The following is a 57,671-nucleotide window of genomic DNA, read 5'->3' as shown; positions in this document are numbered from 1 at the left end:
ATACGCCCTTCTGCTTCACTGATGCGCACCAGATCGACGTTACCGCGAATGTACGCCTGGTTGGCATCCTGAGGATTCATCTTCACCGCAGGGAAGCTCTCTTTGCGGAACATCGCCTTCTGCAGATCTTTGACCTTAAAGCTGACGTACAGATCGTGCATCTCCTGGCATAACTGACGCAGGGTGTAATCGCGATAACGTACCGGGTATTTGTTAAAGACGGTCGGCAGCACGTCGGCAAGCGGTGTGTCATCTTCAATGTGCTGCTCAAACTGTCCCAGCATTGCCACCAGCTGCGCCATTTTTTCAGCGCTTTCCGCCGGCGTCAGCAGGAAGAGTATCGAGTTAAGATCGCACTTCTCCGGCACGATGCCGTTTTCACGCAGATAATGGGCCAGAATGGTTGCTGGTACCCCAAACGCCGTGTATTCACCCGTTTGTGCATCAATGCCCGGCGTGGTTAACAGCAGCTTGCAGGGATCGACAAAATACTGCTCGCTGGCGTAGCCCTCAAAACCGTGCCATTTCGCGCCAGGCTCAAAGCTGAAGAACCGGCGTTCACTGGCGATAACCTGCGTGGGGTGATCCTGCCACGGACGCCCGGCGACCACCGGCGGGATAAAGGGTTTGATCATCTTGCAGTTGGCCACGATCGCTTTACGCGCTTCAATCCCCAGCGCCACGCACTCTGCCCATAACCTGCGCCCGCTTTCGCCTTCATGGATCTTGGCATTCACATCCAGCGCAGCAAACAGCGGGTAAAACGGACTGGTTGACGCGTGCAGCATAAAAGCATTATTCAGGCGTTTGTGCGGACAGAACCGTGCCTGACCGCGAATATGGTTATCTTTCTTGTGGATCTGGGAGGTTTGCGAGAACCCGGCCTGCTGCTTATGAACCGACTGGGTGACAAAAATACCCGGATCGTTGGCGGTCAGTTCCAGTAAAAGCGGCGAGCTGTCGGCCATCATCGGGATAAACTGCTCATACCCGACCCATGCAGAGTCGAAGAGAATGTAATCACACAGATGGCCGATTTTGTCGATGACCTGACGGGCGTTGTAGATGGTTCCGTCGTAGGTGCCAAGCTGGATCACCGCCAGACGAAATGGCCTGGCCTCCTGCGCTTTATCCGGCGCCACCTCGCGAATAAGACCACGCAGCCAGGCATCGTCGAAGCAGTGTTCATCAATGCCGCCGATAAAGCCAAACGGATTGCGCGACGCCTCAAGATATACCGGTGTAGCCCCCGCCTGGATCAGCGCGCCATGATGGTTAGATTTGTGATTATTGCGATCAAAAAGCACCAGATCGCCACGGGTTAACAGCGCATTGGTGACAACCTTATTTGCCGCCGACGTGCCGTTGAGGACAAAGTAGGTTTTATCCGCATTAAAGACTTTCGCCGCGAACTTTTGCGCCTCTTTTGCCGAGCCTTCATGGATAAGCAAATCGCCGAGCTTCACATCGGCATTGCACATATCGGCACGAAACACGTTCTCGCCAAAGAAATCATAGAACTGGCGACCCGCCGGATGCTTTTTGAAGAAGGCGCCATGCTGATGGCCCGGGCAGGCAAAGGTACTGTTTCCCATCGCCACATACTGCGTCAGCGTGTCAAAAAAAGGAGGCAGAAGGTTTTCTTCATAACGACAGGCGGCAGCTTCCAGCTCCAGCCACTCCTGCGCTTTGCCATCGATAACGGCGCTAACGCCTTCCGGCACATCGACTGGTTCGGCAGAAAAGAGAAATACCGGCAGCTGGAACCCGGTGCGCTTCAACAAAGCCAGAATGCCGCTGCGGCTGTCGGCAGGGGTCATAACGACCGCCGCCACATCGGTAAAATCGGTGTTATCTAACGCAACCACTTCCCGGTGCGTGGAGAGGACCGACATGAGCGCGTGGCTGACGGCAATTTTCAGTGATTTCATATGCACAAATACCCGTTTCAGGGGAATAAAAAGCCCCGGGCAGCATGGCGGCCTGCCCAACGAACGCGTCTGACTGGAGTACAGCTCCGATCGCCAGACATCAGTAAAATCAGAACACGTCTGGTTTTACTGTTGTCCTGCAGTGAGCCTGCGTGAACCTCACCGCATGATGAGAGTAGAAGAGGAACAGCTGAGACGGACAGGTTTTCGCGCAGTGGTAAATATCATCATCATGGGCGGCCCGTTATCCGGCAGGAGAAATTTCGCGCAATGATGTCACCTTTTATTTTGGGGTGCAAGAGAGAATCCTTATGCAATTTTCAGGCAAAATTGCCCCCACAATGTCCTTGTTGATGTAATAATAATGCACAATCAATGATTATATAGCTGGAGTACATTTTGGTTATTGGACCGTTTATCAACGCCGGGGCGGTACTTTTAGGCGGGGTGTTGGGCGCCGTATTAAGCCAGAGATTGCCGGAGCGGATTCGCTCATCAATGCCCTCTATTTTTGGTCTGGCTTCGCTGGGGATCGGTATTTTACTGGTCGTCAAATGCGCCAATCTACCTGTTATGGTACTGGCGACATTGCTGGGCGCATTGATTGGGGAGTTTTGTTATCTGGAAAAAGGCATTAACAGCGCGGTGGGTAAAGCAAAGCAGCTGATTTCACGTCCGGGTAAAGCAAAGAGTGGTTCACACGAAACCTTTATACAAAATTATGTCGCCATCATTATTCTCTTTTGCGCCAGCGGAACGGGCATTTTCGGCGCCATGCAGGAAGGCATGACCGGCGATCCCAGCATATTGATTGCCAAGGCGTTTCTCGATTTCTTCACCGCGACAATCTTTGCCACGACGCTTGGCATCGCCGTAGCCGCCATCAGCGTGCCGATGCTGCTGATCCAGCTTGCGCTTGCCACCTGTGCCGCCTTGATCTTACCACTGACGACGCCGGCGATGATGGCTGATTTCACCGCCGTGGGCGGCCTGCTTTTGCTGGCGACCGGTCTGCGGATTTGCGGTATCAAAATGTTCGCCGTGGTGAATATGCTTCCGGCTCTGGTGCTTGCTATGCCCCTTTCCGCGCTATGGACACATTTTGCCGCATAAGGATTCATCAACCTGGTGAGAGAATGTGCAGTCTGTAACGAAAACAACAAATTTCGTTGACGACAAAGGCCCAATCGGGTTTAATGCGGCCCGTTGCCCGGATAGCTCAGTCGGTAGAGCAGGGGATTGAAAATCCCCGTGTCCTTGGTTCGATTCCGAGTCCGGGCACCACTCTTTAAAGAACCCAGCCTATGGCTGGGTTTTTGCTTTCTGGGCCTGTTGCATTATGACGGCAGTCAACTCGAACAAGATTACTCACGCTGTGGCATTTTTGACGCAATACCAGAATGAGAACTACTGGCCTGCAGTCAGCATTGAGTAGTTTGTGATAAGCTGCTTCAGATGCTGCTCTGTCTGCATTTTTTGCGCGGACGTTATCATCTCTGGATTTTCCTCTATACTCATCCGCCGCAACTGTTCCTCAATTGGCACTGTTTTACTGAATGCCTGGGTAGCAGCAAATACCTGTGATTTTAGCTCGCTAACGGTAATATACTTTCCTTTCTGCCCATCCAGGGCATTGAGCTGTGTCGTCATCTCCTGAAGTTTGAGCATCCCCTCATGCCAGCCGTTCATCGCATCATCAGATAGCGTTGAAGCACTTAACTGTTGCTGCCATTGCTGTGCCAAAAGCTTAGCCTGTTCCGGCCACAATCCCTGAACCTGTTCTGTAAGTTTTCGGCTGTAAGCAAGATTCCAGTCCGGGGATAACTGACCCAGCCGGGCAAGCTGCTGCTGTGTTTGGGCAATAAGATCCTTCGACAAGGGAGACTGCTGACGCAACATGGCTAGCGTTTCAGGGGTGAGTGGGACAGGTAACGGAGCCAGTGAAGCAGCAAACAGGGTCTGAAGCGGGTCTGGTCGGTGAAGAAACTGCCAGCTCCATACCGCGACGGTGCTTATAACCAGCATGGTACACATACCTGCAGCGAAGGATTTCCATTTTTTTACCGGAGTGGGCATTGCGGACAACACCTCCACGTTCGGCGGCTGTTCTGAGCGAACAATGTACACCCACTTCACTGCACTTTCAGTAGGGCTATCAGCAGGGCCCATTGTGGACGTGCCCGCATCATTCATCACGGCGGCGGACAACGCGTTACCCGTCTGAATGGCTGAGTCTGAGCCAGAAGTGCCGTCACTGTTTTCCAGCCTGACTACATTGTTGTGTATCAGGACACGTAATGTTTCAAGCTGGCTGTGATGTTTAAGCTCCAGGCGCTGAAGCACCTCCCCCAGCCTGGTAAGCAGCTGCTCCGAACGATACAACGGGCTAAGATCGCTGTAATTTAGTGAAAGTGTACGCATCCGTTGCTGCAGGCGCTGACTCAGACTACTGAGAATTTCCATGCGTGCATGGACCGGCTGAGGCCACAACGCCCCCCACTGATGGCTTATCAGTGCCTCGAGTATCGTCAGCCCTTCATTGAGCCCGGATAAGCCGGCCAGTTGCGTACGCGTAAGCGTATACCAGGCCGCCGTCTGCAATTCCACACCGTTCTGTTCAAACAGTGAGAGACAAAGTTTTTCGGCATAATGCCAGTTCACATCCGGACGCGCCGGATGGTTCAGCTTGCTCAGCTCATCACGCAGGGCGGCATAATCCGGTAGTGTGCGCGGGTCGCCGCCGGTTTTGATTTTACGCGGGGTGATGTCATTCATGACCAGTTGTCCATTTGACGTATTAGGAGCTATTGGAAGTCATTGCTTATGCAGCTTCGCTTTCTGCATATTCGAGACTCTGCAGGTAATGCAACGCCACCGGGTCAGCAATATATTCAACCTGCCCGTGGTGACGCTCAACCTCATCGATTATCCGGCTGAGCTCGACCCGGAAAAACTCCTTACGCAGGTTAACCCGGTTAATCCGGTAGCTTTCCAGATGGTCGTGAAGTGTCTTTTCAAGTGCGGGGGCATCATCGCAGGAAATCATGGCGTGGACGTCAAAATCAAACGGCACGGCTGCCCCGCTCAGTTCTTTCACACGCTCCATAGGCTCCAGCCGTCGGGTCATACCGATTTTGAAGACGTTTTCACCGAAGGAACCGATATTCGAAATCACATACACGTGCCCCTGCTTCGTGAGCTGGGCCATAGATTTGGCGCGTTCATACTGCTGATGCACGTCCTGGATTTTCTGCTCCAGCTCCAGACGCTGTCTTTGCAACTCTTCCCTGTAAGCCCCCTCAGCGGCGAGCAGAGCTTTATCCAGTAAACACTGCTGCTCCGCAAGACGTTGTTCCTCCTCTTCCGCTTCGCGCTGCTGCTGCTCCAGCTCATCCTGACGCTGTTTTTCTTCCCGCATCTGACGCTTGAGCTCAGCCTGATATTCTTTTTCTTCCTGCGCTTTTTCCAACAGGGCGACCTTATCCAGAAACTGCTGTTTTACACCTTCCCAGTCGGCGTTATCTTCAAGTTCCAGGAAGGTGATTTTTTCGCTGATGGCCGCGTAAGCGTCCCTCTCCTTTCTGAGCTGGTCATACTTGCTTTGCCAGTTATTTACCGTGGTGCCGGAAAGAAGGGTTTTGACTTTGAATTTATACGCGGAGTCCACAATACGCTGCAGTGCCCGGGAAGCTTTATTTCTGGCATGATGAAAGTCATCCCACTGACCGGAAAGCTGTTTCTTTTCCTGATACAGTCCGCGAGCCACTTCAGTACTGACGGTTTCTTCAAAAGCTTTCTCTTTCTGCGTCAGGTCCAACACGGCCTGTTCAAGCTCCGCTGTTTTCTTCCGGAATCCCCGGTAAATGAATACCCGCATTATGAATGCAACGGCTATCAGTAAGCCAAAGAACAGACCAATAACTCCGGCCGGATTGGACACTGACTCAATAAATTGCTCGTTAAGGTTAATTAATGCTCTTACCGCAACATAAATACCCCAGGCAATCACGCCAATAATGACCAGAACAATACCCGCAGACTTGTCTTCTTTTTTTCTTCGTGCCATGTTTTATTTCTTTCCTTTCTTCTTTTAATCCTGACTATTTAAACTGAAAAATGGGCAAGGGGATTAATACTGGTTCCCTGAGCAAATCGGTAAATGGGTGTATCCGGGCTTACTGGCCATATAGAGGGGAGCACATGTGGGCTGTCGGGGTTGGGTACTGACCGGTTCGTCGTTTTCTGCAACACGTTGCGGCTCCTGCTTTTTCGCCGTTGTCACCTTTTTCGTTTGCGTTTTTCGGGTGGAAGTGGACGGTCTTACCGGATTGCTGGTTTCTGAGGAACCATACCCGGAACAAAATCGTTTCGACTGACTCAGACTCCCGTCATTACAGACAAAGCGTCCATCCGATGTGCAGTGCGCTATACCGCCTTTTGAACCCGAGCAGGGCTGCCTTCCACGCGCAGCATCAGCCTGCGCCATAAAAAGAACTCCTGAGACCAGAAGGAAGATTAATTTTCTCATTTCCATATCCGTGATTTATTTCGTTACTTTGGCGCTAAGTAATCCGAAAGCTATTAACCGTTTCGTAAGGAAAACTTGCAATGACTCAAAGCAAAAATAATGATTCATTTTCAGCCCCCGCTATGGCAGAAGCGCTAAAATTTGGCCAAAAAATGTGTTCTCATCAAAACCCTGCCCGGATGGGGATAATGCACCAGGCGGATTAAAGGTCCACTTGTTCACGGTACCTGACCGCATGAACAAACGCCCCAGCGAAGTCACATGTCCTCCATCATGAAAAGTCACCTCCACGCATCCGGTCACGCCCTGACCATACAAAAATACCGGCACAAACTTTACAGCCCGGTCGTCGACACGCAGGACGATACCGGGAATATCAAAAACCCCACCCTCCACCAGCAGGTCAGTGACGGTTGCCGTGAACGTACCCACACTCAATCCGGTATCCACCAGCCACGCGTCCATCTGCTCCTGAAGCTGTGTTATTCGCAGGCGAAATTCTGCGATATCGGCCAGAGTCTTGCTGTTAGACGAGACCGGGACAGACTGTCTGGCCTGCAGTTTTTTGAGGAACTGTGATTTTACTGACATGGTGCTCTCTGCCCTTACAGGCGGGTAGTCGTGTCGAGATACTGCCGTTGCTTAAGATGTCGCAGGAGTACCCGCCCTTCCGGCATAAACTCGGTTCCGTAACGCACCAGCCCGATACCCTTGAGTTCAGCATCGATGGCGTAACGCAGCTCGCCCGGAATGTCCTGCTCAAGCAGAACGACCGCTATTTTTTTCAGACGGGGCTCATATTTCAGCAGCACCTCAGACAGGGTTCCCATCAGCTCATGGGCGGTACCTGGCATCCCCTGCAGGATTTTGGTCATGTCCGGCAAGCCATAGTCCGGCAGATGCGCCAGCGTCCCGGCGCGGCAATTGAGTATCCGCTGCATGTTGTCGAGCACGGAGAGGATGACCTGGTTCTGCTCACTGACCTGCGACAGCGGAAGACCGCCGGTAAAATGACCGGTAAGCATTTCATACAGCGAGGGTGAGTTGTGTCCCTGGGGCATCAGTCATCCTTAAGGGGTTGCAGCGTCAGGTGGTTATTACCCGCTTCCAGAATACGCGGTTTATCCGGATCAAGGTCGTCACGATGGATAACCTGCTTCCAGGTGTTGTTGACCATATCCGGATGGCGGAACAACCCCACCACAGCAACAAACTGCGCGTCTTCTTCCATAGGCATGTTCAGGTTTGCATCACCGCCGGGCTTCACCACCACGTCACGACTGGCCAGCAGGTCGGCTTTCAGCTGGGTGTCACCCTCCTTCAACAACTGCTGGTAGACCGTTTTGTCAAAGGTCTTGCGGTCTTTAAGCTGGTAGACCCTGACCAAAACGGATTCGGATAACGGGTTGCTTTCACGCGCATCCGTGTTCAGCGCTTCACGGGCCGTAAAGTCCAGATGCAGCACCTTAATCTTCTTGTGAAAAATGGCTGTGTAAGCTGATTTTGTGCCATCGGAGATGCCCTGCGTGACGCCACAACCGGTCAGGCTTAATGCCAGAAAACAGCATGCAGATTTAATCAAACTTGTACGTAACACGTCGGTTTCCTTGTTGTGGTGTGGCGGGCTCCAGCCCCGTGTAATAACCCAGCTCTGTAGTAAAGGTCTGCGGAATATCTTCCGCCAGCTCACCTTCTTCCGCACCCAGCACGCCATTCATGCCAAGCCAGAACGGCCCCTCACCCAGCGGCGGAACGGCCAGCAGGCGGGTACTGGTGGTCAGCGTGATTTTTGCCTTAAAGCGCCAGCCCAGATAAACCCGTAGCATCACGAGAAAATCGTGGTGCAGCAGGCCGTCCGGCTTCCAGCCTTGCGATTCCTTCTCATCATCAGTTGAGAGTGCAATCAGCAACTGGCTGTTAGCGTCCATCGCCTCATCGCCAAGCGGTGTGTTGCTATCCAGCAGAAAATCTTCATCGCCGTAAAAACCCAGCGGCTGGCTGATTTCCACCGGTCGCAGGCAGTACGGACTGATCTGTACCCGGGTATGCGGTGCCAGCAGGCTGACCAGTGCCTGCATGCCGTGCTGAGTTTTTCCGGGTTGCTGCAGCACACCGAGCAGTGCCAGAAATCGCGAGACGGGTGTGGCGATATTCTTGGCCGTTCCGGGAATGCCAAGCCCCACCAGGCCCAGCAACGACTGAGATATGCTATCCGAGCCGCCGGGCTCGAAGCTTGCCGGGTAAGAGTATTTACGCCAGATGCGGTAAAACTGCGTCAGAATGCGGTGGCTGAAGATATCGAGAAAACTCTGCAGCGCTTCATGTCCGTCAGCTCGCAGTGTGATGTCATCGAGATACGCTGTCGGTAATGGCGAATCAATACCGTACATGCCCAGAAATGTGGTACGGATGATGGGCGGTTTATGGTCGTCATCCTCGTCGTATTCGACGGCCTTCAGCTCACTGGCCGGAAACCCCATTCCCGGATGCGGAGCAAAGCGCACCAGATCATCAGCCGGATGGCTGGTTGAACCCATCAACGGTTTATCAGGGTTCTGTTTCTCCAGCAACTGGCATAACCGGTAAAAGTTAATGCGGTGCAGGTCGGCTTCCAGCCGCGGGGTCAGCCGGGAATGCGGCGATTGTGCTTCTCTTCCCATCCCAGGCGCTCTCCGGTTGGTTGCAGTATGATAATAAGGCGATTAAACAAATAGATATCGGTGTAGAGCGCAAAGAAGCGGCTCAGCATCTCGCCGAACAGACAGATATCTCCCCGCCCGGCAAAGCCGTGACTGTCCAGCGTCACTTCAATCTGCACGCCGCGCACCAGGTAGCCCTGTTCAAAGCGTTCCGTTTCGCTGTGTTTCACGTCAATAATCGCTTCAAGGCGACGGCGGTTCATCTCGCTGCCGGTCCACTCATACAGCGCCAGGGTGCCGCGCAGCACATCGGCGTTATCCATCATCGAAAGAAAACCGCTACCGAGGTGGCTCAGCACGCGCCAGTGGAAGCGGTCCTGCGCCGGTGGATAACAGGGCAGCGTTGGCGCGCACAGGTTAGTCACGGCGATACTGGCCGAGGTGGTTTTCATCACCGTATCAAGCACCGTTCTCTGCAGTGCACGTCGTGGCAACTGGCCGTTGGTACCGGTCAGCGTCAGCGACAGACTTTCATCCTCCGGCACCGTGTGGTTATCAAACGCTTCGCCACCGAGGATAAGCCAGGTGTTATGCAGTCCTGACGGGCCACGGCGCATGCGGGTGTGGTAGTAATATTCCGGCGCTTCGTGACGCATCATCCCGCCCTTGTGGCGGAAGCTAGAGAATGGCACATAGGTATGCTGACTTGATGACATCACTGAATCCACCGCATAAATTTCCGTATGGCCATCCTGCACGCGCATCGGGCGCAGCATGTATTCCGTCTGCAGGGAATTCAGCGTCAGCGGGTCAGATTCCAGCGGGAACAGATTAATCACCGGCACGCAGTTCAGACGCAAATGTTTTTCGGTAAAGCTGAAATCGTGCTCCCACCGTTCCGCCAGCACTACGTCGATTTCGAACCATGGGAGCTCAGCCGGAAAGGTCACGGTCTCCAGCCCACGCAGCCCCGTGAACATGAATTTCTCACGGAAGGTGAAGTACTCCAGCAGCAACTGATAACCACTAAAGCTGCTGCTCCCCTTCGGCCACAGGTCATCGTCATCGCCAAATCCCAGCGCGGCGAAATATCCGTCGAGCGGTCTTCTGTCCACGTCGCCCGGCATCCGCAGCCAGAGACGCGCAGTGTTTATGATAAAAGCTTCATGCATGGCGCAGGCCAGCGGTGCGTCTGCGTTGAAGTAGAACGGAATTTGATTGAGATCGACACGACTCCAGTCGGCAAGATGGCTGCAGTTAAACCGCAGGCTGATGACCGAACGTCCATCCGGATCGGTCGACAGGCGGGCGTGCTCCAGCGACAACGGCTGAAGGGTGATTACTTTGGTGGTGGTGTACCGGCAGCGCGTACCCTTCTCCCCGATCGGCCGCGAATTCACCTCGAAACCTTTGACAATGCGCATTTGCTCTTTCATTTCACGCCAGTCAGGGGTGAACTCCACCACCGACATTGACGGAATGGTGCGCAGGTAATGCGGCCACAGCAGGCTGACCAGCCCTTCAGTCAGTTCCGGCAGGTCATCGTCAAGCTTTTCACGCAGCCGGCCCATCAGGAAGGCAAAGCCCTCGAACAGACGCTCCACGTACGGGTCGCGCGCACCCGCTTTATCGAGATTGAGCATTGCCGCCTGCTCGGGGTGAGCGCGGGCAAATTCTTCACCAGCTTCCAGCAGATAGCGCATTTCAGCGTCGTAATAACGCAGGGTTAAGTCGTCCATATCACTTTATTCTGAATGTTCAGGGAGGGCTCAGGTGAAATAAAACCTGATAAGATGGAAAAACACCGGGGCGGCAAAACAGAGCGAGTCGATGCGATCCATCATTCCGCCGTGCCCCTCGATCATCGCGCCAAAATCTTTAACTCCGCGATCTCGTTTAATAGCGGACATACATAGCCCACCCGCAAAGCCCAACAGCGTGATCAACAGAGAGATCAGCGCAGCCTGCCAGGGCGCAAAAGGCGTTACCCACCACAGCAGCGTACCCACCAGGGTGGCGGAGGCAATGCCGCCAACAAATCCTTCGACGGTTTTATTCGGACTCAGTCGCGGTGCAATGGACCTTTTCCCGAACAGTTTGCCGAATACATACTGCAGAACATCGGAAATCTGCACCACGATCATCAGGAATAACAGCAGCTTAATATTCTGATTTTCAAAACCGGGGATCGATAACATCAACAATGCCGGGGCATGGCTGATGCAGTACACCGCCACCATCATGCTCCACTGAATTTTGGCGCTGCGTTCCAGAAAATGCAGTGAGTCGCCAGCCAGCGCCATGCGGGTCGGGATAAACAGGAAGGTATAGACGGGAATGAAAATTGCGAACGTGCCGTACCACTGCATCCCCACTAATACGTACTGCAGAGGCAGTAAGATAAAGAAGCACCAGAATAGTGCTTCGTGATCGCCACGGCGGGTTGGCGTTAACGTGACGCACTCCCTGAGCGCCAGAAACGATATCATCGCAAACAGCAGCGTTGAGCCCAGCGGGCCAAACCACATCGCCATCACTGACAAAAGACACATTCCCCACCAGGCGCGGATCCTGGCATTGAGATTATCGATAACCGGGGTGTTGCCTTTTGCTTTGGCCAAAATCGCGCCGATGATGCTGGCAACGACCAGCAGGCTAAACAATCCGCATAGTAAAAAAACCAGTGACTTATCCTGAAGATTCATGTTCTGAGCGCCTCCAGCGCCGCTTTTGCCCGCAGCAGAAAGTCCTGCTTAGTTTCCGTTTCTTCCGGCGAAGCGATGGGCTCGCCGAAGGTCGCCGAACACAAAACCGGCACCACCAACAAAGAGCCCTTTGGCAGCACACGATTCAGGTTTTCCAGATACACAGGCACCAGTTCAACACCCGGATTCATTTTCGCCAGGTGCCAGATTCCGCTTTTGAAAGTGCTGATGGATTCGCCGTCGCCACGGGTACCTTCCGGGAAAATAATCAGCGAGTCTTTGCTCTTCAGCGATTCCGTCATCAGCTCCAGAGCGTTGTTGGGCTGTTTGTCATCGGGTTCCGTCGGGCGTCGTTTAATGAGCACCGTATTAAAGACCCTGCGGGCGATATAGCGCCGGGCTTTGCTTGCCAGCCAGTATTCGGCAGCTGCCACCGGCCTGACGCGCTGGCGCAGTAAAGGCGGCATGCTGGCCCAAATCACGATGCCATCCAGATGGCTGGAGTGGTTAGCGTAGTAAATTCGGACCTGTTCCTGCGGAAGAGGCGAAAGCCAGCGCGCTCTGACGCCGGTCAGAAGGCGGCAGAGACGCACCAAAAAGGATGCCGCTACCCGGCTGTCCAGTGACTGTTTTACGGTGTCACTCATCGGCCTGCTCCTTATTTAATCCCAGTTGATTTAATTCTCTGAGGATCGCTTTCCCGCGTCGCCAGCAGGTCACCAGCGTGCCAAGATTCACGATTAGCAGCGCGAGGGCAATCACGCCCTGCCCCCACAGTGGTGGGAGAAACAGGGCCACCAGCGCGACGACAAAAAGTGTCGCCATGCGATGTTGTTTGGCCATCGGTCCCAGGAACTGTTGCTTCAGGCCACAAGTGCCGCCCAGCAGCCGCAGATATGCCGTCATTAGCGCCAGCAGCGCGGCGCTCCAGCCCAGAGTGGCGGCCCACGGGTATTGGATCAGTCCGTATCCAACGCCAATTAAAATCAGTGAATCCGAAATCCGGTCGGGCAATTCGTTGTACACCGGTCCGGCGAGGCTGGCTTTTCCGCCCTCCACGGCCACCATTCCATCCAGAAGATTGCAGATCAGCCGCCCCTGAATCATCGCGGCGGCGAGAAGCAGGCAAAGTACTCGTCTCCATAAGGTCGGGCACGTAAATGCTAAGCTAAAAGCGGCTCCCGCCACCAGCGCACAGACAATACTGGCGAGCGAAATTTGATTCGGTGTGACATTATGTTTCCCTAACCAGCGGGCACTGGCTTGCGCCCAGTGCTTGTCACGCATGGCTATCGGGCGGCGTTCCTTAGTATTTATTTCCATTAGATAAGCTCATCAAAAGAGTCAAAGAGTCAGTCAACAAATTCACCCGCACAGCACTGCACTGCCGGCCGGATCGAGCGCAATCAGACCCGCCAGAAGCTGGTCCATCTCTGGCTGTAACCGTGATTTATCGGTTTCACTGCGTGTGGCTTTCATGCGCAGCAGTCTAAGGCGGCGCGATTTCACTTCAAACAACAGTGCTGGTGTCCACTGCATAAGAGTGATTGACTGTGCGGCACTGTCGAGCTCCCCCAGCAGATGCAGCGCAAGTTCATTCTTGCCCTTCTGCTCGGCCACGCGTGCCATCAGCAGGCGCAACAGCCATTTGTCTTTTGCAGAGTCGGCACCAGGGCGGGTCTGCAGCCAGTGGAGGGTAACATCCAGACCTTCGCTGTCTGCTTTCTCCAGCGCTTCAGGTTCAAGCGCCAGAATATCGTTGTCACCCGTTCTGATAGCGCTGACGGGCTCATCCCGCCAGCCGGACATATCGTCCAGCACGCTCTGGTTTATCCAGTTCAGTGTCACTTCATCCGCAAACGGCGTGCCGTCATTAAAGGCCAGGGTTTCAAGCCCGGTAAGGCGACGCAGCAACCCTTTCAGGTCGGCGGCGATGATATCAGCCAGCACATCCTGCCCCGACCTCACCAGGGCCTGATGGATATACCACTGCAAATCCAGCCAGAGGTGATTGGCGCCACGCGAGAAAGTGCTGTCCGCCTGCTCCAGTATCTCCAGCCAGCTCTGCTGCAGGTACAGGCGTTTCAGTATGGCCCGCTGGTCAGTGCGCGGCGGTTCGATGCGCGTTTTCCCTTCAGCGTCCGGCGCCGGAATAGCACTCAAGGTGTCATGACGCAGGCTTTTCATAAGCCGATGTGCAGCGAGCCAGCCATCAGGTTGCTCACGCAGATATCCCGTAAGGGTGCGGGCCTGAGCCAGCAAGTCCTGACCGGAGCTAATGCGGTTCAGAACCGGCGCGCCTGACTCGGCCGTGTGCGTGGAGGGCTGTGACTGGGCCTTATTACCGGCGTTCTGCGGTACCACCGCATCCACGCCCCCGCCTTTAATCAGACGGGACTCCAGAGTACTGTATAACGCATTGAGTTCCGGCCGTGACGCCTCCGGCTCTGTCTCCAGACTGTCACTGATGAGCAGCAGCACTCCGGCGGTACGCTGTGCGTCATCACGTACAACTTCCGGGTAAAGCGACAGACTGTCGAGTACTCGGGCTCCGGCGAGCCATTCCAGCGCCGGTTTACGGCTCCGCTCGCGCTGCGGGTGAAGCTGTGCTCCATAGTGCTGAAGCAATCCCACCAGCAGTTCAAGTCCTTCGGCAAAGCCAGCTTCGCCATCCTGGTGCAGACGCGCCCAACAGTAATAGGTGGCAATCCGGATATCTTTGGCCGTGGTGGTCAGCAGTTTTTCAGCAAGCGTGCAAATCAGACCGGTATCAATGCCAGAGAGCTTGTTGACTTCCTCACGAATACGCTGAAAATCATCGTCATATCCCGGGTCTTCCCCGGTCGGACTGGCAATGCTTACCGGGGCAAGCCAGGGCTGCCAATTTTCTGTGCGTGCCTGCGCCTGTTGTCGCAGCTGAATTTCGTCAGCCTGACAGGCGGCAACCAGATTCTGCAGTGTGCTCATTATTCGACACCATCCATGTCACTGTTTCCTGTGTTAGCCATCAGCGCCTGAGCGGTGGCCGCGCTGTCGACACTGAATATCTGATCCGGCAGCGTGAAACCGCGCAGATCCAGCAGCGCCAGCGGACCTTTTCCGAGTTGTGAGCGCAGCACCCACTGCAGGGTGCGACCATCCGGGGCGGTAAAGCTCATCATCCACTGGCTGCGGTCAAGCTGCTGGCGCTTGCTCTGGTCCAGCCAGCGAATAAAGCCCCAGGTCCCGCTGTAATCCCCGAACAGGCGCGCACCGGCGTTGACCGTGGACCAGGTCAGCATTGCCCCCGGCTTGTAAGTGTCTCCCGGCCAGCGAAAGCTCTGCCAGTCCGCCATCTGGTTGAAGTAGTGCAGCATTTGCCCATCAATGGTCAGTTGGGTTTCCACCACCTGCGGTACTGGGCGCGCCTGTAGCTCAAAGCTGATGCCCTGACTTCCATCGGTGAACAAAATGTCTGACAACTGGCTTAGCTGATTTATCGCCCGCAGAAAGGCCGGATTAAAGCTCAGCCCCTGGCTGTTGACCTTATCCGCCACCCACTGGCTGCCCTCTTTGTGCAGCACACCGTTGAGTTCTGTCGTCAGGAAGCGCTCTATACGTCCGCTGTCCTTACGCACAAATTCAGCCAGCATCGGTAAAGAGGCATCACTTTTGCTGGCGGCAAACGGGAAACGTCCGTCAAAGGCAGTTTGCCAGTTCGCAACAACCGAGCGGCTCCATTTATCATTCAGACTGGCTGCTGACGGCTGAAGAACGGTCTCCCAGGCCTGGGTCAGCGGCTGCACAAACATTGTGCTGCCAAATCCGCTCCACTCCTCGCCAAGACTTGCCGAAATCAGACTGCCGTACTGCTGAGTGTCAGTCAGATCCACGCTTTTACCCTGGAATACGGTCTGCGCCAGAGTCTGCATCATCTCCTGCGGATCAGAGGCACTGGCCACCTGTTGCAGTCGGAGACGCACGCGGGTGATTCGGGTCAGATACGTTTGCAGGCTCAGTGATGTGTCAGCCGACATGACGTTACTGCCTGTGTTTTTACCCAGAAGCTGAAGCAGCGGGCCAAAGGTTTCATCGAGCGGCCCCTGCGGCCCTGACGCAGACTGGTCAATCGCAGGTTTGTCTTTTCCGCCTACGAGATCTTTAGCCGATTTGATGATGGAGTCCGAAAGGCCTTCGCTTTGCTGGCCGGTCTGCCCCTGCCACGCGATGGTGTTCATCAGGGCAATTAGCGGCGACTGGCGGACATCGCTCATCAGCGTCAACTGGTCGGTAACGTCAGCAATGTTGTTCGCAGGATTAAGTCGCAGGCTGTTGAGGAAGCTCAGCCAGCTGCCGGCAAAGTCGGTGAAGTAACGTTGCGTAAGACGTGCTTTCAGAGCTTCCGGTGACAGGTCTGAGGACACCGCTTTCCGGCTGTCACTCAGCACCCAGTCAATTTCATCCCGGCGGGAATTTGCGGCTTTTTCAATAGCCTGCTGAATGCCCCCTTCCCACGCCTGGCGGGTAAGCATGCCCGGCACCACTTCCTCGGTCGTGAACAGTCGCCTCGCATCGGTACCGCTGGTCATATCCTCCAGGGACACATCGGCGAAGTTACGACGTACGGATTTGAGCATGTTCTCATACAGCGTGCTTTCAGCGTTACGCCGTCCAATTTGCTGCAACAGGACCTGGCGGCTCTGACTCACCAGCTGCGCATCCGGCGTGATTTTCCACAGCGGCTGCTTTGGCAGTTCGGTGATGTAGAAGGCCCACAAATCCGGCGACAGGCTTTGCCACAGACCGGTGGAAATACCCATCCGCGTCGGCTCCACGGCTTTCATGATCTGAGCGTAATACGCGCCATCGGCTTTATCAGGTCGGGCCATCATCAGCCAGGCCTTCAGCTGGTCATAGCCCGGCTTCGCCAACTGTGCACGCTGGTCGCTGTTGGGGGCAGAATTCGCCAGCAAACTGAGCTTCTGTGCCAGGGCGGCATTGGCCGGGTCGCGTATCAGACGGTTGTTCGCTACGCCGTACCAGGGCAGCATCGCTTCAAGCAGCTGCTGATTATGGTCCAGACCGAAGCGTTGATACCAGGGCGCGCCGTTCTGAATACGGTGCTGCAGGCGGCCAGCGTCATTACGCAAGGTATGCAGGGCCGTCAACTGGTAATCCGATACCGAAGGATGCTCCACCAGGGCATGAGCCTGCTCAGATACGGAGACGATCTGCGACCGGTTAAGCGCAAACGACAGCAGCGTCCCTGCCCCCCAGACACAGATAATGGTCATCAGCGTCCAGGCGAGGGTTTGTTCCCAGGACATGCCCACGCGACGACCACGCACGCGAGTGCAATCGTCGATAACGCCCTGCCAGCTGGCCGGGAACGTCAGCGCATGTGTATGCGAAGGAAGCGATGCTACTTTAAGGACTTCGGCGGAAGGATCCTCTTTCCCGTCCAGGCTGAATACCAGCCCACGCAGCGGCACCCGCTGCTGTGAACTGAACAGCCACGGCGTCAGCCGGGCGGCCCAGCCTGTGCTGGACCCTTGCTCAAACTGCTGCGCCAGACGCAGTAAAAAATCGTAGCGGTTGTTATCCGCAATTTGTGACAGCCCCTGCTCGCGCAGCTGCGGCAGCAGGCTGTTGAGCTGAGCCGTCACCTCGTCCGGTATCGCCCGCAGCGGCAGCGTCACGCCGACAGCCTGAGGCTGACGCGCCGCCTGCGACCATGCGCTGTCGCACAGCTGCCAGAGATAAACCGGGGCGGAATAGCGCAGCGCCTCGCTGATTTTCTCCAGACCGCGAAGATCGTTGTCGCTCATTTGCGGGGTAAGGTTCTGGCCTTCGCCTATTACCCGGACGATACCGTCCAGAGGACGACCACGACGCAATTTGCGAAGTGAGGCATATTTTTCCGCGTCGATATCTGCCGCAAGGCTGCCGCCGTAAATCAGGACCGTACGGTTACCTTCCAGCCACTGGCTGGCCTGCAGGTTGGGTACTAACTGATTGATGGCAGTTTCGTCGCCGGTAACGAGCAGGAGACGGACTTTGTTGCGCCAGAAAAATCTGTAACGAATTCGAAGATGATTTTTAAGACTTGAGAATAATTGACCACTATTACCGCCCACAACTGAGGAAGGAGCGAGCTTTTCCAATGACATCTGCGGCTTATAGACAGCCTGATTTCTTCTCTGCTTCCATCGCCACCAAACAGGTGAACCAATCAGGCCAAAGAGTAAAACGGCAAACGCAGCTCCCCAAATCGTCCAGATTTTTTGAGCTGAAATCCCAAGTTTGTTCAAACTCTCCTGATTGATAAAAATTAAAAATGCGATTATCCCCGCCAGACCGACAATCAGAAGGAAGTACCCCCATGAGCCATAGCGTGCATTTGGCATTATTTTTTGTTCGGTCATGCGTAAAGCTCCCTGGCAATCAAGCAAAGTGTCCCTGTTTTCTGCGGCGTCTGATTTACCAGCAGTTGATCCTTACCCGTTTTATTGGCGGCCTCGGCCAGCATCGCGAGGGAAAGTGGCAAGGCCATCTCTCCGGGAGGTCCAAAGGAGAGATCGATAGAATGCAGAGGTCTTTTCTCCGGCAGCGGCCAGTGATGAAGAGTTGCATATTGCATTATTTCTGTAGCAGCTTTTTCAGCCGCTCCCAACAGCCAAACGTATTCCAGACTCTGCTTATCGGGCTGAACATATTCGAATAACATATCTAACTCATTGTTAAACTTACCCTCTTCCAATGGCATCGTACGAGTTATGCCAGCGATAACAGGCAATGAATGCTGATGAGCATAAGCAGATGACGTAAGGAGCTGAGCAGAAATAAACTCACTTGACTGCCCGCTGCGCCGATGAGGCCAGTCCTGAAGACAAAGCATTAATACCAGCCCATCAAAATTCTTTTCATCATAGAAAGAATTTAGAGTCTTCATGGAATAGATTAAATTGGGAATGAGATCCCATTGCTGAGAAATTAACTCAATGCGTTTTTCGTCAATCCGATCTGGCGACTGGTAAACATAAACAGAGTGCAGGGAATAACGATATCCGGGATGTTGCAACTCCAGCTTTCTGTCTGTTTCCTTCATAAAATCTTGAAAGCTATGCTGGGAGTTGAATAATGGACGAGCTTTTTTAGGAAATGCAGGAACCTTTTCCAACTCGTCCAATAGTGCCTCCATTCCTTTCTCTTCCGGAGAAAACAAAACATTACCAACCACGGCAAGCTGCTGTCGACTCCAGTTGCGCCATTCAGCTTTGGTTTGTTCTCTTTCGAAATCCCAGGTCCGACTAGCTGCGACAGACTGCTCGTAGCGATTAAAAAGCACCCCGAATAAGCATAACCAAATCAACAATGCGGGGAGGGCACCGTAGAAGAAAACTTCAGCATAAGTTGCCTTATTCCAGATCCATAAGCTGGAAATAGCCCCCACTATCAACATCAGTACCAATACTATTATCCAGAACCAGAACTTTGGTGGTGGAAGAGATTTTTTATCAGGAATATCAGGTATAGGCCACGCCATAGTAAAACTCGATATTTGTATGTTTTATTAAAGACAAAAAATAAATTAAAAGTACCATGCACAACAATCCAGATTAACTGAATGTTATGCTGTCCATTAAAAGATCAAATAAAAGAATAACCATGCGTTGTTTAAGAGTTAACGCTGTAGTATTTCATTTTTCAGAGCCAGCCATTCTTTCCTGTAAGTTTTTTTAAGAATAGACACGAGCAACTTATGCTTACACTTTTCGGCAAAGCCCTTTTTATTTCTACAGTCGCAAATATCAATCCATAACGCTTTTTTATCAAACCCACTCCATACCGAAGGTGCTGGAGTCATGAGATCCGTGTAACAAAAAGGGGCAACCCATTCAAATAAAAGCTCTTCAACTATAGTAACAGGGGAATTTTTCGCTATTGAGGAAATGCATATAAAACCGACTTCGTTATCTACATATATTTCTGATAGTGCGCCATATAAATTGTAGTAAGCTAGTTTATATTTCACGTTGTAAACTCCTCAATTTCCTTCCACGGACTGCCTGCCGCTCAGAATGGAGCTCTGCCCTGCTCAATACTTGACCACAACTGAATATTAGATTCCTTTTTCTTTGCAATCGCTATCGTTTAATAATCTCAGGCTAATTTTGATATCCTTATTTTCAATTTCAGGAATTTGTAATGGATGACCATCTTTATCCAGACGACCATAATAATCTTTATTTTCAGCAGTTATTTTGTAACATTGCCCATCAGGGCTTGAACCCGAGAATGGATTAACTATCTGAATGTTTTCATTACGTTCAACGGTGACAGCTTTCGTTTGACAAGCAGTGATGAAAATCAGAGACATCAGGCCGGCAAGCAATAAGCTACATTGAGATTCATCCTTCATTAGTCATTCCTTTTTGTCTTCTACCTCTGAGGGATGCAGTGTTTAAATTTTTTCAGTGCTGATGTTTTTTTCTAATATCCCCACACCTTTCTTAGGCCTTAGAATAGCTATCCGGAATACCAGGGATAAATTTCGCGTGACATGGGCAGGAACTAAAGCTATCAAGTGACCCCGCCAGAAGCTGGCCTCCATCGAATGTATCTGCAGCTCCGCATAAGATTTTGTAAGTTCCCGGGTACTTACCGCAGTTAACCATATCTCCTTCTCTGGCAGCAGAAACGCCATACCATTGAAATGTAGGATCGCCGGTAAGGATCTTCCCACCACAGGTGGTGCTATCACCGACTCTTAAAAAATAACCGACACTCATTGCGCATCCTCTATTTTCAAATATTGTGGATGTATACAGAAAGCATGACTAATTTTACCAGCGCTACTTATAACGAAGGGAATTTACCAGCCGGTCCCAGATTTCAATCATCTGCGCTTCGCTGTAACGCGTTTTTTTATACTCACTGCCAAATCCAATATTAAGATTCGGTTTATCCGGTGTGGCATCACGTTCGTTCGCATAAAGCATAAAATCATAGAATGTGTTCTTTTCATCTTTTCCCGTCGTACCATTTCTAATCGTTTGGATACCGCCAAATAACCATGATTCTGCAGGAATACCATTCGGTGAGAGTGCTACCTTTTTTATGCTGTACTGATTTGACGTTTTAAGTGCTTTGTTAATTAGTGCACTACGGTTAAATAGAGTATCATCCGAGCCCTTAATTGTGTTATCCATATTGACACCAAAAACAAAATCATCACTCTCATACCTGAAAGTAAGAGTTTCTTTGTGCTTTCCGCCATCATCCCGGATAAACCCATTCGGTATACACACGCCTTTAGCAGATGGAATATCCTCATCTTTTCTGCCGCTAAGCCGTGATATCAGAGACTGCAGGGCCGCCAGCCTGGCTGGCTTCTCATTCATTTGAGCTTCGGTAAAACCAGCTTTAATGTATGTTTTTTTTCTTTCCCTATATTTAGGACTGGATAAATCAAGTATTTCCGTCGTAATAATAAAAGCCGTCGCATTTACAAATACATGCGCCTCTAAAACTCTCCCGAGGTCATCTTCTCCTGAAATATTCCTGTCAAAAACAACCCCCTTACCATCAGGCAACTCAATTTTTTCTTTTATAAACGGTGCATTTACAGACTCATTTTCAGGCTTATTTATAGCATCACGCAGTTCCTGCTCTCTTCGCTGTATCCGCTGTTTAAATGCAGGCGGATAGAGAGGTTTACTTTCAATTTTAAAATCATCGATAAAAACCATATCGTGAAGCTGATTGTTAAACGAACCGGGAACGTCAATCACATAGCGCCCGATGCACTGTGGTTTGGTTTGCGCAAACAAAGTATTTATCACTGGACTGCCCTTCTGCACTGGCGTGGATGCCGTAGCCTGGGCAATAAAAAGCATACTGCCCGCCATAATCGATAACGCTGTAAGCTGCCAGATTGTCTTCATGGGATTGGGATCTCCTGGACCATTTTTACAATAGCCCTGAGGGTAAACTGCAGGGCTGGCCTGTCTTTTATATCCTTCAGGCTGCTGACGTCGTAGGCCCCCTGATGGTCAACGCCGGTTGCCAGAACACTTTTGATTTCGCTGTTGCGGCATATGGCGCTCAGTGACTCCACTGGCACCGTGCCATCACCCGGCGTTTTTGAAGAGGTGACAACGTACATCTGGGAACGATTAAATGGCAGGGGGATCTCCCGATAGTTGTTGGGTAGCCTCCTGTCATTTTCATGTGTATTTTTCGGATAGGTGATGGAGGTTTTCCGCCACGCTAAAGTACCGTCGGAGTCGATTTTATGGCCGTAAAAAGCGTAAGTATTAGGGTGATAGCCTCTACTATCCATGAGAGAAATAAACTTGCGGACAGGCTTATCAACTAAACGTACATAGTTAGTCCAGTTACTCTGATTAATTGCCTCATCCTTATCGATAATGTCGGATTCATACAGGCGGTACCAGAGAGTTTTATTCAGATATATTTCACCGAAAGGATCGCGGGTCTGCGGCAGTTTTACATCACTACCGTCTTCGCCAGCCCCTTCCACGGTCAGCCAGGGAGTCCCGGCAAGGTATTTCGCCGAGGGCAAGAGCTGAAGCGGCGCGGGAGCCCTGGCCAGGACCGGCATCAGCTCTTCTGCCGTATTGCCCAGCACGGCCCCGGCCATGCCTTCCTGTTTAGCGCCAACCTTCATGCGGCGGTACGCCGCCGGTGAGCCAAGGTCGGGGATCACCCCATGCACTATCCCCAGAATTTTATCTTTTGCTCCGCTGACCTGGGACGCGTAGCGCGCCACCAGCCCGCCCATGGAATGGGTGATGATAATGACTTTTTCCTGTCCGGGAGGAAAAGGCATGCCGTGGCCACAGTGATTTTTATAGAGCCTTATCGTCCTGTCGATAAAGGCGACCAGCCCTTCCGCCGAGGTTTTATTATCCTGCAGCCAGTTATAGCCATAAACGTGTACCGGGAATAAAAAGTTCTGAAAATGGTTCAGTTCTTCCTGGGTCAGGACAGATTCACCGGTAATTTCGGCATCTTTTCCCCCAGACAGAGATTTGCCGACCAGCTGGCTTAGTACCCCATTTTTCTCTGGCGCTGATTTGCCGTAGTTAACAAGATCCTGCTGCCAGTCATCCAACAGCGCACCTTGTAAAACACTTAAAAATTTACCGTAGCTGAAGGATAAAACCTCCCCCCAGCCCCGTTCCCGCCGGGTTGTAAATAATTTCCCATCATCGGAAATCGGAGAATAGAGGGTCTGGTTGATATCCCCACGATTATCCACCTTCGTGGTGTCAGGATTAAGTAATTTTCTTCTGCGCTCACCGTCCATTCCAGCCCATTTAAAAAATACGCCCGCTGAACTATCGCCACGCCAAATAACTTCGGTTTTTGAGGCTATGTTTGCCATCAAATTAGACCCCATCACCCCAGGCAGGAAGATAACGGGGATCGCTTTGACAGGCGGCTGAAGCAAAACGGCTTTAGCATTCTCTGATTTTTTTTGATTCTGTATGCCGGGCCAGTAGATCTTTCCACTGTCATCCCATTCTGGTTTTATACAGGTCATAGAGGGGCTGCTCTTATTACCTGTAGTATTTTCTTCCGCCATGATTTCCGTCCTTTTTCCTTTCAGGAAAATACTTTTCAGAAAGACATTCGGGGCAATCAACCTTGTGTTTTCCCGAAGATATGTTCCTAAATAACAGAGCGCCTTATGTTTTATCCAGCAAAGAGGCGTTGAGAGAATCGACATTTACATTATTCTGCACCGCAGTGGTCCCTGAAGCGGAGGTCGCTAAACTTTGCTGCGTGCCATCCCCGCCTGTTAAACCCAGCTTCAGACCGGCCACCGGCGAGTCATCCGATAACCTTCTGACTTCAGGCGTTATGGCAAAATCAGTGTTTTCCCAGCTCTGCGCCGCCACGCTCAGGCTCTGACCGCCAAACTTCTGCCACACCGCTGCCCGCTGGATAATTTTGTCCGGCGCCGCACACTCCACGACACCATCAGCAATACGGATATAGCCGCCTCCGCTGGTGAGGATGATTTCCTGTTTCGCGCTGATGACCAGCCTGCCTTCGCTGCTGCTGATGCGGATATCTTTCAGCGCATCCAGCGTCATCTCATCCCCCTGCGCCTGTATCTCCACTTTCCCCTGGCTGGCAAACATTTTGATACCCAATTTTTGGGCAAACAAACTCACCCTCTCCCCGGCCGCCACGGTGAATCTTTTCAGTGCACTGAAATCAGTATGTTTGCCGCTGGTGCTGATAACATTCTCACCCGCTGACAGCTGCACACTTTTTGGCGTGCTCTGGGCAATGCCCTCCGGGGCGGAGAGTAACAGCGCGGACTGTTTTAAATCGGTAAGCGTCTGCTGCAGCAGCATCTTCTGAGCCTGGATATCAGCCAGTTCGGCTTTGGCTGTTTCAACTGCCCCGCTCAGGGCCTCGGCCTGGTTCAGGGCCAGTTGCAGCTGGCTCATCGCCGCCTGCATCTCCAGCACCTGGCCCTGCGCCTTCGCCTGCCCGTCCGCACTGATAAACAGCCCATTCTGCGCCCGTATCGCGCCCCAGCTGTCGGTTCTGAGTTCAAAACCTTCACCGCGCTTTTGCTTCTCAGCATCCACTAAATGTCCGAGGTTCAGCTGACTCTTGCCGCCGTACTCCGTCGAGACTTTGATATGCTCTTTTCCGCGCTCGTCATCCAGACGGATTTTGTTGTTCGCCGGGGTGCGCAGGACGTTGCGTTTGTAGTTACGGATGGTGACGTGGTCGCCGTGGGCCGAGTCGTGCAGCACGCCGGAGATGTACGGTCTGTCCGGGTTACCATCTTCAAAGCCGATGGCCACTTCGGTGCCCGCCAGCAGTGGCAGGTGCAGACCGTAAGTATCGCCAGCATAGGGGCGAGACTGACGGACCCACAGGCTCTCGAAGCCGGTCTCCCAGTTATCACGGTCAAACAGCATGTTGACCCGATAGCGGCCATCTTTATCGATGTGGCCGTAAGTGTCGTTCTCGGTGGTGCTCGTGACGCGTGCCGGCAATGTGCCAGCCATCACCGGACGTGAGCCAGGCTCAGGACGGAAACTAAAATCCCTGCTGTCCGGGATGCCGTCGAACGTGACGCCAAAATCTTCATCACGGCGCGCATGGCTGTGCATCGCCGTGATGACCACACCCTTGCTGAATACCTCAGCCACTTCGTATCCGCCGTTGACTTTCAGCACCTGCCCCGGAGAGAGCGTCGGACAGCTGGTGATGGCATGGGTCTGCGTCTGGCCATTCAGATAACGCTCGTGACGAATGCGGGCATAAAATGCCCCGGACTCCGGGGCCGGATTGCGGTCATACGCACTTCCCGGTGTCAGATAATTATCGCCGTAGTGGTAGGCCTCACCACAGGTGGTGGCATCCCCGAGGGTCGCGTCCACCCGGGTGTTCATGTCTTCCGTCGCCTGACGGTAGTTGTAGTCGCGGGTGCTGACCAGTTTCTGCACCACGTTGTGATGACATTCCATGCCCCAGACCGAATCCACGCCTTCCGAATGTTGCCCTGATGGGGGTACTGACGGCAGCGTCAGGTCTTTCTCGTAACGCTGCTGGCTGTCGTAAAACTCCACGACGTCGATGTTCAGGCGCGTGTCGGTGGTGAAGCGGAACCAGATACCGACTTCGCCCAGCAGGCGGGTGATAAAATGCAGGTCGTCCTCACCGTACTGCATCACCTGCTCACGGCGCGGGTACTCTTTTGCAAGCGAGAACAGAAAATCCTGTCCTTTAAAGCTGTGCCGCTCGCGCAGGATTTTTTCCACGATTTGCGGGACCGACATGTCCTGATAAATGGCGTTCTGGTGCGAACGGTCAAGCAGCGCCAGGCGTGGCTGGAGCGTCAGGGCATAGTGGGTTTCATCTTTTGAGGTGTTGAGACGTTCAAAGCCGCTCACCACCCCCTGAAGGGTTCGCACGACCTGCTGCATTTTGATGCCGTAACCCTGATCAACCGGGGCCTGCAGCGTCAGGGAGGCGGCTTTCATCAGCATCATCTCTTTGCTGAAGGCATGGTCAGGGCTCGTGAATTCAATACGGTAACTGAACGGCGTACTCAGGGCTTCATCGCCTTCGAACGCCAGTACATCCAGCTCTGCTACACATCCCTTCACCGACAACTGATGATGGCTGTGGCTGAACCTTATCGGGAGATGACTACTCATGCGTGCACTCCTTGTTTACGGTCAAACTCCAGCCCGATACCCTCTTCCTCACTCCAGCTAAGGCATAGCGACTGTGGTTTCTGTTTCGCGGACATGTGGGTCAGTAACTGCTGGCTCAGCACCGGCAGGATTTGTTGATTGAGCAGACTGTCGACGTTGCGTGCGCCAGTGTCCGGCAGCAGGCAGGCGGCAGTGAGTGCGTCATACAGGCTCTCATCAATCTGCGTGGTCAGGCCGTAGTGACGATGTAAGCGCTTGCTGACCTGTGAAAGCTTCATTTCCACGATGGTACGCATGGCCGCTTCCGCCAGAGGGCGGTAAATTACGGTCTGGAAACGGGCCAGCAGTGCTGGCTGGAAGTGGTCGCGTAAAATCGGACGCAGCAGTTCGTGCAGATCCGCTTCGGTCGCTTCCGGCTGTTCGTCCAGCAGCTGCATCAGGTGGTCGCTACCAAGATTCGAGGTCATCAGAATAACGGTATTACGGAAGTCGATTTCTCGGCCTTCACCGTCGCGCATAAAGCCGCGATCGAACACCTGGTAGAACAGGTTCATGACGTCGCGGTGCGCCTTTTCCACTTCATCGAGCAGTACCACGCTGTACGGGCGCTTGCGCACGGCTTCGGTGAGGATGCCGCCCTGACCGTAGCCCACGTAGCCCGGTGGGGAGCCTTTCAGCTGGGAAACAGTGTGCGGCTCCTGGTACTCGGACAGGTTGATGGTAATCAGCGATTTTTCACCGCCATACAGCACATCCGCGAGCGCCAGTGCGGTTTCGGTCTTGCCGACGCCGCTCGGGCCAACCAGCAGGAATACGCCCTGCGGACCATTCTCGGACGTCAGGCCCGTTTTGGCGGCACGCAGACGCTGTGCAATAGCATTAAGAGAAACATCCTGGCCGACCACGCGTTTACCCATTTCGTTTTCCAGGGTCAGCAGCTCGGTCTGCTCGTCCTTCATCAGGGAAGACAGCGGTACACCGGTCCAGTCGGCGATAACATTCGCGACCGTACGGGGGTCCACATCCACCTGAACCAGCACGTCGCCCTGTTGCGCCTGTTCAAGCTGCTGCTGCAGATCGGAAATTTCAGCCTGCTGGCTGATATCCTGTCGGCTGGCCATCAACTGCTGTGCAAGCGACTTTTCATGGCTGAAGCGCGCCTCTTGCTCCTCGATACGCGCTTCCAGTTCAGTCCGCTGCTGCTCAATGGCCCCCAGGCGGTCGCCATGACGGTTGCTGCCTGCGGCGATATCTTCCAGCAGTGCCTGCTCTTCCAGTGCCAGTGCGGTCAGCTGTGCTTTCAGGCGCACAATTTGTTCTGGCACCGTATCGAAGCTCATACGCACGCGGGCGGCGGCCGTATCCAGCAGGTCAACCGCCTTGTCCGGCAACTGGCGACCAGTCAGGTAACGGCGCGACAGCGTGACCGCGGCGCGGACTGCGTCATCGGTGATATGTACGTTGTGGTGTTCGGCATAGCAGGATTTGAGGCCACGCAGCATCAGACACGCGGTGTCATCATCCGGCTCGTCCACTTTCACCATCTGGAAGCGGCGCTCCAGGGCGGCATCGCGCTCGAAGTATTGTTTATATTCAGACCAGGTGGTGGCGGCAATGGTGCGCAGTTCGCCACGGGCCAGCGCCGGTTTCAGCAGGTTGGCCGCATCCGCGCCGCCCGCCTGATTGCCGGCTCCGATAATGGTATGGGCTTCGTCGATAAAAAGCAGAATCGGCACCGGTGACTGCTGCACCGCATCGATAACGTTCTTCAGCCGCTGTTCGAATTCGCCCTTCACACCCGCACCGGCCTGCAGCAAGCCCAGGTCGAGGGTGCGAAGGATGACCGGTTTGAGAGATTCCGGGACGTTGCCTTCGGCAATACGCAGCGCCAGACCTTCGACCAGTGCCGTTTTTCCCACGCCCGGATCACCGACCAGAATAGGATTGTTCTTGCGACGACGGGAGAGAATATCCACCATCTGGCGAATTTCAGTGTCGCGACCAAAGACCGGATCAATCTTACCCTCTTTCGCTTTGGCGGTGACATCAAGGGTGAATTTATCCAGTGCGTTATGTAGCGCCGGGCTCAGCTCTCCCTCTTTTAACTCCGCGCCGACAGGGCGCCCGATGAACTCCACGCCTCCACCATGCCTCTGCGCCAGTTCGGCTTCATGCTGTACTTCCGGGCGTTCATCTGATTGGGCATCCAGTAACGGACGCAGGCGTTCCAGCTGGCTCAGCCCCAGTGTCAGCAGCGGCCACAGACCATCACAGCGAACCAGATTTTGTTTCCCGACGAGGGCCATCAGCAGATGATGACTTCGGATCTGTTCTTCTCCCGCAAGCGAGGCAATCAGCCAGGCTTCCTGCATCAGCATCTGGATATTTCCCGATAGCTGTGGACGCTGGCGTACTGAACGCGGTTGTTTATCGAGCCAGCCGAGCAAATCCTGCCAGATGCTGTCCATATCCCACTCATAGCGGCGCGCCAGCACTGTCAGGTCTCCCTCTCCCTGCTCCAGCAGCTTCAGCAGCACGTGCTCTGGCAGGATTTCGGTGTGTGCGCGGGTCTGACACAGGGAGGCTGCCCCTTCCATTGCGCGGGCGCAGTAGGGATTCAGACGACGTAACAGGATGGCTGGATTTTCCATTTATCTCTCTCTTGATAGCTTCCGGGCACGCTACCGCCCCTCGCTGTTTCCCTTTCAGGGGACCAAAGCGCATGTGGTCAGGCAGGCAGTTTGTGAGGTTCTTTGCTCAACGTCCGTGACAACAGACGCTCAGCAAAAAAGCGGACAGAGAAACTCTGTCCGCTGTGACTTACGCGGTGGCGCGTTCGTTCCAGGAATCGGAATGAATGATGTTGCCGTCTTTGTAGGTCCAGGTGATTTTTTCGTAACGCAGCTCAATGCGCTCAAGGTGGTTGTGCTTCTCTTTAGAAGGATCCTTGATGTCATACATTTCAGGATTCACTTTCACCACTTTCACGTTTTCCAGTTTGGTGTTGAAGTACTCCACTTCCTGGCCCGCGTCGTTGATTTTGTACCACTTGAATTCCGCTGATTTGAGGGTCTGACCGGTGGTCACGGCCTTGTACAGATACGGGCTGGACGAGTCGATTTCCTTGGTGAACAGGAACGGGGTGTGGATACGGGTACCGGTCAGCTTGCCGGTGTTGTTGTCAGTCGGGATGTACAGGTTATGCTCCTGAGCGACAACTTCGATGCTGCCTTCACGATCCTGAACGTCAACAGACCCTTTAATGTCCGCGCCGCCGTCGTCTTTCAGCCAAAGATAAACAGGAATTGCCATGGAATTACTCTCCATTGTGTTGTGATGCGCCATCATCCTGCGATGACGCCTGGGTGTGGCCCGGTATCTGACAGGCGTTCGCCTGCGGTACCAGACTGATTTCGACACGGCGGTTGAGCGCACGGCCCTCCGGGGTGTCATTGGTTGCGATCGGACGGCTTGCACCATAGCCCTGCACCGCAAAACAGCTTTCCGGCACGTCACCGGTGTCACGCATCCAGTCGCGCACTGCTTCGGCACGTTTCTGAGAGAGTGTCTGGTTCAGTTGCGGATTGCCGGTGTTATCGGTGTGCCCGGACACGACAATCAGCCAGCCCGGCTTCGCTTTGATACCGACCAGTGAGTTGACCAGCATTTTGGTGGAGCCAGCCTTCAGCACGGATTGGCCAGAATCAAACAGCGACATACTGTCGAGGCGGACAATTTTCGGTACCGGTTTCGGCTGCGGTTCAGGCGGCGGGGGTGGGGGTACATAAGAGCGGATAGCATCCAGCACAGGCATTCGTAGCCGTTCCCCCTGATACAGGCCCAGGCTTATACGCGCCGGTACACCATTACGCGCCCAGCCATCCAGCTCTGCCGCATCGTCACGCAGGACGGCAACCGCGTCGGCTTTTGGCCCGAAATCTTGCATCGGGATACGGTCATAGCGAGCAATATCGAAACTCACACGCTGCAGCAACTGGTGGTTGTTCCAACCACTACTGAGTAGTGCTGCAATCGCTGCCAGCGTGAAAATCCCGAGCGCACAACGGAAGGCTCGTCCACGCGGCGTCATGCCTCGCCCTTCGGGCAGCAGCGGCAGGATAAAATCCGGGAAGGGGGAGATAACCGTACTGTCCGTTCCCACCGGCTGCCAGCCCGCAACCTGCTGCATCGCAGTGTGACGGGAAAGCCACGCAGTCCAGGCAGATGTGGCCAGACTTCCGGCAAGGATCGGTCCCATTCGACACAGCACCTCACCAGGTGCGATAACAGGAATGTCGGGATTCTCATCCATAAAGACAGCCTCGACGTGCTGATGGAACCAGCTCATCAGGCTGTTCATCAACACCTGTTGCTGCAACGCAGGCGACCCACCGGTGGTGATCCATGCAGAAAATGAACTCGGCGCTGAAAACTCACGCCAGATCCTCACCCCTTCCCCCGGGATAGCCGCCTGCCAGAGCAGATCATTCATCATCGCGCTGCCAACCTGACCATTCAGAATCAGCGGCACAGAATGACCCGTTTCTTTACGCAGCTGGCTGATTTGCCAGCGCAGGGCCAGCAGACGACTGGTAAGGCGCTCGCTGTCCGCATGTTTCTGCGGACAGACGCTGACCATCACAGACAGCTGGCGGCCCCAGTCAGGGCGCAGCCACAGTATCTGGCGGACTGCCTGCTCCAAATTCTGATGATCCTCCACACGGATCCAGCATCCCTGTGTAACCGTAAGCACCGGTGACTGCTGCATACATGCCAGCGGCAGATCGCCACAAACCAGCACCACGGGCTGACGGTAAGTGGCTTCCGGGAGGTCGTCCAGACGCAGAGTGACGTCATGCTCCGCACGACGACGGGTGAAAGTCCAGAACGCCAGGATAAGACCCAGCACCGTCAGCAGAATGAGCACAGAAACCAGGCGGGTGACCGGCAGGAACCCCACGCAGACCACTGCACTGAGCAGGGCAGCCCACAGCGCAAGCCCGCGCTGTTGTGCAGCACTCATTTCACGGCTCCCGGCAGCAGGCTCAATAGCGTCTGATCCAGCCAGTGATTCAGTCCCCACCAGAGTGCAGCGACCACCACCAGGCTCAGGCCGATACGCGCGGGCCACGACGCCAGCCAGCCCCCCATTCCTCGTCCGGTATGACTTTCCGCCAGGACCGGATGGGTTTGTGGATAGCTGAACGGTGTGACATGTTCACTGAGCGCGTTAACGAGCTTCTGGCGCTCCGGGTCGTTCAGCGAGCGGAAACTGCCGAGGAACCCCAGCATCATGACCCGCTGGAAGCAGGTCACTACAGCATGGTCAGGCGCTGGTTCACGCAGCACATCGCGCATCCGATCGCACAGCGTATCACCGGCATCCATAGTGCCGAGGAAGTGTCCCTGCAGGGGAATGTCATACCACTGCACGCAGGCATCATCCTCCACACCGCGACCTTTGACGGCTTCATCAAGCAGCGCACACTGTGCAGTGAGAATATGTTTACAGCTGGCTTCATCGAGTTCGTTCGCTTTCAGCTCACGCTGCACACGCTCAACATCAGCAATGCAGCGCTCCCACAACGTGCGCCCTTCTCCATCCTGAAACGTCGGACCGTGACGCAGGCTTATCACCTGCAGCCAGGTGTCTTGCAGCAGGGCATCAATATCAATGAACGCGGCCGCTCCGCGTTTACCCTCACTCATGTTCTCAGCACCGCAAACAGTTCAAGTTCAGGCTCGCCGAGCATACCGGGAACGTAAAACATACAGGTACCGCCCTGAAGCATTTCGGTAGCCAGAGGATGAGAGACGTCAAGGCTGAAATACTGGTTTTCCAGACGCAGTGGAATGGCTGCTGGCACATGGCGCAGTGGCGTCAGAGGCACGCCCACCCTTGATGAATTAACGATACTCCTGACATGATCGGGACTGCCGACCTTGCACTGGCGCGGTAACTGCTCCTGCAGTTGCGCCACTGGCATTGGTGAACGCACGGAGAGGTAGTAATCCGCCCCTTCGCGCAGGCGTGGGTCATGCAGGCGGGCCTGCCAGAAGTGAAGACGGGCATCGTGCTCAAGCTCAATCGCCACCACTCGCGACGGCAAGCTGGCTTCAAGCAGGTCGCCCAGTAAGTCAAAAAGCGGCGGAAAGACGTTATTCAGCTGCTCATGCTGCCAGACAGGAATAGCACTCACCTGGTGTTCCAGCGAGAAGGTCAGCAGGCTGCCCGCAAGGCGTGCCAGTTCCGGGTACAGACGCTCTGGTTGACTTTGCGGGTGACGCTGAAACTGTCCGAGCACGGGTTCTGCGCTGTTCAGGGCATTGAGTAGCCAGAACAGAGACACATCAGCCACGGCAAAATCGGCCATGCGCTCGTTACTTTCACGACGCATGTCCATCAGGCGACTCAGACGGGCACGCAGTTGCGTCATCAGCTGTTCCAACTGGGTCACCAGCCAGCGACTGCCCTGGATGGTAAGGAGCGGGGGGAGAAACGTTTCATCGAGTTCCCAGCTCCCCTGTGAATCCTGCTGCAGACGGGCGACCGGACTGGTCAGATAATCACTGTTGTTCTGATGGGCGAAACGCAGAGTCAGCTCTGGCTGCATTACTGCAATCTGGCGAGTATCGTCCCCAAAGGTGTTGCGGACATCACGCCAGCGCTGGCGATAACGCACAGGACGCTCGGCCACCTCATCGGGTTTAAGGCAGTTACCGCCATTCGCCCGCAGCAGCGGAAGCGCCAGAACCACCACCACTTCCTGTGATTCGTCCTCAAGCGCCAGCACCGGTGGCAGGGAGTCGGCATTATCCGTGTCGATAAGCGTGCCGTCGGGGAAACGGATATGCAGATGGCGGGCCTGCAGACAACCCAGTTTCAGCGCATCCTGTTCGAAAGTGGCCTCAATTATTCCCCAGGGATGGGAGAGACCCAGCCGGGCAATGCATTCCGCAGACCAGGCCGCGTACGCGGCCTGTTGCTGGAAGTGCTGGGGAGAGACCATCACGCCCCTGCCCCATAACGGTTGTTCCGTTTTCATTGGCTTCCTGCCTTAGCTTATGACTTGGCTTTCGGCATCTGGGAAACCAGAGACAGGTTGACGTCCATCCCTTCAACCTGGAAGTGCGGGATGGCGTACAGCTTCACGCGGAAGAAGCCCGGGTTGTCTTCGATATCTTCCACCACCACTTTCGCGTCACGCAGCGGGTGAGACGCCTGCAGCTCATCACCCGGATCGGTCATTTCGGTGACCAGTCCACGAACCCAGGTATTCAGCTCCAGTTCCAGCAGACGACGGTCTTTAGTGGTACCGATGTTTTCACGCTGAATTAGCTTCAGGTAGTGGGCAATACGCGACAGCAGGAAGATGTACGGCAGACGGGCATTGATACGGCTGTTGGCCGTCGCATCGGCGGTGTCATACAGGGCTGGCTTCTGGGTGGAGTTGGCCGAGAAGAAGCAGGAGTAATCGCGATTCTTGTAGTAGGAGAGCGGAATAAAACCAAGATTCGCGAACTCAAATTCGCGGGTTTCAGGGATCATCACCTCTGACGGGATCTTCACCTGATTGCCGGTACCCAAATCGTACAGATGGATAGGCAGGTCCTGAACCGCACCACCGGCCTGTGGGCCACGAATTTGTACGCACCAGCCATTGTTGATGAAGCTGCGCACCATGTTGGATGCAAAGGCAAACGAGGCATTGGTCCACAGATATTTATTATGATCCGGGCCTTTCACTTCTTCGACGTAATTGAAGCTGCGCACCGGCACAGTGTCCGGGCCATACGGCAGGCGGCCCAGTACGCGCGGCATCACCAGGCCGATATAACGTGAGTCGTCAGTGTCGCGGAAAGATTTCCACTTGATGTATTCAGCGCGGTCAAAGTAGTTGCCGATATCCTTGATGGCCGCCACTTCCTCCATTGACTCTTTGAGGAAGAATTTCGGGCCGGCAGAGCCGATAAACGGCATATGTGCTGCAGCAGACACTTTAGAAATATTGCGCAGTAGGGCAACATCCTGCGCAGACGCATCAAACTCGTAGGCGGAAATCAGCGCGGCAATCGGCTCACCGCCCGGGGTGTCATACTCATCAATATAGGTATGTTTATACAGACCGCTCTGGATGATTTCCGGGCTGTCTTCGAAGTCCTGACGCAGATCTTCTTTTGACATGTCCAGCAGTTCGACCTTCACGTTCTGGCGGAAATCAGTTTTGTCGACCAGGGACTTAACACCACGCCACAGACTTTCTACCGCCTGGAATTCTTCGCTGTGCATGACCGCATCCAGTTGACGGCTAATCTGGTAGTCCAGCTCCGCGATATGGTGGTCAATCAGGTTTTTATCTAGTTTTTCTACTTTTGAGCCCGATTTTTTGAGGCATTCGAGAAATACCTGCATCCCGGCCGTTAAACGTTCATCTGCGGTCGCATCCGACATTGCTTGCGCATCCTGCCAGATATCCAGCGCACTCAGCTCGGACACCGGGTTCAGGTTGATTTTTTCAAACAGGGATGCATAAACCCCACCTGCCGCGGGACGTTCCAGCAACACGCTCTCGCCACCAGCGGCATTCTCATTTTTTACAGACATCAGCATTTTCCTTATAAATCCGTTAAATCATCGTGACCGTTATGGCTGTTTCGGTGCCAGGGCTGACAGTTCGGCTCTAAGTTCTGCGCTTAATGCCGGGTCCAGGAGAATTTTTTCTAGCTCCTTTCGGAAAGCCTGGTTATCCAGTAAATTTGCCTTTAAATCGCGAAGCAGGTTGCGCATGGAAAGCATCGCCTTCAGCTGAGGGATTTGTCGGGAGACCTGCTCCGGAGAAAAATCTTTCATGCTCCGGAATGTCAGACTAATGTTGTCTTCGCTGCCATCACCCGAGAGGGTATTTTCAACGGTAAGATTCACTTTTGGGGAATATTCGGAAAGCACTGAGTCAAAGTTATTTTTGTTCAAATTAACTTTTTCGCGCTCCGATAATGGCGCGGACTCTTGACCATTACTGAAATCTCCCGCTACAAGTAATTTCAGTGGAAGCTCCGTTTTCTTGCTCGCTCCACCCGTATGCAAATCTAGTTTTAAATTAATACGCGCCTTCGGCACTTCATTCTGGAAACTGTCAGCCATTTCATCATCCCTCGGTTTATCGCTGTGTATGCTTTTCACACGCCAGTGCTGTAACGCGATAATAGAATAATGATCGACTCAAGATCAAATTTACCGATCTTTAAACCACAATAAGAAATTTCTTAAGAATTTTCTTCTGATTGTTAATAGCGTATAACAGTGCACTAACAGCAAAAAGATCTAGCAGCAGCAGAACTAACCAGTATTTATGTCGTAAACGATAAAATAGGCGGAGAGTTGCGAGCAGATGAGCGATTCATTGATTTAAATCAATATTCAACCCCTAAAAATACCCATTGCACTTCTGGAAGGTTTTTTATGGCAACAGGAGAAAATAAATGGAAAAGGCATTTAGAAAATCATGACATTGCATCATGTGAAACGCGGTCACGGGCGTAAAAAAGGGGGCTTTTGTTTATACTATTTCGGATTTTTATTTATAATCTGGGCTTTAGTAGGATCCATGCTGGCGCAGGCTTGGCCTCACAAAATCCATAAGAGTAAAATTTTTCGTCCCTCTCACATTCATCTAACAGCCAGATGTTAAACGGTCTCCGGACTCCCCGGACAACCCCGCCCATTTCGCCCCCCAGTCTGAACCATGCCCCATGCCGGGTACGACCACGACCCGTGTACAGTGTCCCCCCACCGCCTGTTGGAAGCGGCGGGCAACCAGAGTCGGCACGACGTTGTCCTGATCGCCACTGTAGTGAATCTGCGGAAGTGTCCGCAGGGTGGACGCCGTATCAATGGCGTTAAGGGCGCGCGGCATTGGCGTGACCTGATGCAGAGCATTCACCCAGGCGACATCGAGATTACCCGCAACCGTGCGTAACGATTGCACATCGCTGCGACGCATGGCCAACAGTGCAGCCATATTGCCTCCGCCTGAATAGCCGGTTAAATCCAGTTTGACCCCAGGATAACGCCTGACAATCTGGTCCAGGGCTTCATTCATTGCCCTGAGCGCTTCCGGGGAAAACCGATCGGTCGTCCACTCGTTTACGGTGCAATGGGTCGGTAAAGGCAGGATGAACTGACAGGGGCGCGCCAGATAAAGCACGCTGGAGCTGACATCCGCAGCGGCAAGGGAAAGCCCTGTTGGGTTTCGCGGCGTTGGATTATCCGACGGCTGCGTGCGGCTTTTCCAGGCGAACCCGTCGCCTTCTATGTATACGTGGATTGTCCTTACGGGAGGGGTAAAGCGGCTCCATGTCGCCACCGGGTACCGTTCCGTTTGTAAATTTTCTCTGATCAGACCAGAATGCGCTGCCAGAGTGTTTGCCGTGCTTAATGGACTGGTCGATTCACAGCCGGCGAATAAAAAAGATAAATGAATCAATGTGACGACAAAGAATATATTTTTATTTAACCGCAACCCTTCACCCGCCTTAAGTCAAATTAAACGTCATACAAAATATAGCGAACACTTCCGCCCATAAATAATTAAACAAGCCTTATTGTTTTCTGCAACAAAATGTATATTCTTCGCCGCAACAATATCGGAATAATCCGAAGAATAATGCATTCGCATTTTATAACAATCGCAACTTGTGACGGCTTACCATGGAAAAAAAACGTCTTAGCCAGCTGATCTCGCTGCTGGTCGCCTCAATGGCAACGCAAGCAATGTTCTCCCCTCACGCGTATGCTGCATCCGGTGTCATCATCGATAACGCGTACACCAGCGTGCAAGTATTGTCCTCAAATCCATTAGTACATGTTACCGATTCAGGGTCTATCAACGGGACTAACCAAACTGCCCTCTTTCTGGGGACCAGTGTGAATGTAGAGACGCTGACGAACGATGGCACGATTTCGGGTCTTTATGGCATTTATAACTCGGGCGCCATTGATAATTTAACCAATGCAGGCCTCATAACCTCGGCTGGAAATACCTTAGCGGATAATGGGGCTATTTATAATGCGGGCACCATTGGCACGCTTCGCAATACGGGTACGATCAGAACTGAACTCGTGAATAATTATGGTAACTCGGCCATTTATAACCGGGGCAGCATAGACACGATTATCAACGATAATGACATTACGCACAGTATTTTTGGTATTAATAATCAGGGTATTATCAATACCATTGAAAATAACGGCCAAATTAATGCGGATACCTTTGGTATTCTGAGTAACGATGCAAACGGAACGGCGTTAGGCACCATCACCAACAACGGCCTTATCACGGCTGGTAGCTACGGTATTTTTATTACCAGCATCAACAATCAAAACCAGGCCACGCATATCGTTAACAACGGGGAGATCAGCAGTAACGGTTATGCCCTGTTTTTAAACGCCAATTTTATTAATAACCTCAGCGCCAACGCACAGGTTACCCTGACCAATAATGGTCTGGTAAAGGGAAATATCTATTCCAACAGCCTGGCACCGCTGAGCATTAACGGCGGGACGCAGACAACCGGGACACTGACGGGCAACAACGGTATCGGCTCCATCACCAGCTACCGCTCCGACGTGGTCTTTGGCACAGGTTCGTTACTGTTAAACGATAACGTGACTGCGAACAATGGTACTGTGCGCAACGACGCGGCCTCGTTGCAAATTAATGACGCCATGACTGTTACGGGCAACTACCACCAGAAGGCAGCGGCGACGCTGATCTCCGGTATTTCCGATCTCGCCACGCACGAAGGCAGTATCACTGCTGATACTGGCTATGGTCGTCTGAAGGTGACCGGCGATGCGCTGGTGGAAGCGGGCTCGCAGGTGAATTTACTTCGCACCGGCACTACCTATAAGTTTGCCGAAGGTCAGCGCTATGTCGTGATCTCCGCCGCTGGCGCGAACACCGATTATCACGCGGATAAACTGAACTACGAAGCGATCGGCTACCGTGGTGCGGTGACAGGGTCCGTCTACGAAGAGGGCGTGAATAAAGCCCTTGTCTTAACGGTCGGCGCTGAGCCGGAGATTACGCCGCCGGTTGTTACGCCACCAGTAGTCACTCCACCGGTTGTTACACCGCCTGTGGTGACCCCGCCGGTTGTTACACCGCCTGTGGTGACCCCGCCGGTTGTCACACCGCCTGTGGTGACCCCGCCGGTTGTGACGCCGCCTGTGGTAACTCCGCCAGTTGTTACGCCGCCTGTGGTGACCCCGCCGGTCGTGACGCCGCCTGTGGTGACTGATCCTGCGCCGACAACGCCGAACAAACCCGGGCAGGCGACAATCCCTGGCGCTACCGCGGCACTGGGTGGTCTGGCAAATTACACAGGTATCGCCTCCCCGCAACTACTGAATCTGTATAACGCCTCGTTGGCCCTCGAAGGTAAACAAGCGTCGAACCGTGCGGGAGAAAGCCTGTCGCCTGCACAGAACCTGAATGCCAGCGCAGCCGCCACCGTGGCAACCTCAACCGCACAGGCGGTTGTGGGATCGCACATGGATGCCGTACGTAATCCTGCCAGCTCGGGTACCAGTGGCATCGCCACCGGGGATGATTACAGCAGCAACTGGATTGTCTGGGGCCAGCCGTTTGGCGGATACGCCCGTCAGGACAGCCATGATGATGTCAGTGGATACAGCGCGAAATTTGGCGGCCTGCTTTTAGGTGCCGACCGCGCGCTGGGCGATGACTGGCGTCTGGGTGCGGCAGTGAACTACAGCAATACGTCCGTGCACGGCAAAGATAACCTGAGCGGCAATACTTCTACCGCAGATAACTACGGGGTGATTGGTTATGCGGGCTTCACGGGCGATCCATGGTATCTCAACCTCTCAGCAGGTCTGAACCGCCAGAATTACAGCTCCGTGCGTCGCGCCGATTTCACCGGTTTCTCTGGCGCGGCAAAAGGTAAATTCAACGGCCAGTCCGTGACCCTGCAAACAGAATTCGGTTATCCGTTTACGCTGCCTGCCAATGTGGTCCTGACGCCGCTGGCCAGCCTGACCTATGGCTATCAGCACGTTGATGGCTATAAAGAGACGGGCGGAAACGGTATGGCGCTGGACGTCAGCAGCACGCATGCCCAGTCGGTCATTAGCGACATCGGCGCCCGCATCGAAAAAACCGTTGCCACAGGATTCGGCAACCTCACCCCGTTCGTACAGGTCTCCTGGATCCACCAGTACGACCAGCATCAGGTGAGCAGCCGTGCGTCTTACGCGGCAGATGCCGTTGGTGAAACCAGCTTTAGCACCAAAGGCGCGTCGCCGGTAAAAGATATGGCTGGCGTGGCTGTCGGCACTACGCTGTACGAAGGCAATGACCTGAGCTTTGATGCGCGCTATGACCTGCAGGCAGGCGAGCGTTATCAGGCTCACACCTTTAGCCTGCGTCTGCGTAAGACGTTCTGATAAAACACAGGGGGGCTAGCAGCCCCCCTTTTTTTGCCTCTTCCTGACGTTGAGTTTTTTCATCCACCAGCCGATAGTAGTCATTTTGCTGATAAGCCGAATGATATGAAACTCTCTGCATCACCTCTGGCATTAAACCTCGGTGCGTTTTTGCTGCTGATCGGTCTGGTGTATACCGGCCTGATGACATCGGATCGCACGACCTGGCTCATGGAAGTGACGCCGGTCATCCTCATCGTGCCGCTTCTGCTGGCAACGCATAAGCGCTACCCCTTAACACCGCTGCTTTATACGCTGATTTTCTTTCACGCCATTATTCTGATGGTGGGAGGCATGTATACCTACGCCAAAGTTCCCGTGGGATTCGACGTGCAGGCGATGTTGAATCTCAGTCGTAATCCGTATGACAAACTCGGGCATTTTTTCCAGGGACTGGTTCCCGCGCTTGCCGCACGCGAGATTCTGGTGCGCGGCGGTTACGTCAGCGGGCGCAAAATGACAGGATTTTTGGTCTGCTGTATCGCGCTTGCCATCAGCGCCACTTACGAGCTTATTGAGTGGTGGGCAGCCCTGGCCATGGGCCAGGGTGCGGATGATTTTCTGGGAACGCAGGGCGATCCGTGGGATACCCAGTCCGATATGTTTTGTGCCCTGCTCGGCGCACTGTTTACCGTGTTCATCCTTGGCCGGGTCCATCAGCGTCAGTTGATCAGGCTTTTAAACTGATGCCCGTCTCAGCCAGCACGCCCATCTGGCTGTACATGGCGCCCGCCGCGCTGACAATCGACATCGCAATGGCGGCGCCGCTCCCTTCACCCAGGCGTAGATCCAGATAAAGATAAGGTGTCAGGCCGAGGTGTTCCAGCGCTCGCTGGGCACCTTTTTCCGCAGAAAAGTGTGACGGGATACAGTAGCTTTTCGCTTCAGGCGCAATCTGACAGGCCACCATCGCCGCAGCGCAGGAGAGAAAACCGTCCAGCACGACCGGGAGCCCGCACGACGCCGCGCCTAAAATCAAGCCGGTCATGCCCGCCAGATCAAAGCCCCCCACCTTCGCCATCACCGCTATACCGTCCGCGGCATCCGGCTGGTTCACGTGAATCGCCTGCCTGACGACCGACGCTTTATGCGGCACCCTGTCCTTAGGGAGATTGGCCCCAATGCCCACGACCTCATGCGGATCGCAGCCGCTTAAAACGCTGATAATAGCCGAGGCCGGCGTGGTATTGGCCATGCCCAGTTCACCGGTGCCAAAAACGGAAATCCCCTCTGCCGCACGCTGTTTCACCAGCCGGGCAGCGGATAACATTAACTGCTCAGCATCCTGACGGGACATGGCAGGCCCACGGGCGATGTTGCTGCTGCCACGAGCGACTTTCAGGCTAAGCATGCCCTCAACAGGCTCGCCATCGATACCTGCATCCACCGCTAAGACCGACGTCTGGGTGCTTTTCGCCAGCACGCAGACGCCTGAAATGCCCTTCACCATATTGTGAGCCTGAAGCCAGGTGACCACCTTTGGGCTGGCGGCGACGCCTTCGTCATACACGCCATGATCGGCACACATGACAATGATCTCTTTTTTCAGGTTGTCCAGCTGGTGCAAGCCGGGCATACCCGCCAGCTGAATCGCCAGGGTCTCAAGGCGTCCCAGGCTGTTTAGCGGTTTAACCAGCCCGTCAATATAGCGTGCCGCCTGCGCCTGTTTTTCGGCATCAAGCGGACGAATCGCGGCAATCACTTCCTGCAAGGTATCCATTATTCTTCTCACTTGTCCGTCAGAAAACGGCTTCGATCGTTAAAACTTCTCAGCACCATAAATCCGCCGCGGTTTTCTACCAGCGTCCAGGCATCGTGCTTAAACGGGAAGTGCCACATGGATTCAAGGGGCATATTCAGCCAGGACGCCAGCAGCATACTCAGCACGCCCTGATGGGCAACCACCAGCCTGTCACCCTCACCCGGGTTAGCCTTCCACGCTTCGGCCACCTCCTTTACGCGTCTGGCAAAGGCGGGAAATGGCTCCCCTCCACCAGGGGTGGCATTTTGCCAGTCATCCAGCCAGTTCTGCCACGCGACAGGCTCATTCTGCGCAATCGCGCTGTAGTGACACATCTCCCAGGTGCCAAAATCGAGCTCGTTCAGTCGGCTTTCGACCTGAAAATCACCTTTAGGCACGATGAGCTTCGCCGTTTGCTGCGCCCGCTGGAGCTGGCTGGTGAACAGGGTTTTGAATGTCACATCGGCCAGACACCGGCCAACGTGGGTACTCTGGGCGATCCCTTTTTCCGTTAAGGGTAAATCGGTGCGACCATAAAACACACCGCTCTCATTGGCAGACGTTTGTCCGTGACGAACCAGAAATAGACGCATGATTTACACCCACAACAAGGCCAACAGAAAAATGATCTCTCCGCACTCTTCCAGCGCCCCCAGCGTATCGCCGGTTTGACCGCCAAGGCGGCGGCGCAAATAACCCACCAGCCCCCAGATTGCCAGGTAGCAGACAAGAATAGCGCCAAGCCCCTGAAGCCCGGCCAAAACCCAGACCGCCACGATGCCAGCAACCAGCGTTATCGCGGCTTCACGCAAGGTGATTTGCCCGATATACAAGTTCCCCAGCCCGTCGACATCCCGGGCATAGCGCTGGCCGTACATGCCTAAGGCCAGCGCCGAACGTCCGGCGATGGGGGCGCAGACAAGCAGCGCCAGCAGGTGCGCTGCGGGTAAATGCGCAATCCCCGCTACGGCCACCGTTTTGATAAGAATGGCGAAAATGAGCGCCAGTCCGCCAAACGTCCCCAGGCGGCTGTCCTTCATGATCTCCAGCATGCGTTCGCGCGTGCGGGCCGAAAAAAGTCCGTCGCAGGTATCAGCCAGCCCGTCCAGATGAAATCCGCCCGTCAGGATGACCAGCGCCAGCACGTAGGCGATAGCGCCAATATAAAGGCCGCCGCCGGTCTGGCTGACCAGTAAAGAGAGGCCGCCCGCCAGTACGCCCACGATCGCCCCGACGATCGGAAATGAGGTTATCCCGCGGCCAAGATGGCGAAAATCGACGCCATCTGTCCATTTTCCCGGTACCGGGATCCGCGTCATCAGGCGCATCGTGGCCCATAACATATTTAAGCGCATTTAATTTTGACTCCAATCCCTGACACCACCAGCCAGACTTCCTCTGCGGCTTTCGCCAGCGTCTGATTTACCCGCCCTGAAATATCGATGAAATGCCGCGCCAGACGATTTTCGGGCGTGATGCTCATTCCCAGTTCATTGGTCACGATAAAGACGGGGCCAGGCAGCTGCTGACAGGCGGCAATCAGGGCATCAATTTGCTGTTGCAGAACGCCTTCCAGCGCGTCGAAATCCAGCGTCTCGGGATCTTCGCCGCCGGAAGCATCAAAGAGTAAATTCGCCAGCAGCGTGGTGATGCACTCAATGACCACGCCTTCTCCCGGCGCAACCTGCTGGCGCAACACCTTATCGAGATCCGCGTAACCTTCCCAGGTTCGCCAGTGTGCGGGCCGCTGGGCACGATGTCGATCGATACGCAGCGCCATTTCCGCATCCGTCACCGTCGACGTGGCAATGTATAAAACCTGTTCACACTGCTGCATCGCCAGCTGCTCGACGTGCGCGCTCTTTCCGCTGCGCGCGCCTCCAGTGACTAAAATCATCCCTTCCTCTCCTGATGTTCACGCATGATCCGGTACACTTTTTCGATATCAATATAGCTGCGCATCGCCGTGGCCAGTACATCAAATTGCTGTGCTTTATACGCCGCGTAATCAAGCTTCTCTTCACGTGCAGGCAGCCCTTTACGCGCACGCAAGCTGTTCACCATTGCGTGAGTAAACGCATTATTATCGAACAAGCCGTGCAGATACGTTCCAAATACCGATCCATCGGCCGAAAAGGTCCCTTCCGCGATTCGCTCACCGTTTTTTTGCAGGTACAGCGCCGAACGTGTGACATCCACCCGGGTTTCCCCCATGTGGATCTCATAGCCATTCAGGAAGATCCCGGAAAGAGGAGCCAGCCAGCCGGGCAAGTTTGTCGCCATTTCTGCACGCACCCGCGTGGTGGTTTTGACCGGCGCAAATCGTGTCGTGGTCGGCAGAAGACCCAGTCCTGGCATGCTTCCCAGGCCAGATTCCACCTCATCATGCAGGCTTTCACCCAGCATCTGATAGCCGCCGCAAATCCCCATCACCGGGATACCGTCGCGATGGCGCGCCAGCACCCGCCGGGCGAGCGCCGTTTCCCGTAGCCATGTCAGATCGGCCAGCGTGTTTTTGCTCCCCGGCAGGATAATCAGATCGGCGTCGTCCAGCGCGTCGGGCCGGGAGACATAACGCACGCGAACATCAGGCTGCGCGGAAAGGGCATTAAAATCGGTGAAATTAGCGATATGCGGCAGATGTACCACGGCGATGTCGATATCGCGCTTGCGGGTGTGCTTTACGCGTTGCAGCGCGACGCCATCTTCTTCCTCAAGATCGATATCCAGCCAGGGCATCACGCCGAGAACGGGCACGCCGGTTAAGGCTTCGATCTGTTGCAGGCCGTCGTGAAGCAGCGCCACGTCACCGCGAAACTTGTTAATGATGACGCCCTTAACCCGCCAGCGCTCGTGTTCCTGAAGCAGCGCCAGCGTGCCGTAGATCGCGGCAAACACGCCGCCGCGGTCAATATCCGCCACCAGAATCACCGGGCAGTGTGCGATCTCAGCCATGCCCATGTTGACGATATCCCGATCCCGCAGATTAATCTCTGCCGGACTGCCCGCGCCCTCCAGCACCAGGACATCGTATTCCTGCGCCAGGCTTTGATAGACCGAAGTAATCTGCTCCCGTAAGCGGGGCTTGTACGCGTGGTAGCTGGCGGCGTCCATATTGCAGGCCACCTGCCCCATCAGAACCACCTGAGCCTGGCGATCGCTGGTGGGTTTCAGCAAGACGGGATTCATCCGCACGTCGGGTTCAATGCCTGCGGCTTCGGCCTGAAAAATCTGCGCCCGCCCCATCTCTTTGCCATCCGGGGTAATGCCTGAATTCAGCGCCATGTTTTGTGATTTAAAGGGCGCGGTTCGCCAGCCATCCTGATGAAATATCCGGCACAGGCCCGCCACTAAAACGCTTTTGCCCACATCGGACGCTGTCCCCTGCAGCATGATTGCCTGCGTCATTCCGTCTCCTGCTATACGTTTAGCGAAGTATTCAGTTTATCATTTCCTCTGTTTCTCCCGCGCATAAAAAAACATCCGCAAAAGTCATTTCCGGATGTTGTATAAATTAAGGCAAGAAGATACGGGTGAATTAACTGAACTGCCTGACCATCCTGTCCAGTTCATTCTCCCTTACCGCCCTGGAAAGATAATATCCCTGAAAGCTGTTGACACCGGCGGCTTTCAATTTTTCAAATTTTTCTTTGCTGTCCACTCCTTCGGCAATACAGCTCCGACCGGTCATATCACTGTAATACTGAATGGCCTTTATCAGGCTATAATCGGCCTGGTTTTCGGCAAACTTGTCAACTATATCGCGATCAAGCTTTAATCCATCAAACATTATCTGTCTGATCGGAAACATGACATGTTCGCTTGAAAAGCAGTCATCCAGAAAAAGTCGACAACCCGTTTCACGTAATTGTCGCATTGTTTCAGGGATTGTTTTATCCTGCGTAACATCGATTGTCTCTGCGAACTCAAAAACCAGATTCTGTGCCCAGCAAGCATGACTTAACATTTGCACTGCTTTCCTTGCCATACCCGGCAAAGCAGTGCCTGAAGCCAGCTCCTGAGGGATATTTACTGAGAAATAATATTTTCCGTTATATTTATTCACCCCGCGCACAGCCGCATCAACGACCATTGCCGTTAATTTAAGCCAAATATTTTTGTTATGCATACCCGTTAAGAAACTGGCGGGACTCAGTAATTTACCGTTACGATACCAACGCAACAAAATTTCAAACCCGATGACTTTCTTGTCTCGATCGGTAATAATTTGATAGGCCGGAAAGATCTCCTTCTTCTCTATAGCACGACAAAAATCAGGTTCGCTCAACGGCAGCACGGATAACGTTTCTCTTCGCATTTTAAAACGGTTACGAATCACGCCAGAATCATTTATCCATGGCTGAATAAATTGCAACTTTCGCAGACCTTCCTGCCGATGAGTATAGACAGTTTTAATTCCCAGACCGAGCTTCTCTGATTGTTCTTTCACGCTCATGCCACGATAGAAACCCAGGACAATATCCAATTCACGAAGCGTCAATCCTTTTGTGGCACACCCTATCAGCCTTTCTTCAACTTTTGCAGCCTCCTTTAGTAAGAGGTTATTCTGACCGACAATATTTTTCCAGTCATGTGATAGACTGGCGACCCTGACATTTTCCAGGGTGCTTTTATCAATAAGTGATGCCTTCATCATACTAAACAGCCAGTTCATCGGTAACTGACCATAAATAATCACCGGTATTTTTTCAGGTAGGGCATTCAGGAAAGAAACACATTTTTTCAGCGTATCCAAAATAGCACAGAGATCTCCTTTCAAAAAAACGGCAAGGGTGCCGGTTTCATTATTGAAATTACGAAGATCCGCGCCTCGAGCATCATCGTGGTCAACCATAATACGATCGCAGGCTACCTCATTGTTATCCAGTAACTTTTTATACCCCCACCAGGTATAACTACAGGGAGAAATAACATAGCGATGCTGACGAGTTTTTGAATGGGCTGCGAGCATTTCCCTTGCCATTCTGTTCTCCTGTAGAAATAGATAGCCATACAGAACCCTTTTCCTTAAGAAAAAGGCTGGATGCACTCGATAATATTTAAGAGTTATGTTTTTACGCACGAAAGCGCATGTTTTACTGAAACTTAAAACATGTTCAAACGAGGTGGTCTGTTAACCTGTCGAATAAGAATATCAAATAAATATTGTAACCACCATACTAAAAACAACAAATATACGAACAAAACCACATACATAAATACATCATGACAAAAAATTAAACTTAACTTATACCGCGTTCTCATCGTAGCAGTGGACATATTTGGGTTAATTGAGTGACGTGTTTAACGTCAAGATTTTCATGCTGACCCTGACTTAATCATTCCCTTTTGGTGCGGAAAATGCATAAAGAACTAAAATTCTAAAAGTAAATATCATTCACAGTATGTATAATAGCTATGTCATATCTTCGTCAAAGAAATAACTTAGAAAACTATTGATTCGTTTCACAATAAGGCAACCATATGGATATCCACATATCATCCAGGGCATTGCTACACCGTAGAGATGTTATCAAAAACAACCCTCGATTTAGTGAAGCAATAAAAGAACACTACCGTATTAATGATGCCATATACAAAAAACAACCTTTATTCTACAAAACAATGCTCCAGGAATCACGATTTAACATTGTTTTATCAATGTGCTGTTTCGTTTTTGGCAGCCAGGCCTCTTCCGTTTCGGATATCAAAGAATTATGTACACGTTATAAGATAGCCAGCCCCAATAGCGTCATTGCTATCATCACTCTGTTGCGAACCACTCACCGAATTAAAACCTGGCGGTGTAGTGAGGATCGTCGAAAAACGATGATTGAACCGACAACAAAAGGCTTAGAGGAACTCAAGCGTTATATGTCAGGGGCTTTTTTACCGGTAAGCATTCTGTATCCGGATTACAATATTAACATTAATCTGCTAGATGACACTGGTCAGCGGCATAGTTTCTTTCATCGTGCGGCAGAATATCTTTTTCGTGGCGTCACGTTTAAAAAGATTCTGCCTGAAGTGGGATTGTTTATTGATAAAGATGGTGGACGCATGATCATGCTTTATCTTTATCTACAGGCAATTAAAAACAAAAATGCATATGGCGCCATTATTGAATATTCTGCCAGCGTTCTGGCCCGCGAGTTTTTTGTTTCACGCATCCATGTCAACAGGATTATGAAATCAGCTCAGGAAGCGGGTTATTTCAAAGAGCGCGAAAATGGGTTTATTACCATTCATGCGAGTTTTATTGAACTGGTAGAAAATTATGCCGGTCTGTACTTTGCCTATGTCACTCACTATCTCAATATTCACCCTAAAGAGCGTCTTGCTGCGATAAGGTTTAACTCAACGGTGTGAGCAAAAGGGCGCTCGGTTTTCCGACCGCCCTTTTTTTAACGTTCTCGCAAGGCTTCTTTCGCTTTGTTCAACGGCTTCAGCAGATAATCGAGAATGGTTTTACTGCCTGTTTTGATGTCGACTGTCGCGATCATACCTGGGAACACCGGAAACGTTTGACCTTGCTTATTGGTCAGATGGTTACTCGTCGTTCTGATATAGACCCGGTAATAATAAACGTCTCGTTTTACTTCATCCTGTAGTGTATCCGGGGAGATCATCGTCACTTCCCCCTCGAGTCCGCCATAAATGGAGTAATCGTAGGCCGTCACTTTGACCAACGCCTGTTGCCCAGGATGGATAAAGGCGACATCGCGAGGCGAAATCTTTGCTTCAATCAGCATCTGATCGTCAAGAGGCACCAAACTCATTAACTTACCGTTTGGAGGAATCACACCACCGACGGTGGTCACGTCGATATCTTTTACAATACCGCGCACGGGCGCATTAAACGTCAGGCGAGTCAGAGAATCTTCACGACCCTTCATCACCGAACGTTGCGCTTCCACTTCCGCATTTGCCTTGGCTAACTCCTCGCGAGCCCGTACGTAGTACTGATTTTGCATCTCCGTCATTTTGTTCTCCAGCTCGTTTTTTTGACGTTCAAGCCGAAGGACTTCCACTTTACTGGCGGCGCCTTGCGTAACAAGCGGACGCGTTAAGCCTAACTCGCGCTGAATCAGGGCGGCTCCCTGTCGCAGACCCGCAAGTCCTTTTTCGAGGCTTTCCCGGCGGGACTGATAGAGCGCGGTTTCCTGCTTGACCAGCTCCGCGTCATCATCCAGTTCTTCCGGAAAGACTAACTCACTGTTATTCACCTCTGCATTCAGGCGGGCAGCCGTTGCCAGTGCAGCATTCAGGCGAGATTCACTTTCAAGCACGCCGGACTCTGTTTTCGTCCGGTCCAGTTGCGCCAGTTGCTGTCCGCGCTCGACAATATCGCCTTCGCGTACCAGCAGTTTATGGATGATGCCGCCTTCCAGGGACTGGATAACCTGCTCATGGGAAGAGGGGATCACTTTGCCGCTGCCCGTCGTAACTTCGTCAAGATGGAAAACGCTGGCCCATGTCACAAAGGCCGCTAACAGAGCGAACAGTGACCATGCCACCCACGAGGAGCGGGGCAGACGTGGCTCCTTCAGGCGACTATTAAAGCGGGAAAAATCACTCATACCGTCCCCTCCTCAACGGGACGAGTCCCCGGTGCATTCTTTTTCATGGTCACGGTTCGCTGTGCGGCTTGCTGAGGAGCCATACCGTGCTGATTCAGAATGGCATCGCGCGGCCCGTCCATCACTACCTTTCCGTTTTCGAGCACAATGATGCGATCGACCAGCTCCAGAATGGGCAAGCGATGCGTGGCCACTACCAGCGTCCTCTGCTCACCAAGCCAGCCCTTAAGATGCTGGATAAACTGTTTCTCGCTCACTTCATCAAGCCAGGCGGTGGGTTCATCCAGCAATAAAATAGTGGGGGACGTCAGTAAAGCACGCGCCAGTAACAGCGCCTGACGCTGACCGCCTGACAATCCGGCCCCACCCTCACTGATCACGTAGTTCAGGCCCATTTTCTGCTTACGAACGAACTCAAGGGCACCGCTGTTCACCAGGGCCAGATGAATCTCTTCGTCGGTAGCAAGGGGATTGCCCATCATAATGTTGTCGCGCACAGAGCCGAAGAACAGCCTTGCCTGCTGGCTGAGCAGTTGCATGTCGCGCCGCACGTCCGCCGGATCAAGATGACTCATCGCAACATCGTCCAGCAAAAGTGTGCCCTGCTGAGGCTCCTGCATCCCCGCCAGCAACTGAAGCAACGTGCTCTTTCCCGAACCATTTCGCCCCAGAACCGCCACGCGCTCACCCGCCGCAATGTTTAAACGCGGGAGGTTGAGGACGGTCAGTTTCTCTTCCTCATCGTAATAAAAACTAACGTTCTCGAAGGCGTACTGCCCGCGCAAATGCGCTTTATGCACTTTTTTACCCTGCTGCGGGTCGTCAATAGGGCGCTGCATCAGATCGTCCAGCCCTTTTCGCGCCACCTTCGCCGATTGCCAACGCGAAAGGACACCTGAAATTTGCGACAGTGGCGCAATCGTTCGCGACGCCAGAATGGAGGTCCCCACCAGCGCGCCGGTTGTCATATCGCCACTGATGACCAGATAACTACCAATCAGCAACACCACGGCGTAGACGATAGACTGCACTTCCTGTGTCCAGGTCAGTAATAGCCCGGTAAGCCAGCGCTGCTTCATACCGACACTGGCCGCCACATCATTAGTATTGTTCCACTGGTTTTGAAAGCGTTGCTCCGCACGCATTAATTTGATGTCTTCAATGCCCTGGACGGCTTCCACCAGCGTTGCGTTGCGGATAGCCGACTCGCGCATTCCCTCGCTGGAGAGTCTGCCAAGAGGCCGTTGCACCAGTAATCCCGGAATCAGCAGCAAAGGCACGGCGAGTAAGACCACCAGGACCAGTGGCCCGCCGATCATCCACAGAATAAAGACAAACAACAGGAAGAACGGCAGGTCAGAAATTGCCGCGATAGTTGTCGAGGTGATCAATTCACGAACGGACTCCAGCTCGCGAATCTGCGCGATGAACGATCCTGTGGATTTTGAACGCGCGCCGTTTTTTATGCGGAGTGCGTGGGCAAAAACGCGCTCCGAGATCCGCAGATCTGCCCGTTTCCCAATCACATCAGAAATATGCACTCGTAGCATACGCATGATGAATTCGAAGAGAATCGCCATCATCACGCCGCCAAATAATACCCACAGCGTGGCCTCGGACTGAGACGGCACCACACGATCGTAAACCTGCATGGAAAACACCATGCCAGACAGCGCCAGCACGTTAGCCACCAGCGCAACCAGCATAATATCGCTGTAGCGTCGCCAGTCTTTCAGAGCCAGTTGCCAGAACCAGTTCTTCTGGTAGGGTTTGATGTAATCGTCCACGCGAGCGTCAGGCGTTGATTCCAGCGGGCGTAATACCTTTAAGCTGATTAACCGTTCACCGAGCGCATCACGCGTCAGAACCGTTTCCAGCCCGCCATCTCCGCTAAACTGCAGGCTCACATTTTTCTCGCTGTCCATGCGAGTGATGACCGCTATTTGCCCGCCGGTAAACTCGGCAATAAGGGGCAAGCGCCAGGGATCGATTAACGCAGCATCAGGCTGCGCTTCGCGGACGCCTAGCCCAAGCTGGCGCGCCATCTCCTCCAGCACCTGTTGGCGCGGAGACTGATTTTGATGAGCGAGAGTGACCCGGACATTTTCCGGTGAAAAGTCCAGTCGATAATGTTTCGCAACGAGCAGCATGGCCTGGAGCCAGGATTCGTATTGCGGATGTGTATTCATATTGCTACGTCCTGTTCAGCGCGGTCGTTACGCACCGAAATGATATCCCTGTTGGATGATTAGTAATCGAATGATCCCTAAACAACCCCGCAAAAATACCTTAATTTTTCTATGGTTATGGGTATTACTGTAAAGAAACGCAAAAAGCCGCGAGAGAGACTCTCGCGGCGGCGTTTTTACGCAATTAACAGTTGATGGTTAGCCAGCAAGGTGGCCAGATCGGTTTGTACGCCGTTCAAGGTCACGACGGTGGTCGGATCAAACTGAGCGCCTGTTCCGTCACGGTCGATCTGGATCTCGGTATTACTGCCATTCTGCACCACGCGAATGTAGTCGGTGATATCCCCTGCACTGCTGTCCAGGGTGGCGACGCCATTAACGTAACTCGCAGAACCGGTCCCGGTATAGCCGCTGCCAGATAAGAGGTCACGCAGATCAATCCTGTCCGTATCAGCCGTTCCTTCCCAGGTCCCCACGGTAAAGCCATTCACGACATCGCTACCGTTTCCACCCGTGGCATCGGAGGCGTTGATCAACTTGTAAAGCAGAGTGTCATGACCGCCACTGCCGATGTTGAAGATGTCATTGCCCCCTCGTCCTTCGAACTGGTTATCACCGCTGTTGCCAGTGAACACGTCGTTAAAATTCGATCCCGCAACGCCCTCAATGTTCACCAGGGTCGTAGTATTAAACCCGGTGTCCTGCGCGGTGCTGAGGCTCAAATCAACCGTGACGCCGGAGGTGGCATTCCGGTAGTCCACCACGTCCATTCCACCCGTATTGCTCCAGGTATCATGGTCGGAGGTGGTCGTCCAGCCGCCTGAACCGTTATAGGTATAGGTCCCTTCATCCGCGATAAAGGTGTCGTTATAGCCCGTACCGGTAATCGTGCCGCTGTGGCCTCCCGTCGCGGCTTCGGCAGTAAGCACATAGCCCTCTTTACCGTTACCCGCTTCAAGACCGTCCCAGGTGACGTTGGCGGAAGCGCCGTTGGTGATCTTCACAATCTCTGCCGTATAGGTTTCGTCCGGATTTAACCCGTAGAAACTGACCAGCGCAGAGCTGTCGTTCACCCCAACACCTGACTGAGCGTTGATAATCTGGGAGGCCACCAACACACCGGCCGCGTTATACAGATTCACGGTGTTACCGTAGTAGCTGTTGATCCCTTCGCTATCGACGATACGCAGGTGCATGGCGGTACCCTCTTCGATGGTTTGATTGTTCTGCACATAAACCACTTTGCCATTCAACTGCGAGACCAGCAGATCTTGCGTGCCATCCCAGTTGTAATCCAGGGCGGCGATACCCGTGACGTTCACCAGTCCGGACGCTAATTGCGTCGGCGTCCACGTGGCGCCATTGCCTCCGTTGGTGAACAGGGTGGCCGTCTGGGACCCGCTGTAGGTGCTGAACTTGATAATGTCCATTTGACCATCACCGTTCCAGTCAACGGCCGCCGACAGATAGCCTGCGGTGGCGTTTGACGCTTCCACTGCGCTCTTGGTGGTAGACAGCTGGCCCGTCCCGTCGTTGTAGTAGATCACCCCGCCGTTATTGCCATAGCTGCTGCCAAGATACAGATCCATGTAACCATCACCGTTGAAGTCAGCCCAAGTCATCGACGCCGCGGTCGTCGAGTTGGCGGTGTTCACCACAAACACGTTGGTCAGGTTCTGTCCGACAGAGAGCGTGCCATTGCCGTTGTTGTTAATCACGGTCATGGAGTACGCGCCGCTGCGGTTAGTGTGCTGAACGATGTCCACTGTACCGTCGTTGTTCAGGTCGACGCCGGAGATTTCACGTCCGGAGTCAAACTGCCCGTAGAACCCGCCTTCACCCCCGGTGCCATCCGGCGTTAAGGTACCTTTGTTGTTCACCAGATAGGTCAGGGAGTCCATCCCCGCGTCGCCATAAGCCAGATCCAGATAGCCGTCACCGGTTTTGTCGTACGCGATCACGCCGCCATACCAGATGGTGGTGCCCATCGCCAGCTGACTGGCGGTGTAGCTGGTGCCGTTGTAGGTCCACATCACCTGCGTTGAGCCGCCGTAAGTGTTCTCGGTACCGAAAACATCCGCCGTGCCGTTACGGTCAAAGTCGGCCGTCGTCTGGCTGACCAGATAGTACCCGCGCGTGTTGGTTAACGTGGTCCCGGCATAGCTCGATGCATCGCTGCTGGAATAGGATTTCCCGTTAGTAATGATATTCCACAGACCCTCGCTATTCAGACCCAGTGTCATCGTCGAGTTATTCAGATTGGCCGTGCCGCTTGCCCAGTCGGTATTCACCGATTCAGTCCCGACGGTCAAACTGCCGGTGGCAATGCCGGTTGTGTTGCCGTTACCTGCGCTGCTTTTCACCTGTGCGGTGACGTTGTAGCTGTTCACCCCCAGCGCATCACCGTCAGGGATTTGCAGATACCAGGTATTGTGATCCGGGTCGACAACGACCGCACCGCCGGTTTCGGAGGTATAGGTTTTACCGTTCAGGGTCACCACCAGATATTCACCGTTAGTCAGTTCCGCCGAAACCGTCCCGCTCAGAATTGGCGTGGTGTCTGCCGTAGTCTGTCCGGTAATGATGGCCGTCGTGGTCGGCTCGCTGGTATCCACTTTCAGCACGAAGTCATCTGAATCAGTCGAGTTACCCGCCAGGTCTGTTACGCGCAGGATGTAGGTGTGATGACCATCGGCCAGCCCGCTATCCTGGAAGTACCAGCTGGTCGCCCCGTTCATCGTTACCTGACCCAGCAAAACGCCATCGCGATACAGTTCGGCGATTTCACCCTCGGCCAGCGCCTGGTTCAGCGTGCCGTTAATTAACGGAGTGGTGTCATCGGTGGCGACGGACGCGGCGAACTCGCCCTGGCGCTCGCCGTCGAGATCGGTGTAGCTCACCACGGTGCCCTGGGTCGCTGGCGGTGTGGTATCGACCGTCACAACCTGCTGAGAGGTCGACCCGACATTCCCCGCTTCATCGACGATGCGTACCTGATAGGTGTAATCGCCGTCCGTCAACGTACGGGTATCGGTGTAACTCCACTGCGTATTGTTTACCGTCGTATCAATCCAGGTCGCCCCACCGTCCAGACTGATTTGCACGCGCTCATCACTCGCCAGGGCGCTGCCCAGCGTACCGTTCACCGTCAACGTCGTGTCATTGGTAATGAAATCGCTACCAGATTGCCCGGTGTCTTCGCTAATGGCATCAATCGTGATGCCATACTGCGGAGCCTGCGTATCGACGGTGACCACCTGCGAGGTGGTGGAACCGACGTTACCCGCCTGATCCACAACGCGAACCTGATAGGTATAGTCACCGTCGGTCAACGTCCGGGTATCCGCATAGCGCCAGGTCGTGCCGCTGACGGTGGCAGTTACCCAGGTCACGCCGCCGTCCATGCTTACCTGGACAAATTCATTATTGCCCAGCGCCGCGCCCAACGTTCCGTTCAGCGTGTAAGAGGTTTCGCTGGTCAGGAAGTCATTATTATCAAAGCCGGTATCGACGGTGATGTTATCCACGCTAACGGTGATAGCGGCGTCAGGCGCAACGGTATCTACCGTCACCTGCTGATGCGCCGACGCGCCCACATTTCCGGCGGTATCAATCACCCGCACCCAGTAGTCGTATATCTGGTTTTCCAGGGTACGACCGTCGGCGTAGTACCAGCTATTGCCGATCACCGTGACGTTTTGCCAGCTGGTGCCGCCGTCCAGACTGATCTGCACATGTTCGCCGTCAGCCAGCGTGGCGCCCAATGAACCGTGCAGCGTGAGCGACGTATCGTTAGTGATGAAGTCACTGTTACTTAAGCCGGTGTCGTCGCTGATGCTGTCGATAGAGACCGTTTTGCTGGCATCTGGCGCAACAGTGTCAATTGTCACCACCTGCTGCGTGGTCGCGCTGATGTTGCCCGCGTCGTCAATCACCCGCAGCTGATAGTTGTAATCACCGTCATTCAGCGTGCGTCCATCGACATAGGTCCAGGTCAGCCCACTGACATTCACATCCAACCAGGTTGCTCCCCCGTCCAGGCTTATCTGGGCATGATCCCGGTTACCGAGCGCCGCCCCCAGCGTGCCTTTAAGGGTTATCTGGTTGTCGCTGGTAATAAAGTCGCTGCCAGACAGCCCCGTATCCTGGCTTACCGAATCCACCGTAATGGTCGATACCGCTGGCACCGTCAAATCAACCACCACATTCTGGCTGTCGGTCGCACCAATGTTGCCCGCATTATCGATAACGCGAACCTGATACTGCCAGGTTCCGTCAGTCAAGGTGCGGCCATCGGTGTAACGCCACTGGGTGCCGGTTACCGTCAGGTCACTCCAGGTCACACCACCATCAAGGCTAATCTGCGCTTTCTCGTTATTCCCGAGCTGGGCGGTCAGAGATCCGTTCACCACCACCTGGCTGTCGTTGGTGATGAAATCGCTGGCGCTCAGTCCAGTATCGTTTTGCAACGCATCAATGCTGATGCCCATTGATGGCGGCGTCAGATCGACGGTGACCGTGTGGTCAGCCGTGATGCTATTCCCAATCGTATTGCTCACTTCGGCGTGAATCACATATGAACCGCCATCAGCCAGAGCGGTGACATCTGCGCTGCCCAGGGTATAACTCCAGCGCCCGTCGTTTTGCACCGTCGCCGTGTAGGTTTTGCCATTCAGGGTCAGGGTGACCGTCTGGCCCGCAGGCGCGTCGGTCGTCCCGCCGATCACCAGCGGCGTGCCATGTTCTGCGGCACTGACGATGTCGTCCTGGGCAAAGGTGTCAATACTCAGGGTCGGTACATCACCGCTGAGCGTCACGTCATGCGTGGTACTGCCCGGGTTACCGGCTTTATCGCTAACGCTCGCCGTCAGGGTGTAATCGTTGTCACTGAGTCCCAGGAAATCACGTCCGGCGATAAACACCGACCACGTCCCGTCGGCTTGCACAGTTGCCTGATAGTCATGACCGTTGAACGTCAAGACCACCGTCTGGCCCTGCTCAGCGCTCGTCGTCCCACGGATGGTCTGTCCCGCCAGTTGCTCCGTGTTGTTGATAATATCGTCGCCCGCCACGGTATTAATGGTGACGGTTGGCGCCACCGTATCCACCGTGAGGGTGTGCGTGGTCTGGCCGTTGTTACCCGCCTTATCGTTGACCGACGCGGTCACCGTTAACGCTCCCTGATTCAGTGAAGCGAGATCGGTTGCCGGTACGTCGAGCGTCCAGGTACCATCATTCGCCACTGTCGCGGTGTAATTTTTGCCACCCAGCGTGACCGTTACGCTCTGCCCGGCTTCCGCACTGGTAGACCCCCGCACGGTCAATGGCTGCTGTGCTTCTGCGGCATTCAACATGTCATCGCCTGAAAGCGTGGCAATGCTGACAACCGGCGCGGTGGTATCAACGCTGATACCGTGAGTGGCAGACGCGCTGTTGCCCGCACTGTCCTGCGCCGAAACCGACACCTGATACTGCGCGCCATCCGCCAGTCCGGCCACGTCCGCTGCCGGAACGGTAGTCTTCCAGCTACCATCGCTCTGGATAGTGGCGGTGTAGGACTTCCCATTCAGGGTGACCGTCACCTGAGTTCCACTGGCAAACTGCGAGCTCGAACCGGTGATATCCAGCCCACTGCCCGCTTCTGCCGCGTTGATAACATCGTCGCCGCTAACGGTGGCCACGGTGAGTGACACCGCCGCCGTATTCACCACGACATCGTGCGTCTGTGTGCTGCTGTTGCCTGCACTGTCGGTCAGCGTGGCACTGATGGTCACCGTCCCCTCAGCCAGAGCCGAAATGGTGCTGGCAGGCACGCCTACGCTCCAGTTGCCCGCCGCATCGACGGTAGTGGTGTACTGTTTGTCGCCCAGGGTAATCACCAGCTTATCGCCCACTGACGCACCGGTCGCCGTACCGCTAATAATGTGAGCCTGACTATGCTCAACGCTATTGATCACATCATCGCCCGCCACGGTATTAAAGCGGATGACCGGTGGCGTGGTATCCAGGGTGATGGCTTTATCCGCACTGCCCGGGTTGCCTGCCGCATCGTTCACGCTCACCTGTACGGTGTAACCGTTATCCGCCAGCGCGGCCAGATCGGTTGACGGAACGTTCACGCTCCAGGTCCCGCCCTGCTGTACCTGAGCGGTATAAGACTTACCGCCCAGCGTCACGCTTATCGTCTGTCCGACTTCAGCCGTCGTGGTCCCGGCAATCGCAATACCCGCAGCCGCTTCATCGCCATTAATCACGTTATCCGCCGCAATCGTGTCGATGGTCACCGTCGGGGCAGTGGCGTCCACGCTGTATTCACGGCCCGCCGAAGCGCTGTTGCCGTTCACATTAGACACGCTGACCTGCACGCTGGCATCGCCATCCTTCAGGCCCGCCAGATCTGCCGACGGCACAGTCGCCGTCCAGTTGCCGTCCGCATCCACTTTCGCGGTATAGATTTTGCCACCGAAAGCAATGCTGACGGTCCGGTTCTCTTCCACGTAGGATGTGCTACCACTCAGTACCAGATCCGCGCCTTTTTCTGCCGCGTTGATCACGTCGTCGCCCGCAATGGCGTTGACGCTGATGGCAACGGTCGCCAGATCGACGGTGACGTCGTGGCTGATGGAGACAGGATTGCCTGCCGTGCTCTGGCC

Annotated in this window: 42 protein-coding genes and 1 tRNA gene (1 of these 43 running past the window's edge); 5 read left to right on the top strand and 38 right to left on the bottom strand. The window is 53.9% G+C overall.

Annotated elements, in window-relative coordinates; genetic code table 11:
- Positions 1-1,931, bottom strand: the 5' portion of a protein-coding gene (locus tag LZP96_RS16220; protein WP_064327353.1) for an ornithine decarboxylase. Its footprint begins 211 nt before the window's first position; the window shows 1,931 of its 2,142 coding nt (coding positions 1-1,931); its start codon is at positions 1,929-1,931; its stop codon lies beyond the left edge, outside the window.
- Positions 1,932-2,330: 399 nt separating this feature from the next.
- On the opposite strand from LZP96_RS16220, the gene LZP96_RS16215 reads away from it, so the two are divergent.
- On the top strand, positions 2,331-3,044 hold the full coding sequence (locus LZP96_RS16215; protein WP_064327354.1) for a DUF554 domain-containing protein: 714 nt from the start codon (positions 2,331-2,333) through the stop codon (positions 3,042-3,044).
- A gap of 95 nt (positions 3,045-3,139) precedes the next feature.
- Positions 3,140-3,215 (top strand) — tRNA-Phe (locus LZP96_RS16210).
- A 123-nt stretch (positions 3,216-3,338) separates the two neighbouring features.
- On the opposite strand, the gene LZP96_RS16205 is transcribed toward LZP96_RS16210, so the two are convergent.
- The 28 genes from LZP96_RS16205 to LZP96_RS16075 form a co-directional block, all read right to left on the bottom strand.
- The gene (locus LZP96_RS16205) at positions 3,339-4,706 is read right to left on the bottom strand and encodes a VasL domain-containing protein (RefSeq protein WP_064327355.1); all 1,368 of its coding nucleotides are present in this window, start codon (positions 4,704-4,706) and stop codon (positions 3,339-3,341) included.
- Between the two features lie 46 nt (positions 4,707-4,752).
- Complete coding sequence (locus LZP96_RS16200; protein WP_064327356.1) at positions 4,753-5,997, bottom strand: GIY-YIG nuclease family protein; 1,245 nt, start codon at positions 5,995-5,997, stop codon at positions 4,753-4,755.
- Positions 5,998-6,060: 63 nt separating this feature from the next.
- Positions 6,061-6,459: a YdcA family protein gene (locus tag LZP96_RS24230; protein ID WP_071892444.1), complete on the bottom strand. Its 399-nt coding sequence runs from the start codon at positions 6,457-6,459 to the stop codon at positions 6,061-6,063.
- A 120-nt stretch (positions 6,460-6,579) separates the two neighbouring features.
- Positions 6,580-7,050: a hypothetical protein gene (locus tag LZP96_RS16195; protein WP_064327357.1), complete on the bottom strand. Its 471-nt coding sequence runs from the start codon at positions 7,048-7,050 to the stop codon at positions 6,580-6,582.
- 14 nt (positions 7,051-7,064) lie between these two features.
- Entirely contained in the window at positions 7,065-7,520 is a 456-nt protein-coding gene (gene tssE, locus LZP96_RS16190) for a type VI secretion system baseplate subunit TssE (protein WP_064327358.1), read from the bottom strand.
- Complete coding sequence (gene tssJ, locus LZP96_RS16185) at positions 7,520-8,056, bottom strand: type VI secretion system lipoprotein TssJ (RefSeq protein WP_064327359.1); 537 nt, start codon at positions 8,054-8,056, stop codon at positions 7,520-7,522. The genes tssE and tssJ overlap by 1 nt, the downstream gene beginning before the upstream one ends.
- Complete coding sequence (tssG, locus tag LZP96_RS16180; protein WP_064327360.1) at positions 8,034-9,119, bottom strand: type VI secretion system baseplate subunit TssG; 1,086 nt, start codon at positions 9,117-9,119, stop codon at positions 8,034-8,036. Before tssG ends, tssJ begins: the two co-directional genes overlap by 23 nt.
- Positions 9,083-10,837, bottom strand: a complete 1,755-nt coding sequence (gene tssF / locus LZP96_RS16175; protein ID WP_258926175.1) for a type VI secretion system baseplate subunit TssF — start codon at positions 10,835-10,837, stop codon at positions 9,083-9,085. Before tssF ends, tssG begins: the two co-directional genes overlap by 37 nt.
- 30 nt (positions 10,838-10,867) lie before the next feature.
- Positions 10,868-11,803, bottom strand: a complete 936-nt coding sequence (locus LZP96_RS16170) for a phosphatidate cytidylyltransferase (protein ID WP_064327362.1) — start codon at positions 11,801-11,803, stop codon at positions 10,868-10,870.
- A complete protein-coding gene (locus LZP96_RS16165) occupies positions 11,800-12,450 on the bottom strand; it encodes a lysophospholipid acyltransferase family protein (RefSeq protein ID WP_064327363.1) in 651 nt (216 codons plus the stop codon). Before LZP96_RS16165 ends, LZP96_RS16170 begins: the two co-directional genes overlap by 4 nt.
- Positions 12,443-13,126, bottom strand: coding sequence for a CDP-alcohol phosphatidyltransferase family protein (locus LZP96_RS16160; RefSeq protein ID WP_064327364.1), 684 nt, complete (start codon positions 13,124-13,126; stop codon positions 12,443-12,445). The genes LZP96_RS16165 and LZP96_RS16160 overlap by 8 nt, the downstream gene beginning before the upstream one ends.
- Before the next feature lie 42 nt (positions 13,127-13,168).
- Entirely contained in the window at positions 13,169-14,770 is a 1,602-nt protein-coding gene (tssA, locus tag LZP96_RS16155; protein WP_064327365.1) for a type VI secretion system protein TssA, read from the bottom strand.
- Positions 14,770-18,207, bottom strand: a complete 3,438-nt coding sequence (locus LZP96_RS16150; protein ID WP_064327366.1) for an ImcF-related family protein — start codon at positions 18,205-18,207, stop codon at positions 14,770-14,772. The genes tssA and LZP96_RS16150 overlap by 1 nt, the downstream gene beginning before the upstream one ends.
- On the bottom strand, positions 18,204-19,328 hold the full coding sequence (locus tag LZP96_RS16145) for a KPHS_23130 family T6SS system protein (protein WP_258926174.1): 1,125 nt from the start codon (positions 19,326-19,328) through the stop codon (positions 18,204-18,206). Before LZP96_RS16145 ends, LZP96_RS16150 begins: the two co-directional genes overlap by 4 nt.
- Positions 19,329-19,466: 138 nt before the next feature.
- The gene (locus tag LZP96_RS16140) at positions 19,467-19,817 is read right to left on the bottom strand and encodes a DUF7079 family protein (RefSeq protein ID WP_064327368.1); all 351 of its coding nucleotides are present in this window, start codon (positions 19,815-19,817) and stop codon (positions 19,467-19,469) included.
- Positions 19,818-19,904: 87 nt separating this feature from the next.
- Entirely contained in the window at positions 19,905-20,204 is a 300-nt protein-coding gene (locus LZP96_RS16135) for a hypothetical protein (protein ID WP_064327369.1), read from the bottom strand.
- A gap of 91 nt (positions 20,205-20,295) precedes the next feature.
- Positions 20,296-20,574: a PAAR domain-containing protein gene (locus LZP96_RS16130; protein ID WP_071892447.1), complete on the bottom strand. Its 279-nt coding sequence runs from the start codon at positions 20,572-20,574 to the stop codon at positions 20,296-20,298.
- Between the two features lie 63 nt (positions 20,575-20,637).
- Positions 20,638-21,729, bottom strand: a complete 1,092-nt coding sequence (locus LZP96_RS16125; RefSeq protein WP_064327371.1) for a Tli4 family immunity protein — start codon at positions 21,727-21,729, stop codon at positions 20,638-20,640.
- Complete coding sequence (locus LZP96_RS16120; RefSeq protein ID WP_309597854.1) at positions 21,726-23,540, bottom strand: lipase family alpha/beta hydrolase; 1,815 nt, start codon at positions 23,538-23,540, stop codon at positions 21,726-21,728. Before LZP96_RS16120 ends, LZP96_RS16125 begins: the two co-directional genes overlap by 4 nt.
- Positions 23,500-26,001: a DUF2345 domain-containing protein gene (locus LZP96_RS16115; RefSeq protein WP_258926173.1), complete on the bottom strand. Its 2,502-nt coding sequence runs from the start codon at positions 25,999-26,001 to the stop codon at positions 23,500-23,502. Before LZP96_RS16115 ends, LZP96_RS16120 begins: the two co-directional genes overlap by 41 nt.
- A complete protein-coding gene (gene tssH, locus LZP96_RS16110) occupies positions 25,998-28,652 on the bottom strand; it encodes a type VI secretion system ATPase TssH (protein ID WP_258926172.1) in 2,655 nt (884 codons plus the stop codon). Before tssH ends, LZP96_RS16115 begins: the two co-directional genes overlap by 4 nt.
- A gap of 169 nt (positions 28,653-28,821) precedes the next feature.
- On the bottom strand, positions 28,822-29,313 hold the full coding sequence (gene hcp, locus LZP96_RS16105; RefSeq protein ID WP_024558534.1) for a type VI secretion system effector Hcp: 492 nt from the start codon (positions 29,311-29,313) through the stop codon (positions 28,822-28,824).
- Positions 29,314-29,317: 4 nt separating this feature from the next.
- A complete protein-coding gene (locus tag LZP96_RS16100) occupies positions 29,318-31,024 on the bottom strand; it encodes an OmpA family protein (RefSeq protein WP_064327374.1) in 1,707 nt (568 codons plus the stop codon).
- A complete protein-coding gene (gene tssL / locus LZP96_RS16095; protein WP_064327375.1) occupies positions 31,021-31,710 on the bottom strand; it encodes a type VI secretion system protein TssL, short form in 690 nt (229 codons plus the stop codon). Before tssL ends, LZP96_RS16100 begins: the two co-directional genes overlap by 4 nt.
- Positions 31,707-33,047: a type VI secretion system baseplate subunit TssK gene (tssK, locus tag LZP96_RS16090; RefSeq protein WP_064327376.1), complete on the bottom strand. Its 1,341-nt coding sequence runs from the start codon at positions 33,045-33,047 to the stop codon at positions 31,707-31,709. Before tssK ends, tssL begins: the two co-directional genes overlap by 4 nt.
- Before the next feature lie 17 nt (positions 33,048-33,064).
- Entirely contained in the window at positions 33,065-34,612 is a 1,548-nt protein-coding gene (tssC, locus tag LZP96_RS16085; RefSeq protein ID WP_064327377.1) for a type VI secretion system contractile sheath large subunit, read from the bottom strand.
- Positions 34,613-34,645: 33 nt separating this feature from the next.
- The gene (gene tssB, locus LZP96_RS16080) at positions 34,646-35,143 is read right to left on the bottom strand and encodes a type VI secretion system contractile sheath small subunit (protein WP_064327378.1); all 498 of its coding nucleotides are present in this window, start codon (positions 35,141-35,143) and stop codon (positions 34,646-34,648) included.
- Positions 35,144-35,672: 529 nt separating this feature from the next.
- Complete coding sequence (locus tag LZP96_RS16075) at positions 35,673-36,365, bottom strand: alpha/beta hydrolase (RefSeq protein ID WP_309597853.1); 693 nt, start codon at positions 36,363-36,365, stop codon at positions 35,673-35,675.
- 344 nt (positions 36,366-36,709) lie between these two features.
- Here LZP96_RS16075 and LZP96_RS16070 point away from each other — a divergent pair, with 344 nt between their 5' ends.
- Positions 36,710-39,469, top strand: coding sequence for an autotransporter family protein (locus tag LZP96_RS16070; RefSeq protein ID WP_258926171.1), 2,760 nt, complete (start codon positions 36,710-36,712; stop codon positions 39,467-39,469).
- Positions 39,470-39,574: 105 nt separating this feature from the next.
- On the top strand, positions 39,575-40,195 hold the full coding sequence (locus LZP96_RS16065) for a DUF2238 domain-containing protein (RefSeq protein WP_064327381.1): 621 nt from the start codon (positions 39,575-39,577) through the stop codon (positions 40,193-40,195).
- On the opposite strand, the gene cobT is transcribed toward LZP96_RS16065, so the two are convergent.
- From cobT to LZP96_RS16035, 6 genes are all read right to left on the bottom strand, one after another.
- The gene (gene cobT, locus LZP96_RS16060) at positions 40,179-41,228 is read right to left on the bottom strand and encodes a nicotinate-nucleotide--dimethylbenzimidazole phosphoribosyltransferase (RefSeq protein ID WP_064327382.1); all 1,050 of its coding nucleotides are present in this window, start codon (positions 41,226-41,228) and stop codon (positions 40,179-40,181) included. The two genes, LZP96_RS16065 and cobT, sit on opposite strands and share 17 nt — an antisense overlap.
- Before the next feature lie 8 nt (positions 41,229-41,236).
- Complete coding sequence (cobC, locus tag LZP96_RS16055; protein ID WP_064327383.1) at positions 41,237-41,842, bottom strand: alpha-ribazole phosphatase; 606 nt, start codon at positions 41,840-41,842, stop codon at positions 41,237-41,239.
- A 3-nt stretch (positions 41,843-41,845) separates the two neighbouring features.
- Positions 41,846-42,604, bottom strand: coding sequence for an adenosylcobinamide-GDP ribazoletransferase (cobS, locus tag LZP96_RS16050; protein WP_064327384.1), 759 nt, complete (start codon positions 42,602-42,604; stop codon positions 41,846-41,848).
- Positions 42,595-43,146: a bifunctional adenosylcobinamide kinase/adenosylcobinamide-phosphate guanylyltransferase gene (gene cobU / locus LZP96_RS16045; RefSeq protein ID WP_064327385.1), complete on the bottom strand. Its 552-nt coding sequence runs from the start codon at positions 43,144-43,146 to the stop codon at positions 42,595-42,597. The genes cobS and cobU overlap by 10 nt, the downstream gene beginning before the upstream one ends.
- Entirely contained in the window at positions 43,143-44,657 is a 1,515-nt protein-coding gene (locus tag LZP96_RS16040; protein WP_064327386.1) for a cobyric acid synthase, read from the bottom strand. Before LZP96_RS16040 ends, cobU begins: the two co-directional genes overlap by 4 nt.
- A gap of 130 nt (positions 44,658-44,787) precedes the next feature.
- Positions 44,788-46,233, bottom strand: a complete 1,446-nt coding sequence (locus LZP96_RS16035; protein ID WP_064327387.1) for an EAL domain-containing protein — start codon at positions 46,231-46,233, stop codon at positions 44,788-44,790.
- A 500-nt stretch (positions 46,234-46,733) separates the two neighbouring features.
- On the opposite strand from LZP96_RS16035, the gene LZP96_RS16030 reads away from it, so the two are divergent.
- Positions 46,734-47,618, top strand: coding sequence for a hypothetical protein (locus LZP96_RS16030; RefSeq protein WP_064327388.1), 885 nt, complete (start codon positions 46,734-46,736; stop codon positions 47,616-47,618).
- 35 nt (positions 47,619-47,653) lie between these two features.
- Here LZP96_RS16030 and LZP96_RS16025 read toward each other — a convergent pair whose 3' ends face one another.
- From LZP96_RS16025 to LZP96_RS16015, 3 genes are all read right to left on the bottom strand, one after another.
- On the bottom strand, positions 47,654-48,829 hold the full coding sequence (locus tag LZP96_RS16025; protein WP_064327389.1) for an HlyD family type I secretion periplasmic adaptor subunit: 1,176 nt from the start codon (positions 48,827-48,829) through the stop codon (positions 47,654-47,656).
- Complete coding sequence (locus LZP96_RS16020; RefSeq protein WP_064327390.1) at positions 48,826-51,018, bottom strand: type I secretion system permease/ATPase; 2,193 nt, start codon at positions 51,016-51,018, stop codon at positions 48,826-48,828. The genes LZP96_RS16025 and LZP96_RS16020 overlap by 4 nt, the downstream gene beginning before the upstream one ends.
- 176 nt (positions 51,019-51,194) lie before the next feature.
- On the bottom strand, positions 51,195-57,671 hold a 6,477-nt coding region (locus LZP96_RS16015), incomplete at its 5' end, for an Ig-like domain-containing protein (protein ID WP_258926170.1).

Origin of the sequence: Huaxiibacter chinensis, assembly GCF_022171985.1 — a bacterium.
Classification (GTDB): Bacteria; Pseudomonadota; Gammaproteobacteria; order Enterobacterales; family Enterobacteriaceae; genus Enterobacter; species Enterobacter chinensis_A.
Note: the sequence above shows the minus strand (reverse complement) of the source record. Positions and strands in the feature narration are given on the sequence as shown.

Excerpts from the sequence above, each read along its gene's own strand:
- LZP96_RS16205 (WP_064327355.1), bottom strand. The coding sequence starts at position 4,706 with ATGAATGACATCACCCCGCGTAAAATCAAAACCGGCGGCGACCCGCGC.
- LZP96_RS16200 (WP_064327356.1), bottom strand. The coding sequence starts at position 5,997 with ATGGCACGAAGAAAAAAAGAAGACAAGTCTGCGGGTATTGTTCTGGTC.
- LZP96_RS24230 (WP_071892444.1), bottom strand. The coding sequence starts at position 6,459 with ATGAGAAAATTAATCTTCCTTCTGGTCTCAGGAGTTCTTTTTATGGCG.
- LZP96_RS16195 (WP_064327357.1), bottom strand. The coding sequence starts at position 7,050 with ATGTCAGTAAAATCACAGTTCCTCAAAAAACTGCAGGCCAGACAGTCT.
- tssE (WP_064327358.1), bottom strand. The coding sequence starts at position 7,520 with ATGCCCCAGGGACACAACTCACCCTCGCTGTATGAAATGCTTACCGGT.
- tssG (WP_064327360.1), bottom strand. The coding sequence starts at position 9,119 with ATGGGAAGAGAAGCACAATCGCCGCATTCCCGGCTGACCCCGCGGCTG.
- tssF (WP_258926175.1), bottom strand. The coding sequence starts at position 10,837 with ATGGACGACTTAACCCTGCGTTATTACGACGCTGAAATGCGCTATCTG.
- LZP96_RS16170 (WP_064327362.1), bottom strand. The coding sequence starts at position 11,803 with ATGAATCTTCAGGATAAGTCACTGGTTTTTTTACTATGCGGATTGTTT.
- LZP96_RS16165 (WP_064327363.1), bottom strand. The coding sequence starts at position 12,450 with ATGAGTGACACCGTAAAACAGTCACTGGACAGCCGGGTAGCGGCATCC.
- LZP96_RS16160 (WP_064327364.1), bottom strand. The coding sequence starts at position 13,126 with ATGGAAATAAATACTAAGGAACGCCGCCCGATAGCCATGCGTGACAAG.
- tssA (WP_064327365.1), bottom strand. The coding sequence starts at position 14,770 with ATGAGCACACTGCAGAATCTGGTTGCCGCCTGTCAGGCTGACGAAATT.
- LZP96_RS16150 (WP_064327366.1), bottom strand. The coding sequence starts at position 18,207 with ATGACCGAACAAAAAATAATGCCAAATGCACGCTATGGCTCATGGGGG.
- LZP96_RS16145 (WP_258926174.1), bottom strand. The coding sequence starts at position 19,328 with ATGGCGTGGCCTATACCTGATATTCCTGATAAAAAATCTCTTCCACCA.
- LZP96_RS16135 (WP_064327369.1), bottom strand. The coding sequence starts at position 20,204 with ATGAAGGATGAATCTCAATGTAGCTTATTGCTTGCCGGCCTGATGTCT.
- LZP96_RS16130 (WP_071892447.1), bottom strand. The coding sequence starts at position 20,574 with ATGAGTGTCGGTTATTTTTTAAGAGTCGGTGATAGCACCACCTGTGGT.
- LZP96_RS16125 (WP_064327371.1), bottom strand. The coding sequence starts at position 21,729 with ATGAAGACAATCTGGCAGCTTACAGCGTTATCGATTATGGCGGGCAGT.
- LZP96_RS16120 (WP_309597854.1), bottom strand. The coding sequence starts at position 23,540 with ATGTCGATTCTCTCAACGCCTCTTTGCTGGATAAAACATAAGGCGCTC.
- LZP96_RS16115 (WP_258926173.1), bottom strand. The coding sequence starts at position 26,001 with ATGAGTAGTCATCTCCCGATAAGGTTCAGCCACAGCCATCATCAGTTG.
- tssH (WP_258926172.1), bottom strand. The coding sequence starts at position 28,652 with ATGGAAAATCCAGCCATCCTGTTACGTCGTCTGAATCCCTACTGCGCC.
- hcp (WP_024558534.1), bottom strand. The coding sequence starts at position 29,313 with ATGGCAATTCCTGTTTATCTTTGGCTGAAAGACGACGGCGGCGCGGAC.
- LZP96_RS16100 (WP_064327374.1), bottom strand. The coding sequence starts at position 31,024 with ATGAGTGCTGCACAACAGCGCGGGCTTGCGCTGTGGGCTGCCCTGCTC.
- tssL (WP_064327375.1), bottom strand. The coding sequence starts at position 31,710 with ATGAGTGAGGGTAAACGCGGAGCGGCCGCGTTCATTGATATTGATGCC.
- tssK (WP_064327376.1), bottom strand. The coding sequence starts at position 33,047 with ATGAAAACGGAACAACCGTTATGGGGCAGGGGCGTGATGGTCTCTCCC.
- tssC (WP_064327377.1), bottom strand. The coding sequence starts at position 34,612 with ATGCTGATGTCTGTAAAAAATGAGAATGCCGCTGGTGGCGAGAGCGTG.
- tssB (WP_064327378.1), bottom strand. The coding sequence starts at position 35,143 with ATGGCTGACAGTTTCCAGAATGAAGTGCCGAAGGCGCGTATTAATTTA.
- LZP96_RS16070 (WP_258926171.1), top strand. The coding sequence starts at position 36,710 with ATGGAAAAAAAACGTCTTAGCCAGCTGATCTCGCTGCTGGTCGCCTCA.
- LZP96_RS16065 (WP_064327381.1), top strand. The coding sequence starts at position 39,575 with ATGAAACTCTCTGCATCACCTCTGGCATTAAACCTCGGTGCGTTTTTG.
- cobT (WP_064327382.1), bottom strand. The coding sequence starts at position 41,228 with ATGGATACCTTGCAGGAAGTGATTGCCGCGATTCGTCCGCTTGATGCC.
- cobC (WP_064327383.1), bottom strand. The coding sequence starts at position 41,842 with ATGCGTCTATTTCTGGTTCGTCACGGACAAACGTCTGCCAATGAGAGC.
- cobS (WP_064327384.1), bottom strand. The coding sequence starts at position 42,604 with ATGCGCTTAAATATGTTATGGGCCACGATGCGCCTGATGACGCGGATC.
- cobU (WP_064327385.1), bottom strand. The coding sequence starts at position 43,146 with ATGATTTTAGTCACTGGAGGCGCGCGCAGCGGAAAGAGCGCGCACGTC.
- LZP96_RS16040 (WP_064327386.1), bottom strand. The coding sequence starts at position 44,657 with ATGACGCAGGCAATCATGCTGCAGGGGACAGCGTCCGATGTGGGCAAA.
- LZP96_RS16035 (WP_064327387.1), bottom strand. The coding sequence starts at position 46,233 with ATGGCAAGGGAAATGCTCGCAGCCCATTCAAAAACTCGTCAGCATCGC.
- LZP96_RS16030 (WP_064327388.1), top strand. The coding sequence starts at position 46,734 with ATGGATATCCACATATCATCCAGGGCATTGCTACACCGTAGAGATGTT.
- LZP96_RS16025 (WP_064327389.1), bottom strand. The coding sequence starts at position 48,829 with ATGAGTGATTTTTCCCGCTTTAATAGTCGCCTGAAGGAGCCACGTCTG.
- LZP96_RS16020 (WP_064327390.1), bottom strand. The coding sequence starts at position 51,018 with ATGAATACACATCCGCAATACGAATCCTGGCTCCAGGCCATGCTGCTC.